The 56,485-nt window shown below is 71.4% G+C and carries 50 protein-coding genes, 1 tRNA gene and 1 pseudogene (2 of these 52 only partly in view); 8 read left to right on the top strand and 44 right to left on the bottom strand.

The annotated features are described in order from the left end of the window. On the bottom strand, window positions 1–706 hold the 5' portion of the coding sequence (locus RBR11_RS02705) for a formylglycine-generating enzyme family protein (protein ID WP_308487743.1). It extends 38 nt beyond the left edge of the window; the window shows 706 of its 744 coding nt (coding positions 1–706); the start codon lies at window positions 704–706; the stop codon falls past the left edge of the window. Window positions 707–837: 131 nt separating this feature from the next. Between RBR11_RS02705 and RBR11_RS02700 the strand changes: the two genes are divergently transcribed. Continuing rightward, window positions 838–1,407: a dihydrofolate reductase family protein gene (locus tag RBR11_RS02700; RefSeq protein ID WP_308487742.1), complete on the top strand. Its 570-nt coding sequence runs from the start codon at window positions 838–840 to the stop codon at window positions 1,405–1,407. A gap of 109 nt (window positions 1,408–1,516) precedes the next feature. On the opposite strand, the gene RBR11_RS02695 is transcribed toward RBR11_RS02700, so the two are convergent. The 4 genes from RBR11_RS02695 to polA form a co-directional block, all read right to left on the bottom strand. Next, the gene (locus RBR11_RS02695) at window positions 1,517–2,290 is read right to left on the bottom strand and encodes an SGNH/GDSL hydrolase family protein (RefSeq protein ID WP_308487741.1); all 774 of its coding nucleotides are present in this window, start codon (window positions 2,288–2,290) and stop codon (window positions 1,517–1,519) included. Between the two features lie 74 nt (window positions 2,291–2,364). Continuing rightward, window positions 2,365–3,396, bottom strand: a complete 1,032-nt coding sequence (locus RBR11_RS02690; RefSeq protein ID WP_308487740.1) for an LLM class flavin-dependent oxidoreductase — start codon at window positions 3,394–3,396, stop codon at window positions 2,365–2,367. A gap of 84 nt (window positions 3,397–3,480) precedes the next feature. Next, window positions 3,481–5,163: a DUF885 domain-containing protein gene (locus tag RBR11_RS02685; protein ID WP_308487738.1), complete on the bottom strand. Its 1,683-nt coding sequence runs from the start codon at window positions 5,161–5,163 to the stop codon at window positions 3,481–3,483. Between the two features lie 85 nt (window positions 5,164–5,248). Beyond that, window positions 5,249–7,882: a DNA polymerase I gene (polA, locus tag RBR11_RS02680; RefSeq protein WP_308487737.1), complete on the bottom strand. Its 2,634-nt coding sequence runs from the start codon at window positions 7,880–7,882 to the stop codon at window positions 5,249–5,251. Between the two features lie 102 nt (window positions 7,883–7,984). Between polA and RBR11_RS02675 the strand changes: the two genes are divergently transcribed. Further along, complete coding sequence (locus RBR11_RS02675) at window positions 7,985–8,362, top strand: hotdog fold thioesterase (RefSeq protein ID WP_308487802.1); 378 nt, start codon at window positions 7,985–7,987, stop codon at window positions 8,360–8,362. Here RBR11_RS02675 and RBR11_RS02670 read toward each other — a convergent pair. The 17 genes from RBR11_RS02670 to rpe form a co-directional block, all read right to left on the bottom strand. Continuing rightward, window positions 8,337–8,981, bottom strand: coding sequence for a GNAT family N-acetyltransferase (locus RBR11_RS02670; RefSeq protein ID WP_308487736.1), 645 nt, complete (start codon window positions 8,979–8,981; stop codon window positions 8,337–8,339). The genes RBR11_RS02675 and RBR11_RS02670 overlap by 26 nt on opposite strands. Window positions 8,982–8,996: 15 nt before the next feature. After that, entirely contained in the window at window positions 8,997–9,614 is a 618-nt protein-coding gene (locus RBR11_RS02665; RefSeq protein ID WP_308487735.1) for an ANTAR domain-containing response regulator, read from the bottom strand. A 32-nt stretch (window positions 9,615–9,646) separates the two neighbouring features. Then, window positions 9,647–9,732 (bottom strand) — tRNA-Leu (locus tag RBR11_RS02660). Window positions 9,733–9,820: 88 nt separating this feature from the next. Then, entirely contained in the window at window positions 9,821–11,269 is a 1,449-nt protein-coding gene (gene pyk / locus RBR11_RS02655; protein ID WP_308487734.1) for a pyruvate kinase, read from the bottom strand. Window positions 11,270–11,327: 58 nt separating this feature from the next. After that, complete coding sequence (locus RBR11_RS02650; RefSeq protein ID WP_308487733.1) at window positions 11,328–12,791, bottom strand: glutamate synthase subunit beta; 1,464 nt, start codon at window positions 12,789–12,791, stop codon at window positions 11,328–11,330. Then, window positions 12,784–17,316 (bottom strand): glutamate synthase large subunit, encoded by a 4,533-nt coding sequence (gltB, locus tag RBR11_RS02645; protein WP_308487801.1) that lies wholly within the window; start codon window positions 17,314–17,316, stop codon window positions 12,784–12,786. The genes RBR11_RS02650 and gltB overlap by 8 nt, the downstream gene beginning before the upstream one ends. A 173-nt stretch (window positions 17,317–17,489) precedes the next feature. Next, entirely contained in the window at window positions 17,490–18,491 is a 1,002-nt protein-coding gene (gene lgt, locus RBR11_RS02640; RefSeq protein WP_308487732.1) for a prolipoprotein diacylglyceryl transferase, read from the bottom strand. A 2-nt stretch (window positions 18,492–18,493) separates the two neighbouring features. After that, window positions 18,494–19,309: a tryptophan synthase subunit alpha gene (trpA, locus tag RBR11_RS02635; RefSeq protein WP_308487731.1), complete on the bottom strand. Its 816-nt coding sequence runs from the start codon at window positions 19,307–19,309 to the stop codon at window positions 18,494–18,496. After that, complete coding sequence (gene trpB / locus RBR11_RS02630; protein ID WP_308487800.1) at window positions 19,306–20,517, bottom strand: tryptophan synthase subunit beta; 1,212 nt, start codon at window positions 20,515–20,517, stop codon at window positions 19,306–19,308. The genes trpA and trpB overlap by 4 nt, the downstream gene beginning before the upstream one ends. Before the next feature lie 2 nt (window positions 20,518–20,519). Next, complete coding sequence (gene trpC, locus RBR11_RS02625; RefSeq protein ID WP_308487799.1) at window positions 20,520–21,296, bottom strand: indole-3-glycerol phosphate synthase TrpC; 777 nt, start codon at window positions 21,294–21,296, stop codon at window positions 20,520–20,522. Window positions 21,297–21,298: 2 nt separating this feature from the next. Further along, entirely contained in the window at window positions 21,299–21,529 is a 231-nt protein-coding gene (locus RBR11_RS02620; RefSeq protein ID WP_308487730.1) for a DUF6704 family protein, read from the bottom strand. Window positions 21,530–21,643: 114 nt separating this feature from the next. Next, a complete protein-coding gene (locus RBR11_RS02615) occupies window positions 21,644–22,228 on the bottom strand; it encodes a Trp biosynthesis-associated membrane protein (RefSeq protein ID WP_308487729.1) in 585 nt (194 codons plus the stop codon). Continuing rightward, a complete protein-coding gene (gene hisI, locus RBR11_RS02610) occupies window positions 22,228–22,626 on the bottom strand; it encodes a phosphoribosyl-AMP cyclohydrolase (RefSeq protein WP_308487728.1) in 399 nt (132 codons plus the stop codon). The genes RBR11_RS02615 and hisI overlap by 1 nt, the downstream gene beginning before the upstream one ends. After that, on the bottom strand, window positions 22,623–23,384 hold the full coding sequence (hisF, locus tag RBR11_RS02605) for an imidazole glycerol phosphate synthase subunit HisF (protein ID WP_308487727.1): 762 nt from the start codon (window positions 23,382–23,384) through the stop codon (window positions 22,623–22,625). The genes hisI and hisF overlap by 4 nt, the downstream gene beginning before the upstream one ends. Continuing rightward, window positions 23,384–24,226 (bottom strand): ATP phosphoribosyltransferase, encoded by an 843-nt coding sequence (hisG, locus tag RBR11_RS02600; RefSeq protein ID WP_308487726.1) that lies wholly within the window; start codon window positions 24,224–24,226, stop codon window positions 23,384–23,386. Before hisG ends, hisF begins: the two co-directional genes overlap by 1 nt. Window positions 24,227–24,264: 38 nt before the next feature. Further along, window positions 24,265–24,528 (bottom strand): phosphoribosyl-ATP diphosphatase, encoded by a 264-nt coding sequence (locus tag RBR11_RS02595; protein WP_308487724.1) that lies wholly within the window; start codon window positions 24,526–24,528, stop codon window positions 24,265–24,267. After that, window positions 24,525–25,208 (bottom strand): ribulose-phosphate 3-epimerase, encoded by a 684-nt coding sequence (gene rpe, locus RBR11_RS02590; protein WP_308487723.1) that lies wholly within the window; start codon window positions 25,206–25,208, stop codon window positions 24,525–24,527. Before rpe ends, RBR11_RS02595 begins: the two co-directional genes overlap by 4 nt. A gap of 89 nt (window positions 25,209–25,297) precedes the next feature. On the opposite strand from rpe, the gene RBR11_RS02585 reads away from it, so the two are divergent. After that, window positions 25,298–26,071 (top strand): MBL fold metallo-hydrolase, encoded by a 774-nt coding sequence (locus RBR11_RS02585; RefSeq protein ID WP_308487722.1) that lies wholly within the window; start codon window positions 25,298–25,300, stop codon window positions 26,069–26,071. Between the two features lie 94 nt (window positions 26,072–26,165). On the opposite strand, the gene RBR11_RS02580 is transcribed toward RBR11_RS02585, so the two are convergent. The 13 genes and pseudogenes from RBR11_RS02580 to pyrR form a co-directional block, all read right to left on the bottom strand. Further along, window positions 26,166–27,629, bottom strand: coding sequence for an RsmB/NOP family class I SAM-dependent RNA methyltransferase (locus RBR11_RS02580; protein WP_308487721.1), 1,464 nt, complete (start codon window positions 27,627–27,629; stop codon window positions 26,166–26,168). Continuing rightward, window positions 27,626–28,552, bottom strand: coding sequence for a methionyl-tRNA formyltransferase (fmt, locus tag RBR11_RS02575; RefSeq protein ID WP_308487720.1), 927 nt, complete (start codon window positions 28,550–28,552; stop codon window positions 27,626–27,628). The genes RBR11_RS02580 and fmt overlap by 4 nt, the downstream gene beginning before the upstream one ends. A gap of 41 nt (window positions 28,553–28,593) precedes the next feature. Then, a complete protein-coding gene (locus RBR11_RS02570; protein ID WP_308487719.1) occupies window positions 28,594–30,627 on the bottom strand; it encodes a primosomal protein N' family DNA-binding protein in 2,034 nt (677 codons plus the stop codon). 22 nt (window positions 30,628–30,649) lie between these two features. Further along, complete coding sequence (metK, locus tag RBR11_RS02565; RefSeq protein ID WP_308487718.1) at window positions 30,650–31,846, bottom strand: methionine adenosyltransferase; 1,197 nt, start codon at window positions 31,844–31,846, stop codon at window positions 30,650–30,652. 144 nt (window positions 31,847–31,990) lie between these two features. Then, window positions 31,991–32,245, bottom strand: coding sequence for a DNA-directed RNA polymerase subunit omega (rpoZ, locus tag RBR11_RS02560; RefSeq protein WP_193598895.1), 255 nt, complete (start codon window positions 32,243–32,245; stop codon window positions 31,991–31,993). 63 nt (window positions 32,246–32,308) lie between these two features. Then, window positions 32,309–33,256 carry a guanylate kinase gene (gene gmk / locus RBR11_RS02555; RefSeq protein ID WP_373889756.1) on the bottom strand — a complete coding sequence of 316 codons (948 nt, stop codon included), beginning with the start codon at window positions 33,254–33,256 and terminating at the stop codon, window positions 32,309–32,311. After that, window positions 33,216–34,061 carry an orotidine-5'-phosphate decarboxylase gene (gene pyrF / locus RBR11_RS02550; RefSeq protein ID WP_308487716.1) on the bottom strand — a complete coding sequence of 282 codons (846 nt, stop codon included), beginning with the start codon at window positions 34,059–34,061 and terminating at the stop codon, window positions 33,216–33,218. The genes gmk and pyrF overlap by 41 nt, the downstream gene beginning before the upstream one ends. Continuing rightward, complete coding sequence (carB, locus tag RBR11_RS02545; protein WP_308487715.1) at window positions 34,058–37,345, bottom strand: carbamoyl-phosphate synthase large subunit; 3,288 nt, start codon at window positions 37,343–37,345, stop codon at window positions 34,058–34,060. The genes pyrF and carB overlap by 4 nt, the downstream gene beginning before the upstream one ends. Continuing rightward, window positions 37,345–38,511, bottom strand: coding sequence for a glutamine-hydrolyzing carbamoyl-phosphate synthase small subunit (gene carA / locus RBR11_RS02540; protein WP_308487714.1), 1,167 nt, complete (start codon window positions 38,509–38,511; stop codon window positions 37,345–37,347). Before carA ends, carB begins: the two co-directional genes overlap by 1 nt. A 4-nt stretch (window positions 38,512–38,515) precedes the next feature. Continuing rightward, the gene (locus tag RBR11_RS02535; RefSeq protein WP_308487713.1) at window positions 38,516–39,031 is read right to left on the bottom strand and encodes a PH-like domain-containing protein; all 516 of its coding nucleotides are present in this window, start codon (window positions 39,029–39,031) and stop codon (window positions 38,516–38,518) included. Further along, the gene (locus RBR11_RS02530) at window positions 39,028–40,347 is read right to left on the bottom strand and encodes a dihydroorotase (RefSeq protein ID WP_308487712.1); all 1,320 of its coding nucleotides are present in this window, start codon (window positions 40,345–40,347) and stop codon (window positions 39,028–39,030) included. Before RBR11_RS02530 ends, RBR11_RS02535 begins: the two co-directional genes overlap by 4 nt. Beyond that, window positions 40,344–41,330: an aspartate carbamoyltransferase catalytic subunit gene (locus RBR11_RS02525; protein WP_308487711.1), complete on the bottom strand. Its 987-nt coding sequence runs from the start codon at window positions 41,328–41,330 to the stop codon at window positions 40,344–40,346. The genes RBR11_RS02530 and RBR11_RS02525 overlap by 4 nt, the downstream gene beginning before the upstream one ends. Further along, window positions 41,327–41,860, bottom strand: a pseudogene (gene pyrR / locus RBR11_RS02520) (bifunctional pyr operon transcriptional regulator/uracil phosphoribosyltransferase PyrR); the annotation flags it as partial. The pseudogene pyrR and the gene RBR11_RS02525, both read right to left, overlap by 4 nt. 164 nt (window positions 41,861–42,024) lie before the next feature. Between pyrR and RBR11_RS02515 the strand changes: the two are divergent. Both RBR11_RS02515 and RBR11_RS02510 read left to right on the top strand, forming a co-directional pair. Continuing rightward, the gene (locus RBR11_RS02515) at window positions 42,025–42,372 is read left to right on the top strand and encodes a PadR family transcriptional regulator (RefSeq protein WP_308487709.1); all 348 of its coding nucleotides are present in this window, start codon (window positions 42,025–42,027) and stop codon (window positions 42,370–42,372) included. Continuing rightward, a complete protein-coding gene (locus RBR11_RS02510; protein ID WP_308487708.1) occupies window positions 42,351–43,169 on the top strand; it encodes a permease prefix domain 1-containing protein in 819 nt (272 codons plus the stop codon). Before RBR11_RS02515 ends, RBR11_RS02510 begins: the two co-directional genes overlap by 22 nt. Before the next feature lie 66 nt (window positions 43,170–43,235). Here RBR11_RS02510 and RBR11_RS02505 read toward each other — a convergent pair whose 3' ends face one another. The 9 genes from RBR11_RS02505 to RBR11_RS02465 all read right to left on the bottom strand — a co-directional run bounded on the left by RBR11_RS02505 (window position 43,236) and on the right by RBR11_RS02465 (window position 53,987). Then, the gene (locus RBR11_RS02505) at window positions 43,236–44,813 is read right to left on the bottom strand and encodes a Rieske 2Fe-2S domain-containing protein (RefSeq protein WP_308487706.1); all 1,578 of its coding nucleotides are present in this window, start codon (window positions 44,811–44,813) and stop codon (window positions 43,236–43,238) included. 124 nt (window positions 44,814–44,937) lie between these two features. Then, window positions 44,938–46,281 carry an HNH endonuclease gene (locus RBR11_RS02500; protein WP_308487705.1) on the bottom strand — a complete coding sequence of 448 codons (1,344 nt, stop codon included), beginning with the start codon at window positions 46,279–46,281 and terminating at the stop codon, window positions 44,938–44,940. Window positions 46,282–46,494: 213 nt separating this feature from the next. After that, window positions 46,495–49,437: a DEAD/DEAH box helicase gene (locus RBR11_RS02495; protein ID WP_308487704.1), complete on the bottom strand. Its 2,943-nt coding sequence runs from the start codon at window positions 49,435–49,437 to the stop codon at window positions 46,495–46,497. Window positions 49,438–49,576: 139 nt separating this feature from the next. Further along, window positions 49,577–49,987, bottom strand: a complete 411-nt coding sequence (gene nusB, locus RBR11_RS02490; protein ID WP_308487703.1) for a transcription antitermination factor NusB — start codon at window positions 49,985–49,987, stop codon at window positions 49,577–49,579. A gap of 3 nt (window positions 49,988–49,990) precedes the next feature. After that, window positions 49,991–50,554, bottom strand: a complete 564-nt coding sequence (gene efp, locus RBR11_RS02485) for an elongation factor P (RefSeq protein ID WP_308487702.1) — start codon at window positions 50,552–50,554, stop codon at window positions 49,991–49,993. Window positions 50,555–50,660: 106 nt separating this feature from the next. Beyond that, window positions 50,661–51,119 (bottom strand): type II 3-dehydroquinate dehydratase, encoded by a 459-nt coding sequence (gene aroQ / locus RBR11_RS02480; protein ID WP_308487701.1) that lies wholly within the window; start codon window positions 51,117–51,119, stop codon window positions 50,661–50,663. A 12-nt stretch (window positions 51,120–51,131) separates the two neighbouring features. Beyond that, entirely contained in the window at window positions 51,132–51,662 is a 531-nt protein-coding gene (locus tag RBR11_RS02475) for a GNAT family N-acetyltransferase (protein WP_308487700.1), read from the bottom strand. Window positions 51,663–51,708: 46 nt separating this feature from the next. Next, entirely contained in the window at window positions 51,709–52,164 is a 456-nt protein-coding gene (gene aroQ, locus RBR11_RS02470; protein ID WP_308487699.1) for a type II 3-dehydroquinate dehydratase, read from the bottom strand. Then, on the bottom strand, window positions 52,161–53,987 hold the full coding sequence (locus RBR11_RS02465) for a bifunctional sugar phosphate isomerase/epimerase/4-hydroxyphenylpyruvate dioxygenase family protein (RefSeq protein ID WP_308487698.1): 1,827 nt from the start codon (window positions 53,985–53,987) through the stop codon (window positions 52,161–52,163). Before RBR11_RS02465 ends, aroQ (RBR11_RS02470) begins: the two co-directional genes overlap by 4 nt. 95 nt (window positions 53,988–54,082) lie before the next feature. Here RBR11_RS02465 and RBR11_RS02460 point away from each other — a divergent pair, with 95 nt between their 5' ends. From RBR11_RS02460 to RBR11_RS02450, 3 genes are all read left to right on the top strand, one after another. Then, window positions 54,083–54,715, top strand: a complete 633-nt coding sequence (locus tag RBR11_RS02460; protein WP_308487697.1) for a TetR/AcrR family transcriptional regulator — start codon at window positions 54,083–54,085, stop codon at window positions 54,713–54,715. 89 nt (window positions 54,716–54,804) lie between these two features. Beyond that, window positions 54,805–55,677 carry a shikimate dehydrogenase gene (locus RBR11_RS02455; protein WP_308487696.1) on the top strand — a complete coding sequence of 291 codons (873 nt, stop codon included), beginning with the start codon at window positions 54,805–54,807 and terminating at the stop codon, window positions 55,675–55,677. Between the two features lie 15 nt (window positions 55,678–55,692). After that, window positions 55,693–56,485: the 5' portion of an MFS transporter gene (locus RBR11_RS02450; RefSeq protein WP_308487695.1), read on the top strand. Its footprint extends 527 nt past the window's final position; the window shows 793 of its 1,320 coding nt (coding positions 1–793); it begins with the start codon at window positions 55,693–55,695; the stop codon falls past the right edge of the window.

The following is a 56,485-nucleotide window of genomic DNA, read 5'->3' as shown; positions in this document are numbered from 1 at the left end:
CGCCCAGCGCTCGCTCCTCGTCGGCGGCGAGCGACCAGCCCTGCGCCTCGTCGACGGCGTCGAACCCGCCCCGGGCGACCCGGAACCCGAGATCGTCCTGTGCGGTGCGCGGGTCTCCGCCGCGGCGCACGGACGCGCGCACGCTCCACGCGTCGTCGGCGAAACCGCCGCCGCGGAACACCCGGTACTGCCCGTACCGGGCCGGATCCAGCAGATCCCAGCACCACTCCCAGACGTTGCCGAGCGTGTCGAACAGTCCGTTCAGGTTGGGCAGGCGCTCCCCCACGCGCTGCGGATGCCGAACGCCGTCGGCCGCCGTCCACGCGATCTCGCCGAGCGGTCCGTAATGCGGTGTGGTCGAACCGGCGCGGCAGGCGTACTCCCACTCGGCCTCGGTCGGCAGCCGGAAGCCGTCGGCGGTCACGTCCCAGCGGACCTCCTCGCCGTCGAAACGGTACGCCGGGTCCAGCCCCTCCCACTCCGAGGCGGCGTTGCAGAAGCGGATCGCGCGCTGCCAGGAGACGTCGACGGCGGGGCGGTCGGGGTGCTCCGCGGCGATCCCGAGGAGCTCCGACACCTGCTCCTCGGTGACGGCGAACATGCCGATCTCGAACGCGTCGAGCTGCACCCGCCAGCGCCGCTTCGTCCTCGCGTCGTGCAGGTCCACGGATCCTGCCGGCAGGGCGCGCATCTCGATATCGCTCATCTCACGGAAGTCTAAGAGGCCGGGCCCGGCATCGGAGCATGGCCGACCCGGCGCACCGCGCGGGAAGGGCAGCTGCACCGCGCCCGGGCCTCCGCCCGCGCGATGTCGGCGGCCGGCGATACCCTGCCCGGATGACCCGCGCGATCTACTACACCGCCGCCACGCTCAACGGATTCCTCGCCGACGAGCACGATTCGCTGGCCTGGCTGCTCGACATACCGCAAGAGGAGGCGACGGCCGACATCGCGGACTTCATGTCGGGAATGGGCGTGCTGGTCGAGGGATCCTCGACCTACGAATGGGTGCTGCGGGAGGAGGACCTCCTCGTCCACCCCGGGCGCTGGCAGGCGTTCTACGGCGACCGGCCGACCTTCGTGTTCACCTCCCGCTCGCTGCCGGTCGTTCCCGGCGCCGACATCCGGTTCGTGTCCGGACCCGTCGCCGATCACTGGGACGACATCGTCGCCTCGGCCGGTGGGCGGGACGTCTGGATCGTGGGAGGCGGGGATCTCGCCGGCCAGGTGGCCGACGCCGGGCACCTGGACGAGATCGTCGTGACCATCGCGCCTGCGACCCTCCGTGCCGGCAAGCCGCTGCTTCCCCGCGACCTCGACCACCGTCGTCTCGAGCTGATCGGCGCGCGTCAGGCCGGACCGTTCGCGGAGCTCACCTACCGGCTCGTCCCTCCGAGCGTCGACTGAGGGCGTGGGACGGATCAGCGGGTCGCCGGCTCCCGGGGCGCACGACCCGGCGTCGGCGTCAGCCGCGATATCGGGATCCGTGTTCCTTCCCTCCGCTCGACGCCGGTGCTCAGGCGGGTTCCGGTTCCCGCGGGGCGAGCTCGATCCAGTCGGCGTACTTCGGCGGGCGCCCGTCCCCCGAGGAGCGGCCGGTCACCCGGCGGCGGATCCACGGCCCGACATGGCGGCGGTAGTACGCGCCGGTGCCGAGGCGCTCCTGTTCGGGCAGCGAGTCGGCGTGCCACCATGACGCGGGTGCGCCGACGCCGACGGCGTCCAGCACCCGGGCTGCGACGCGGTGGTGGCCGTTCGCGTTCATGTGCAGCCGGTCCTCCGACCAGTACGCCGCGTCGCTGAGCTCCGCATCCGGCCAGTTCAGCGCCCGCAGGACGTCCGGGCGGTCCTGGATCCGGCGCAGCACGGCCGCGGACAGCTCGTCGCCGCGGCGCTGGATGAGCGCGCTCAGCGGCAGCCGCGCCGACGGATTCGCGCCGGACAGCACGATCAGGGTGGTCCCGGTCTCGTCGCAGCGGCGCAGTACGCGGGTGAAGGCGTCGGCAATGTGCTCGATGTCGGCCTTCGGACGCAGCATGTCGTTGCCGCCCGCGTTGAAGGACAGGTGCGTGGGATTCAGCGCCAGCGCGGGCTCGAGCTGCTCCTCGACGACCGGCCAGGCGAGCCGGCCGCGGATGGCGAGGTTCGCGTACGAGATCGGTGCACCGAGTGCGTCGGCCCAGCCCTGCGCGGCGATGTCGGCCCAGCCGCGTACCCGGCCGTCCGGCAGTTCGTCTCCGACGCCCTCGCTGAACGAGTCTCCGATGGCGACGAAACGGACGGCAGTCATCCTCCCAGCCTACGATGCGCCCCGCGACCGGGCGTCCCGCGCATCGCTCGGCGACGACCGTTCCGCGGGGTGGCTCAGTCGTCGGCGAGCATCGCCCGCACGCGCGGAATCACCTCGGTGCCGTACAGCTCGATGCTGCGCATCATCGCCTCGTGCGGCATGGTCCCGGTGGCGTACTTGAGCTCGAACCGGCCGATCCCGAGCGTGCGCACCGTGTCGACGATCTTGCGCGCGACCCGGTCCGGGGATCCGCTGTACACGGCGCCCTCCGGGCCGACGTCGTTCTGGAACCGCGCGCGGCTGTAGGCGGGCCAGCCGCGCTCCCGGCCGATCGTGTTGTTCATCGCGGCCATCCCCTCGTAGACGGCGTCCCAGGCCTCGTCGTCGGTGTCGCCGACGTGCCCGGGCGAGTGCACCGAGATCGGGTGCACGGTCGTGCCGAAGGCGGCGGTGGAGCGGTGATACAGGTCGACGAACGGCTTGAACCGGCCGGCGGGGCCGCCGATGATGGCGAGCGTGAGGCCGAGGCCGTAGCGCGCGACGCGCACGACCGACTCGGGCGATCCGCCGACTCCGACCCAGGTGCGCAGGCCGTTCTCCGTCTTCGGGAAGACGTCCGCGTTCTCCAGCGGGGCGCGGACCGTGCCCTGCCACGTGACCGGCTCCTCCTTCAGCAGCTCGACGAAGAGCTCGAGCTTCTCCTCGAAGAGACGGTCGTAGTCGCGCAGGTCGTAGCCGAACAGCGGGAACGACTCGGTGAACGAACCGCGGCCGAGGACGACCTCGGCGCGCCCGTTCGAGAGGGCGTCGAGCGTCGCGAAGCGCTCGTAGACCCGCACCGGGTCGTCGGAGGAGAGCACGGTGACGGCGGTGCCGAGGTGCAGCCGCTTCGTGCGGGAGGCGATCGCCGCGAGCACCATCTCCGGGCTGGACACGGCGAACTCGTGGCGATGGTGCTCCCCCACCCCGAAGTAGTCGACGCCGACCTCGTCGGCCCGGACCGCCTGCTCCACGATGTTGCGGATCGTCTCCGCCCCGGTGAGCGGTTCGCCGTCGGCGCCCTTGCTGACGTCGCCGAACGTTCCCAGTCCGAACTCGATGTCCATCCCGACCTCTTTCCTATTCAGCTGAATGGAACCGGGCGATGAGCGGGAGCATTCCCGCCCATCGCCCGGAATCTCGGGACGATGTCAGCCGAGGAACACCGAGCGCAGCGTGTCCAGTCCGACGCCGCCCATGTCGAGTGCGCGCTTGTGGAACGCCTTGATGTCGAACGCCGCGCCCTCGCGGGCCTTCACAGCGTCGCGGACCTGCTCCCAGATCCGCTGGCCGACCTTGTACGACGGCGCCTGACCCGGCCAGCCGAGGTAGCGGTTGACCTCGAAGCGGCGGAACTCGTCGGACATGTTCACGTTGCGGCGCATCATGTCGAGCGCGTAGTCGTGGTCCCAGACGCCCTCGCCGTCCAGGCGCGGCTTACCCAGGTGCACGCCGATGTCGAGCACGACGCGCAGCGCGCGCATGCGCTGCCCGTCGAGCATGCCGAGGCGGTCGGCCGGGTCGTCCAGGTAGCCGAGCTGCTCCATCAGCCGCTCCGCGTACAGGGCCCAGCCCTCGGCGTGGCCCGATGTGCCGGCGAGAACGCGCCGCCAGGTGTTCAGCTCGGCGCGGTTGTAGGTCGCCTGCGCGATCTGCAGGTGATGCCCGGGAACGCCCTCGTGGTAGACGGTCGTCAGCTCGCGCCAGGTGTCGAACTCGGTGACGCCCTCCGGCACCGACCACCACATCCGACCGGGGCGGGAGAAGTCGTCGGTCGGGCCGGTGTAGTAGATCCCGCCCTCCTGCGTGGGCGCGATCATGCACTCCAGGGTGCGGATCTTCTCCGGGATGTCGAAGTGCGTGGCGCCGAGCTCGGAGATCGCGCGGTCGCTGGTCTCCTGCATCCAGCGCTGCAGCGCGTCGGTGCCGTGCAGCTTCCGGGCGGGGTCCGCCTCGAGGTGCGCGACGGCCTCCTCGACCGTGGCGCCGGGGAGGATCTCGTTCGCGATCGCGGTCTGCTCGGCGACCATCCGGGCGAGCTCCTCGCGGCCCCACTCGTAGGTCTCGTCCAGATCGATCGTGGCGCCGAGGAATCGGCGCGAGTTGAGCCCGTAGAGCTCCCGGCCGACCGCATCCTGCTCCCCCGCGGCAGGGGCCAGGGTGGTGGTGAGGAAGGACCGCAGCTCGTCGTAGGCGACGCGGGCGGCGGCCGAGCGGTCGGCGAGCTCGCGCGCGAGGCTGGCCGGCAGGGAGCCCTGCTCCGGCGCCGCCTCCGCGACGAACGACGCGAAGAAGCCCTCGTCCGCGGTGTACCGGGCGATCTGCGTGGCCACCTCGATGACCTGACGCCGGGCGGGTACGACGCCCTTCGCGCTGCCCTCCCGGAGGGTCGCGGTGTAGCCCTGGAGCGCGGCGGGCACCGCGCCGAGCCGTTCGGCGATCACGGCCCAGTCCTCGGCGGTGCCGGTCGGCATGAGGTCGAAGGCCTGGCGCACGTCCTGCGCGGCCGAGGCGATCACGTTGAGGTCGCGCAGATGCCACTGCGCGTCGTGCAGCTCGAGCGACAGACGCAGTTCGGAGGAGAGATCGGTCTGCGTGACCCGGTCGATCTCGTCCGCGGGCTCGAGCGCCTCGAGCTCGGCCAGGGCGCGCCGGGTCTCGGCCACGGCGTGCTCGTGACCCTCCGGGCTGAGGTCGTCCAGCCGGCCGTTGACCTCGTTGCGGCCGATGTACGTGCCGAGGATCGGCGACAGCTGGGTGAGGGTGTCGACCCAGCCCTCGGCGAGCTGGTCGATGGCGGAGGGCGTGCGCTTCGTGGGCTGCTCTGCGGTCATCCTCAGAGCCTAACCGGCAGGACCGCCCGGCCGGTAAGCACCGGCCGGGTCGGAAATCGCCGGATCCCCTGTCAGAGCCGGCTGTTCAATGCGCCGCCTCGTTCCAGTCCGCGCCCTGGCCGACCTGCACGTCCAGCGGCACGGACAGATCGGCCGCTCCCCCCATCCGGTCGCGCACGATCCGCTCCGTCGCGTCCCACTCCCCCGGAGCCACCTCGACCACGAGCTCGTCGTGGATCTGCAGCAGCACGCGCGACGTGAGGCCCTGCGCGAGCAGGTCTTCGTGGATGCGGAACAGAGCGATCTTCATGATGTCGGCCGCACTGCCCTGGATCGGCGCGTTGAGCGCCGCCCGCTCGGCGTTCTCGCGCAGCACCCGATTGGGGCTGGCGAGGTCGGGGAACGGACGCCGGCGGCCGAAGATCGTCTCGGTGTAGCCGACCTCCCTGGCCGCGATCACCGACGCCCGCAGGTAGTCGCGCACGGCGCCGAACCGGGCGAAGTACTCCACCATGAGGTGCTTCGCCTCGGACTGCTCGATCCGCAGCTGCTTGGACAGGCCGAAGGCGCTGAGGCCGTAGACGAGGCCGTACGACATCGCCTTGACCTTGGTGCGCATGGCCGAGGTGACCTCGGACGGCTCGACGCCGAACACGCGCGCGCCGACGAAGCGGTGCAGGTCCTCGCCCGAGTTGAACGCCTCGATGAGGCCTTCGTCGCCGGACAGGTGCGCCATGATCCGCATCTCGATCTGCGAGTAGTCCGCCGTGAGCAGCGTCTCGTAGCCCTCGCCGACCTGGAAGGCGCTGCGGATCCGCCGCGACTCCTCGGTCCGGACCGGGATGTTCTGCAGGTTCGGGTCGGTGCTGCTGAGGCGCCCGGTCTGGCTGCCGGTCTGCACGTAGGTGGTGTGCACGCGGTGGTCCGGACGGATCGCCGTGTCGAGCGACTCGATGATCTGCCGCAGCTTCGTGGCCTCGCGGTGCTGCGAGAGCAGTTCGAGGAACGGGTGCGGATTCTTCTCCTGGATGTCCGCGAGCGAGGCGGCATCCGTCGAGTACCCGGTCTTCGTCTTGCGCGTCTTCGGCAGGTCGAGCTCCTCGAAGAGCACCTCCTGCAGCTGCTTCGGCGAGCCGAGGTTCACCTCACGGCCGATGACCGAGTAGGACTCCTCCGCGATCCCGTTCGCGCGCTCGCCCAGCTCCTGGGAGAAGCCGGACAGGATGTCGTGCGAGACGGCGACGCCCGCGAGCTCCATGTCGGCGAGGGCGACGAGCGTGGGCAGCTCGATCTCGCGGAGCACGCGGTCCACGCTCTCGGGCACCTCGCCGCGCAGCGCCGCCGTCACCCGGGTGGTGAACCAGGCCAGCTGGGCGGGCGTGGCGCCCTCGGTCTCCGGCACGAGCTGGCTCGGATCCGCCTCGGGCAGCTTCTCCCCGAGGTAGCGGTCGACGAGGTCGGCGAGGGACTTGTCCGGGTAGCTCGGGCGCAGCAGCCATCCGGCGAGGTTGCTGTCGTAGGCGAGGCCGTTCAGGCGCACGCCGGCGGTGTGCAGCGCCTTCACCTGGGGCTTCGCGTCGTGCAGGATCTTCGGCGCGTCAGAGCTCAGCCAGTCCGCGATCGCGGCCTGCGCCGCCGGGTCCCAGGTCAGCTCGACGAGGTCGTCGCCGTGCGCCAGGCCGATCCGCTGCGGGAGGCCGGCTGCGACCGTGATCTCGACGGCGACCTCGCCGGTCGCCTTCGCCAGCCACGCGGCGACGTCCGCGGCGCCGATCTCGGCGGCGTCCGGCAGGGCGACCGTGGCCGCGGCGTCCTCGGCCGGCGCATCCTCGCCGGTCGCCTCGAACACGCGCGGCAGGAGCGTGCGGAACTCCAGGCGGGCGAAGATGTCGCGCACGCCCTGGGCGTCGATCGGCCGGACGGCCAGGTCGGCCGGGCCCAGGGGAAGCTCGACGTCCTGCAGGAGCCGGTTCAGGCGGCGGTTGCGGCGCACGTCGTCGATGTGGTCGCGGAGGTTGCCGCCGACGACGCCCTTGATCTCTCCGGAGCGCTCGAGCAGCTCGTCGAGCGTGCCGAACTGGGTGAGCCACTTCACCGCGGTCTTCTCGCCGACCTTCGGCACACCGGGCAGGTTGTCGCTGGTCTCGCCGACCAGCGCCGCGATGTCGGGGTACTGCTCGGGGCGGACGCCGTATCGCTCCTGCACGGCGATGGGGTCGTACCGCTTCAGCTGCGACACGCCCTGCACGGACGGGTAGAGGAGGGTGACCTCGTCGTTCACGAGCTGGATCGTGTCGCGGTCGCCGGAGACGACGAGGACGTCGTAGCCCTGCGCGGATCCCTGTGCGGCGAGGGTCGCGAGGATGTCGTCGGCCTCGATCCCCTCCTTGGTCAGCACGGGGACGGACATCGCGGCCAGGCAGTCCTGCAGCAGCGGGATCTGCCCGCGGAACTCGTTCGGCGTCTCCGAGCGGGTGGCCTTGTACTCCGGGTACTCGTCCGTGCGGAACGAGTGCCGGGAGGTGTCGAACGCGACCGCGAGATGCGTTGGCTGCTCGGCCTTGATCAGGTTCACGAACATGGACAGGAACCCGTAGATCGCGTTCGTGTGCTGGTTGTCCTTGGTCGTGAAGTTCTCGACCGGGAGGGCGAAGAAGGCCCGGTACGCGAGCGAGTGGCCGTCGACGACCATGAGGGTAGGCTTTGCGGAGTCCGTCACGACTCCAGCCTAACGAGCGCCACGGACATCGATTCGAGGAGGACCCGCGTGACCGAGCCCCTGCAGACGACCCCGGGCCTGGACTGGGCCGCCGAACGCGGCATGGGCGCGCTCGCGGAGAAGATGGGGCTGCGCTGGGTCGAGTTCTCGGTCGAGCGGTGCGTCGCGACGATGCCGGTCGCGGGCAACACGCAGCCGGTGGGTCTCATGCACGGCGGGGCATATGTCGTGCTGGGCGAGTCGCTCGGCTCGATGGCTGCGAACCTGCACGCCGGGCACGGCCGTCTCGCCGTCGGCGTGGACATCAACGCCACGCACACCCGCTCGGCCACGGCCGGCACCGTCACGGGCGTGTGCACCCCGGTGCATCTCGGCCGCAGCATCACCGTGCACGAGATCGTCGTGAGCGACGATCAGGGCCGGCGCTGCTCCACGATCCGGATCACGAACATGATCAAGGACGTGCCGGAGCCGGACTGACCGGCGCTCCGATCGCGGCGGCATCCTCCAGGAGGAGCTGGAACAGCAGGTGGTCCTGCCACTCCCCCGCGATCCGCAGGTAGCGCTCGGCGCGGCCGATCTCGGTGAAGCCGACCGCGCGCAGCACGCGCTGCGACGCCTCGTTGTGCAGCAGCGTCGCCGCCTGCACCCGATGCAGGCCGAGGTCGTCACGGGCGAGCGCGCAGACCGTGGCGACGGCGCGGCGCATGATCCCGCGCCCGGCGAGGTCGGCGTCGATCCAGTAGCCGAGGTGCCCGCTCCAGAACGCGCCGCGGACGATGTCGCTGAGATTCACCCGGCCGACGATCCGCTCGCGCTGGTCCGTCAGGACGTACGGGGCGGAACGACCGTCGGCGGCGTCCTGCAGCGTGCGGGCGACCATCTCGTCCTGCCGGGCAGGCGTGAAGTAGTCCTCCGAGCGGAGCGGCTCCCACGGCGCGAGGTGCGCGCGATTGCGCGCATAGCCGTCCGCGAGGCCGATACCGTCGCCCGCCAGCAGCGGACGCAGGAGGATCCCGTCGCCGAGATCCCCCAGAGGTTTCGTCTCGCTGCGCTCGCTCAACCTGATCCGGGCCGCATCAACGTCGCTGCGCGACATTGATCCGCTCCCGCCTCATTTCTTGGGGGCGAGCTGCTCGATGATCGCCTTCGCGACGTCCTGCATGGTCAGGCGGCGGTCCATCGATGCCTTCTGGATCCAGCGGAACGCCTCGGGCTCGCTCAGGCCCATCTTCTCGTTGAGCAGGCCCTTGGCCCGGTCCACGAGCTTGCGGGTCTCGAAGCGCTCGACCATGTCGGCGACCTCGGCCTCGAGCGTGATGATCTGCTCGTGCCGGGCGAGGGCGATCTCGATCGCGGGGAGCAGGTCGTTCGGCGTGAACGGCTTGACGACGTAGGCCAGGGCACCGGCCTCGGTCGCGCGCTCGACGAGCTCCTTCTGGCTGAATGCCGTGAGCAGCACGACGGGGGCGATGTTGCCCTTGTGCAGCTTCTCGGCGGCGCTGATGCCGTCCAGCTGGGGCATCTTCACGTCCATGATGACCAGATCGGGGCGCAGTTCGGTGGCCAGCTGCACCGCGGTCTCGCCGTCTCCGGCCTCGCCGACGACGTCGAATCCGTTGTCGCGGAGGATCTCGACGATGTCGAGGCGGATCAGAGATTCGTCCTCGGCGACGACGACGCGTCGCGGAGCGGACGAGGCGGGCTGCTCAGGCTGCTGCTCTTCGGTCACGGATCCATCCTATCGGTGGGAGCTCTGTGTACTGGTGCCGGCGGTGGGACTCGAACCCACACGTCCTCTCGGACAAAGCATTTTGAGTGCTCCGCGTCTGCCATTCCGCCACGCCGGCCCGGATCGACTGTACCGTACCGGGCCCGGCGCCCCGGGACGCGAGGAGGGGCCGGCTCCCGCGGGAACCGGCCCCTCCTCGGACGCCCTTACTTGCCGGCCTGGTAGGCCGGGGCGGCACCGCTCGCGGCGTCGCCCACCCGGTGGATGCGGAGGTCGTTCGTGGATCCGATGATCCCGGGAGGGGATCCGGAGATCACGACGACCTTGTCGCCGGGCTGGGCCAGGCCGGAGCCGAGCAGGTGCTCGTCGACCTGGTGGAACATCATGTCGGTGTGCGCGACCATGTCGACGAGGGTCGTGCGCACGCCCCAGCTCACGGCGAGCCGGCGGCGGATGCCGGGGTCGGGCGTGTACGCCAGCATCGGGATGCTGGAGCGCAGCCGGGACAGACGGCGGGCGGAGTCTCCGGACTGCGTGAACACGCACAGGTACTTCGCGTCGACGAACTCGGCGACCTCGAGGGCCGCGAGCGTGATCGCGCCGCCCTGCGTGCGCGGCTTCGCGGTGAGCGGGTGGATCCGCTCCAGGCCGTGGTCCTCGGTGGACTCGATGATCCGGGCCATGGTCTCCACGACCACGACCGGGTACTCGCCGACGCTGGTCTCGCCGGACAGCATGACCGCGTCGGCGCCGTCGAGCACCGCGTTCGCGACGTCGGAGGTCTCGGCGCGGGTCGGCACGGGGCTCGAGATCATCGACTCGAGCATCTGCGTCGCGACGATGACCGGCTTGGCCATGCGGCGGGCGAGCTCGACGGCGTGCTTCTGCACGATCGGCACCGCCTCCAGCGGCAGCTCGACGCCCAGGTCGCCGCGGGCGACCATGATGCCGTCGAACGCGTCGACGATCTCCTCGAGGTTGTCGACCGCCTGCGGCTTCTCGATCTTGGCGATGACGGGGATCTTGACGCCCTCTTCGGCCATGATCTCGTGCACGCGGGAGACGTCCTCCGCGTTGCGGACGAACGACAGCGCGATCAGGTCGGCGCCGGTGCGCAGACCCCAGCGCAGGTCGTCCTCGTCCTTCTCGCTCAGCGCGGGCACGCTGACGGCGACGCCGGGCAGGTTGATGCCCTTGTTGTTCGACACGGTGCCGGCGACGATCACGCGGGTGGTGACCACGGTGCCGTCGGTGTCGATCACCTCGACGCGGACCTTGCCGTCGTCGATGAGGAGGAAGTCACCGGGCTTGACGTCCTGCGGCAGGCCCTTGAAGGTGGTGCCGCAGATGTCCTTCGTGCCGAGGATGTCCTCGGTGGTGATCTTGAAGATGTCGCCGACCGCGAGGTCGTGCGGTCCGTCCGCGAAGCGGCCGAGACGGATCTTCGGGCCCTGCAGGTCGACGAGGACCGCGACGGCGCGGCCGGAGTCCTCCGCCGCGCGGCGGACGTTCGCGTAGTTGTTCTCGTGCACCGAGTAGTCGCCGTGGCTGAGGTTCAGGCGGGCGACGTCCACACCGGCGTCGATGATGGCCCGGACGGTCTCATACGTCGAGGTGGCGGGGCCGAGGGTGGCTACGATTTTGGCGCGTCTCAAATGCGTTCTCCGGGTTTCGTAGGGGGGATGGATGAAGGGCCTCGTTGCCGGGCCCAGCCTACGCGGGCTGGAGTCCGATCGCGACATCCGACGGGCGCACCGGCGCCGGCAGGACGGTCTGGCCCATGAGGTGACGGTCGACGGCGGCGGCCGCGGCACGGCCCTCCGCGATCGCCCACACGATGAGCGACTGACCGCGACCCGCGTCGCCCGCCACGAACACGCCGGGGACGGTGGAGGTGTAGTCCTCGTCCCGGCGGAACACGCCGCGGTCGGTGCGCTGCGGGGCCTCGGCGCCGAACGTCTCGTACTCGGGACCGACGAAGCCCATCGCGATGAGCACCAGATCCGCGGGGATCTCGCGCTCGGTGCCGCTGCGGGGCACGCGACGGCCGTCCACGAACTCGGTCTCGGCGACGCGCAGGGCGCGCACCTCCCCCGCATCGTTGCTGAGGAACTCGACGGTCGATGCCAGGTACTGACGCTCCCCGCCCTCCTCGTGCGCCGAGGACACCTCGAACACGGTCGGCATCATCGGCCAGGGCTGGTGCTCCGGGCGTCCCGCAGAGGGCTGGCGCCCGATCGCCAGGTTGGTGACGCTGAGCGCGCCCTGGCGGTGCGCGGTGCCGATGCAGTCCGCACCGGTGTCGCCGCCGCCGATCACGATCACGTGCTTGCCGTGCGCGGTGATCTGGTTCGCGACCGGGTCGCCGGCCGTGACGCGGTTCGACTCCACGAGGTACTCCATCGCGAAGTGCACGCCGTCGAGGTCGCGCCCCGGGATCGCCAGGTCGCGCGGGAGCGTGGATCCGGTCGCGATGAGGACCGCGTCGTACCGGGCGCGCAGGTCGTCCCAGCTGATGTCCGTGCCGATGTCCACGCCGGCGCGGAACCGGGTCCCTTCCTCCTGCATCTGGCGCAGGCGCGCGTCCAGGTGCGACTTCTCCATCTTGAAGTCCGGGATGCCGTAGCGGAGCAGGCCGCCGATGCGGTCGTCGCGCTCGAACACGGCGACCGTGTGGCCGGCGCGGGTGAGCTGCTGCGCGGCGGCGAGGCCGGCGGGGCCGGATCCGACCACCGCGACGGTCTTGCCGGTGAGGCGGGCCGGCGGCTGGGCCTCGACCCAGCCGGACGCGAACGCCTCGTCGACGATCGAGACCTCGATCTGCTTGATGGTCACGGCCGGCTGGTTGATGCCGAGCACGCAGGCGCTCTCGCAGGGAGCGGGGCACAGCCGCCCGGTGAACTCCGGGAAGTTGTTCGTGGCGTGCAGCCGCTCGCTCGCGGCACGGCCCTCGCCACGCCAGGTGAGGTCGTTCCACTCCGGGATGAGGTTGCCGAGCGGGCAGCCCTGGTGGCAGAACGGCACGCCGCAGTCCATGCAGCGGCTGGCCTGGCGGCGGAGCACGGCCGAGTCGCCGGGCTCGTACACCTCCTTCCAGTCCATGATGCGGACCGGAACGGGCCGGCGGGCGGGGAGCTCGCGCTCCGTCACGGTCAGAAAGCCCTTGGGATCAGCCACCGGTCACCTCCAGGATGCGGGTCCAGACAACGGAGCCGTCGGGGTCGATCCCCTCGGCCTCGGCCTCCGCGCGGGTCCGCAGCACCGCTGCGTAGTCCCTCGGGAGGATCTTCGTGAAGGACGTGGCGAAGCCCTCGTCCTCGAGGATCGACGCGGCGAGCGTCGATCCGGTCCGCGCCACGTGCTGCACGAGCAGCTCCCGCAGTTCCTGGGCGTCCACCTCGTCCAGCGGCAGCAGCTCCAGCTCGCCGGAGCGCAGCGAGACCGGGTTCAGGCGCTCGGTGTGCAGGTGGCGGATGTATGCGATGCCGCCCGACATGCCCGCCCCGAGGTTGCGGCCGGTGTCGCCGAGGATCACCGCGATTCCGCCGGTCATGTACTCGAGCGCGTGGTCGCCCACGCCCTCGACGACCGCGGTCGCGCCGGAGTTGCGGACCAGGAAGCGCTCGCCCACCACACCGGAGATGTGGATCGTGCCGCTCGTCGCACCGTAGCCGATCACGTTGCCGGCGATCACGTTGCGATGCGGCTCGAAGGTCGCGTCGCGGTGCGCGCGGATCGAGATCTCGCCGCCGGAGAGGCCCTTGCCGACGTAGTCGTTGGCGTCGCCCTCGAGCCGGATCGAGATGCCCCGGGGCAGGAACGCACCCAGCGACTGACCCGCCGTGCCGTGCAGGGCGATGTCGATCGTGCCGTCGGGCAGACCGTCGGCGCCGTGACGTGCGGTCACCGCGTGGCCGAGCATCGTGCCGACCGCGCGCTCCGTGTTGCGGATCGCGAGATCGAACGAGATCGGGGTCCCCTGGGCGATCGCCTCGGCGGCCTCCGCGAGCAGCGGGGCGTCGAAGTGCTTCTCCAGCTCGTGGTCCTGCGCGCGGCCGCTGCGGCGGGGCTCGTCGGCGGGGAACGCCGGGCCCTCGAGCACCGGCGCCAGGTCGAGGCCGTCGGCCTTCCAGTGCCGGATCGCGGCGTCGACACGGAGCAGATCCGCCCGTCCCACGATCTCGTCCAGGCTCCGGAAGCCGAGCGCGGCGAGCAGCTCGCGCACCTCCTCCGCGATGAACTCCATGAAGTTCACGACGAACTCGGGCTTGCCCGTGAAGCGCTCGCGCAGCAGCGGATTCTGCGTCGCGACGCCGACCGGGCAGGTGTCCAGGTGGCAGACGCGCATGAGGATGCAGCCGCTGACCACGAGCGGGGCCGTGGCGAAGCCGAACTCCTCCGCGCCCAGCAGCGCGCCGACGACCACGTCGCGTCCGGTCTTCAGCTGGCCGTCGACCTGCACCACGACGCGGTCGCGCATGCCGTTCAGCATGAGCGTCTGCTGGGTCTCGGCGAGGCCGAGCTCCCACGGGGTGCCGGCGTGCTTGAGCGAGTTCAGCGGGCTCGCGCCCGTGCCGCCGTCGTGGCCGGAGACGAGCACGACGTCGCTGAGCGCCTTCGCCACACCCGCCGCGACCGCGCCGATGCCCGACTGGCTCACCAGCTTGGTGTGGATCCGGGCGTCCGGGTTGGCGCGCTTCAGGTCGAAGATCAGCTGCTTGAGGTCCTCGATGGAGTAGATGTCGTGGTGCGGCGGCGGCGAGATGAGGCCGACGCCGGGCGTCGCGTGCCGGGTGCGCGCGATCCACGGGTACACCTTCTGCGGCGGCAGCTGACCGCCCTCACCGGGCTTGGCGCCCTGGGCGAGCTTGATCTGGATGTCGTCCGCCTGGGTGAGGTACTGGCTCGTCACCCCGAAGCGGCCCGACGCGACCTGCTTGATCGCGCTGCGGCGCTCCGGGTCGACGAGACGGTCCGGGTCCTCGCCGCCCTCGCCCGTGTTCGACTTGCCGCCGAGGCGGTTCATCGCGATCGCGAGCGTCTCGTGCGCCTCCTGGGAGATGGATCCGTAGCTCATCGCGCCGGTGGAGAACCGCTTCACGATCGACGACACCGGTTCGACCTCGTCGATCGGCACCGGCGGCCGCTCCCCCGTGCGCAGCTCGAACAGGCCGCGGAGGGTCTTCAGCTCCTTCGCCTGGTCGTCCACGAGCTTCGTGTACTCGCGGAAGATGTCGTAGCGGCGGGTGCGGGTCGCGTGCTGCAGCCGGAACACGGTGTCCGGGCTGAACAGGTGCGGGGCGCCGTCGCGGCGCCACTGGTACTCGCCGCCGGTCCACAGCCGCTCGTGCGCGCGGGCGGCGGCGTCCTCCGGGTAGGCGAAGTCGTGCCGCGCCTGGTTCTCCGCGAACACGTCCTCGATGCCGATGCCGCCGAGCTTGGTCTCGGTGCCGGTGAAGAACGCGTCGACGAACTCCTGGCTGAGACCGATCGCCTCGAACACCTGCGCGCCGGCGTACGAGCCGACGGTCGAGATGCCCATCTTCGACATGATCTTGAGCACGCCCTTGCCGAGCGCGTAGATGACGTTGCGGACCGCCTTCTCCGGCGTGATGCCGGTGATGTAGCCCGTGCGCACCAGGTGCTCCACGGTCTCCATCGCGAGGTACGGGTTGACCGCGGAGGCGCCGTAGCCGATCAGGGTGGCCACGTGGTGCACCTCGCGCACGTCGCCGGCCTCGACGATCAGGCCGACCTTCATCCTGTCCTCGCGGCGGATCAGGTGGTGGTGCACCGCCGACAGCATCAGCAGCGACGGGATCGGGACGAGGTCCTTGTTCGAGTCGCGGTCGCTGAGGATGATCAGCTCGGCGCCGGCCTCGATGGCCGCGTCGACCTCGGCGCACATCTCCTCGAGCCGCTCGGCGAGCGCGTGGGGTCCGGCATCGAAGTGGTACAGGCCCTTGATCGTCGCGCTCGAGCGGTCCGGCAGCATCCGGTCGATGTGGCGGAGCTTTGCGAGCTCGTCGTTGTCGATGACCGGGAAGTCGAGCACGATCGTGCGGGCGTGCGCGGGACCCCAGTCGAGCAGGTTGCGCTCCGGGCCGAGGCCGAGGGCGAGGCTCGTGACGACCTCTTCGCGGATCGCGTCGAGCGGCGGGTTGGTGACCTGCGCGAACTGCTGCACGAAGTAGTCGAAGAGCAGCCGCGGGCGCTCGGAGAGCACGGCGATCGGCGTGTCGCTGCCCATCGCGCCGAGCGGCTCGGCGCCGGTCTGCCCCATCGGGGTGAGCAGGATCCGCACCTCCTCCTCGGTGTAGCCGAAGGTGCGCTGGCGACGGGTGATCGATGCCGGCGGGTGCACGATGTGCTCGCGCTCGGGCAGATCGGCGAGGCGCACGCGGCCCTCGTCCAGCCACCGCTGCCACGGCTGCAGGGCGGCGAGGTCGCGCTTGACCTCCTCGTCCTCGACGATGCGGCGCTGCGCGGTGTCGACGACGAACATCGTGCCGGGCTGCAGGCGGCCGCGGCGCTTGATCCGCTCCGGGGCGAACTCGAGCACGCCGGTCTCGCTGCCGATCACGACGAGGCCGTCGGTGGTCTCGGTCCAGCGCCCAGGACGCAGTCCGTTGCGGTCGAGGGTCGCGCCGACGACCGTGCCGTCGGTGAAGATGAGGGCGGCGGGGCCGTCCCACGGCTCCATCTGGTTCGCATGGTACTCGTAGAACGCGCGGAGGTCGGGGTCCAGGTCGGACTGGCTCTCCCAGGCCGCGGGCACCATCATCATGACGGCGTGCGGCAGGCTGCGGCCGGTCAGCGTGAGCAGCTCCAGCACCTCGTCGAAGGAAGCGGAGTCGCTCGCGCCGTCGGTGCAGATCGGCAGCAGCGGGCGGATGTCGCCGAGCAGCTCCGACTCGAGCTGGGACTGACGGGCGCGCATCCAGTTGCGGTTGCCACCGACCGTGTTGATCTCGCCGTTGTGCGCGAGCATGCGCAGCGGCTGGGCGAGCGGCCAGGACGGGAACGTGTTCGTGGAGTACCGGGAGTGCACGACGGCGAGCTCGGAGGCGAACCGCTCGTCCTGCAGATCCGGGTAGAACGGCTCCAGCTGCAGCGTGGTGACCATGCCCTTGTACCCGAGCGTGCGGGCGGACAGGGAGACGAAGTAGGCGCCGAGCTCGTGGCCGGCGCGCTTGCGCAGCCGGTACGCGAGCCGGTCCAGCGCGATGCCGGAAAGGGCCTCGGTGACGGATCCGTCGGCGGCGACGCCGGCCGGACGGGAGACGAACAGCTGCTCGAACGCGGGGCGGGCCTCGTCGGCGAGCTTGCCGAGGTGCTGGTTCGCGGTGGGGACCTCGCGCCAGCCGAGGACGGTGATGCCCTCTTCGGCGGCGATCCGCTCGATCCCGGCCTTCTGGGTCCGGCGGCTGCGCGAGTCGAGCGGCAGGAAGGCGAGACCGGCGGCGTACTCGCCGACCGGGGGCAGCGTGAAGCCGACCACCGCGCGCAGGAACGCGTCCGGCATCTGCGTCAGGATGCCGGCGCCGTCGCCGGTTCCCGCGTCGGATCCGATGGCGCCGCGGTGCTCCAGGTTGCGCAGCGCCTCGAGGGCGAGCGCGATGATGTCGTGGCCGGGCTCCCCGCGGAGCGTCGCGACCATGGCCAGGCCGCAGGCATCCTTCTCGAACGCGGGGTTGTACATCCCCTGCTTCGGGGGGTAGGCGCCGGAGGCACCGTAGGGAGGCTGGAAGTACACCAGTCACCGTCCTCTGAATTCAGATGAACCCGGGGACGACGTCGGCCCGCTCGTTCAGTGCGTTGGGTACCCGGGTGCGATGGTTCGCCAGGGTGGGGGGCACCTGTCGGTGCTCCTCCTCAGTCGCGGTCGGCGGCGCTCGTGGCGGTCGCTCCTGAGGAGATCTCTTCGACCTGAGGCTCGCTCAGATCGACGTAATCGTCGGGGTTGTGCGATTCTACAACAGCCTTCTTCGGCTGTCGTCCCGGCTGGTACGGCGACGGCTCGATACCGGGGTGCCGGCGGGTCTGCACGATGAGGATCACGATGCCGAGCACGACGCCCGCGAGGGCCGCCCAGACGTTCGTGCGCAGGCCGAAGTAGATCTCGCTCGGGTCGATCCGGATCGACTCCCACACGGCGCGTCCGGAGCCGTACCAGATCAGGTAGACGGCGAACAGCTTGCCCCATTGCAGGCGCAGCTTCCGGCCCAGCCAGAGCAGGAACAGGCAGCCGAGGGAGTTCCAGATCACCTCGTAGAGGAACGTCGGCTGGAACAGCGTCCCCGGGGCGAGGCCGGCCGGGAAGGCCGCGTTCGACGACTCGATCTGCAGACCCCAGGGCCAGTCGGTGGGCAGGCCGAACAGCTCGTGGTTGAACCAGTTGCCGAAGCGGCCGAAGGCCTGCGCGAGGATGAGGCCGGGGGCGAGCGCGTCCGCGAACACGGAGAAGCGCAGGCCGGTCCAGCGGCAGCCGAGCCAGGCGCCGATGCCGCCGCCGATGAGGGCGCCGAAGATGGCGATGCCACCCTCCCAGATCGCCCAGACCGAACCGGGCTCGAACGGGTTCCAGGTGTTCTTGCCCGGGCCGAAGTAGAACCCGGGGTGGGTGAGCACGTGGAAGATGCGCGCGGCGATGATCGCGAGCGGCACGGCGATGATGCAGATGTCCACGACGATCCAGCGCTCCGCCCCGCGCTTGGTCAGTCGGCTGTTGGTCAGGAACGTCGCGGCGATGATCCCCGCGATGATGCACAGCGCGTAGTAGTGGATCGTGAACGGCCCGAGCGGGAAGGAGCTGCTCGGCGGGCTCGGGATGCTGGCGTGCACGCCGATGAGGGCGTCGTGGAGCGCGAGGGGCATGCTCACGAGTCTACGTGCTGAGTCGATGCTCCCCGTGCGAGCGCTGTGCCCGACGCGAGCTCCTGCGTGACCTCGGCGAGCCGGTCGACCCCGCCGTCGCGCAGGGCGCGCACGAGCGCGGTGCCGACGATCGCGCCGTCCGCGTACTCGAGGACGCCGGCGATCTGCTCGGCCGTGGAGATCCCGATCCCGACGCAGGCGCGCCCGGCGCCGTGCTCGCGGAGGCGCCCGACGAGGGTGCGCGCGGCCTTGTCCAGCTCGGCGCGCTCGCCCGTGATGCCCATGGTCGAGACGGTGTACACGAACCCGGTCGACGACGACGTCACGAGGTCGAGGCGCTCGTCGGTCGAGGTCGGCGCGGCCAGGAACACCCGGTCGAGGCCGGTCCTCTTGCTGGCCGCGATCCACTCCGGGGCGGCCTCGGGCGTGATGTCGGGCGTGATCAGGCCCGCTCCCCCGGCGGCGAGCAGGTCGTCGGCGTAGCGGTCGACGCCGTACTGCAGCACGGGGTTCCAGTAGGTCATCACCACGACCGGGGCGTCGACGGCGTCCGTGATCGCCTTGACCGCGGTGAACAGATCGCGCATCCGGAACCCGCTGGCCAGCGCGGCCTGCGTGGCCTCCTGGATGATCGCGCCGTCCATCACCGGGTCGCTGTAGGGCGGACCGAGTTCGATGATGTCGACCCCGTTGCGGGCGAGCGCGATGGCCGCCTCGATGCTCGTGTCCAGATCCGGGTAGCCGACGGGCAGGTAGCCGATGAAGGCGCCGCGACCCGCGTCGTGCGCGCGCTGGATCGCCTCTTCGACACGGCTCATGCTTGTGCGGCTCCTTCGTCGTATAGCCCGAAGTAGCGGGCCGCGGTGTCCATGTCCTTGTCGCCGCGCCCGGAGAGGCAGACGGCCAGGATCGCGTCGGGACCGAGCTCCTTGCCGATCCGGATCGCCCCGGCGAGGGCGTGCGCCGACTCGATCGCGGGGATGATGCCCTCGGTGCGGCTGAGCAGACGCAGCGCCTGCATGGCCTCGTCGTCGGTCGCCGGGATGTACTGGGCGCGGCCGATGTCGTTCAGCCAGGAGTGCTCCGGACCGACGCCCGGATAGTCGAGGCCGGCCGAGATCGAGTGCGACTCGATGGTCTGCCCGTCCTCGTCCTGCAGCACGTACGTCCGCGCACCGTGCAGCACGCCGGGGCGGCCGCGTTCGATCGAGGCCGCGTGCTTGGGCGTGTCGACGCCGTCGCCGGCCGCCTCCACGCCGTACAGGCGGACGCCTGCGTCGTCGAGGAACGCGTCGAACATGCCGATCGCGTTGGATCCGCCGCCGACGCATGCGAGGACCGCGTCCGGCAGGCGCCCCGCCTCGTCGAGCAGCTGCTGCCGGGCCTCCTCGCTGATGATCTTCTGGAAGTCGCGCACCATCGCCGGGAACGGGTGCGGGCCCGCCGCCGTGCCGAAGATGTAGTTCGTGGTCTCCACCGTGGCGACCCAGTCGCGGTACGCGTCGTTGATCGCGTCCTTCAGGGTGCGCGACCCGGTGGTGACCGGGACGACCTCGGCGCCGAGGAGGCGCATGCGGGCCACGTTCAGGGCCTGCCGCTCGGTGTCGACCTCGCCCATGTAGATCGTGCAGTCCAGGCCGAACAGGGCGGCCGCGGTGGCCGTGGCGACGCCGTGCTGGCCGGCGCCGGTCTCCGCGATCACGCGCGTCTTGCCGAGGCGCTTCGTGAGCAGCGCCTGGCCCAGCACGTTGTTGATCTTGTGCGAGCCGGTGTGGTTCAGATCCTCGCGCTTGAGGAAGACCCGCGCGCCGCCGGCGTGCTCGGCGAACCGCGGCACCTCGGTGATCGGCGACGGGCGCCCCGCGTACGAGTGCAGCAGCCGGGCGAGCTCCGCCTGGAACTCCGGGTCGGCGATCGCCGCGTGGTAGGCGTCGGTGAGTTCGTCGATCGCGGCGATGAGCGACTCGGGCATGTACCGGCCGCCGAAGTCTCCGAAGAACGGCCCTGGCTGGTCGCGCAGGCTCATGCTCATGATCCGGCCTCCAGGAAGGAACGAAGAGTGGTGATCGGGTCGCCCGTCACGAGCGCCTCGCCGATGAGCACGGCGTCGGCGCCGGCCGCGCGGTAGTGCGCGACGTCGGCGGGCGTGAGGACGGCGGACTCGGCGATCTTCACCGCGGAGGACGGGATCCGGTCGACGAGACGGCCGAACAGGTCGCGGTCCAGCTCCATGGTCTTCAGATCGCGGGCGTTCACGCCGATGAGGGAGGCGCCGAGGTCGATCGCGACCTCGAGCTCCTCCGCGGAGTGCGTCTCCACGAGCGGGGTCATGCCCAGCTCGAGGATGAGCGCGTGCAGGCGCTCCAGGGTCGCCCGGTCGATCCCCGCGACGATGAGCAGCGCGAGCGATGCGCCCGCGGCCCTCGCCTCGAACACCTGGTACGGCGTCGCGATGAAGTCCTTGCGCAGCACGGGCACGGAGACCGCGGCGGTGACCGCCTCGAGGTCGGCGAGGCTGCCGCGGAAGCGGCGCCCCTCGGTGAGCACGCTGATCGCGGACGCGCCTCCCTGCTCGTACAGCGACGCCTGCAGAGCGGGATCCGGGATCTCCGCGAGGGCGCCGCGGGACGGGCTCGCGCGCTTCACCTCGGCGATGATCTTCACCCGCTCGGCGGGAGCCAGAGCGGCACGCGCATCGAGGGCGGGGGCGCGATCGAGTGCGGCGCGCTCCACGATCGCGAGGGGACGCTCCTGCTCGCGACGGGCGGCGTCCTCGACTGCGCCGGCCGTGAGGTCGGCGAGCACCATTAGTGCCCCTTCGGCTGGTACTTCGGGCCCTTCACGCCGTAGCCGGCCTTCGCGAGCACCCAGCCCACGATCGCGCCGACGACGATGAGCACGACGCCCACCCACACCACGACGGGGACCTCGAGGAAGAACGCGGTCGTGCCGACGGCGAAGCCGAGCAGCATGATCACCACGGCGGTCCAGGCGGCCGGCGAGTGTCCGTGGCCGGGGTCGGCGATGGGGTTGGTCATGTTCTCCTCCAGCGTGCAGTGGGTCGTGGTCAGTCTATCGGGATCGCGGCACCCGCCACGGTCGCCGGGCGGGCGTGGTCGTCATGGGTCGGGCTGCGTGCAGCCTGGGCTGGGTCAGCGCGTGGGGTCGCTGCCGCGGCTGAGCTCGTCCCAGCTCTCCACGGCGTCGACGGGGCCGTCCTTCGGGGTCGGTGCGGTTCGGTAGCGGCGTCCGCCCGAGCGCCAGCCGCCCGCCGTCACGACGGCGAGGACGCCGCCGAGCACGAGCACGACCCAGCCGACGAGTGCGAGCCACGGCCACGCGGTGACCCCGATCGCGCGGATCACCGCGGTGAGCGCCGTGTCGCCGGCCAGGCCGGTCGCCTTGGTCAGCGCGGGCGCCACCGCATCCAGCGGGTGCTGGAGCAGGATCCGGCCGGTCAGGACGAGCATGAGTGCGCCGACCGCGAGGGCGAGGGCGGCGAACACCCGGCGCATCACCGGACCGACGAGTGCCAGTGCGGCGCAGAGCGCGAGCGCGGTGAGGCTGAGCGGGGCGAGCACGGGCAGCGCGGCGTTGCCGGCGACCTCGAGCGGCTCGCCGCCGTCGGTGCGGGCGACGTCGAGCCAGGTCTGCGTCGAGGACAGGATCCCGACGCCGCCGGCGACGAGGATCAGCAGCAGGCTCGTCGACTTGGCACGGCGTGCGCGCGGGGCCATCACTCCCCCGCCTGCGACTCCGCCGCGCCCTCGCCGTACGGTTCGAGCGCGACGACCGCGTCCAGGTCGCGGCCGTCGAAGCAGGTGCGGGTGCCGGTGTGGCAGGCCACGCCGATCTGGTCGACGAACAGCAGCACGGTGTCGCCGTCGCAGTCCACCTTCGCGCCGCGCACGTGCTGCACGTGACCGGACGTGTCGCCCTTGCGCCAGTACTCCTGGCGCGAGCGCGACCAGTACGTGGCGCGGCCGGTGGTCAGCGTGCGCCGCAGCGCCTCCTCGTCGGCCCAGGCCAGCATGAGCACCTCGAGCGTGTCCCACTGCTGCACGATCACGGGCACGAGGCCCTGGTCGTTCCAGGCGACGCGGGCGAGGTCGGCGTCGATCCGGTTCTCGCTCATCGCACCAGCACCCCTGCCTCGCGCAGCGACGCCTTGACGTCGCCGACCGTCAGAAGGCCGGAGTGGAAGACGCTCGCGGCGAGCACGGCGTCGGCGCCGGCGGCGATCGCCGGGGCGAAGTCCGCCGCGGATCCGGCTCCGCCCGAGGCGATCACCGGAACGCTGGAGATCTCCCGCATGAGCGAGACGAGCTCCAGGTCGAAGCCGTCCTTGGTGCCGTCCGCATCGATCGAGTTGACCAGCAGCTCCCCGGCGCCGCGCTCGATCGCCTCGCGCGCCCAGTCCACCGCGTCCAGATCCGTCTCGGTGCGGCCGCCGTGGGTGGTCACCACGAAGCCGGAGTGGGTGCGCGGGCTGCGCTTGACGTCGAGGGAGAGCACGAGCACCTGCGCGCCGAACCTGTCCGCGATCTCGCCGACCAGCTCGGGGCGGGCGATCGCGGCGGAGTTCACACCGACCTTGTCCGCGCCGACGCCCTGCAGCCGGGCGACGTCCTCCACGGAGCGGACGCCGCCGCCGACGGTGAGCGGCACGAAGACCTCCTCCGCGGTGCGCTGCACGACGTCGTAGGTCGTCGCGCGGGCGTCGACGGTCGCCGTCACGTCGAGGAAGGTGATCTCGTCCGCGCCCTGGTCGGCGTAGAACCGGGCGAGTTCGACCGGATCCCCCATGTCGCGGAGGTTCTCGAAGTTCACGCCCTTCACGACGCGGCCGCCGGCCACGTCCAGGCACGGGATGACCCGCGCGGTGAGGGCCATCAGAGCCTCGCGGCGTGGATCGCGGTGACGAGGATCGCCCGCGCGCCCAGCGCGTAGAGCTGATCCATCACCTGGTTCATGCCGCGGCGCGGGATCATCACCCGCACGGCGACCCAGGCCGGGTCGCGCAGCGGCGAGACGGTCGGGGACTCGCGTCCCGGCGCGATCTCGGCGGCCTGCTCGACGAGGTCGGCGGGCAGGTCGAAGTCCAGGAGCACGAACCGGTGCGCGACCATCACGCCGCGCAGGCGCCGCAGCAGCGTGTCGGTGCCCTCGACGTCGCCGGGCCGGCTGATCAGCACGGCCTCGGACTCGATGATCACCGGGCCGAAGATCTCCAGGCCGGCCTGGCGCAGGGTGGTCCCCGTCTCGACGACGTCGGCGATCACGTCGGCGACGCCCAGGCGCACGGCGGACTCGACGGCGCCGTCCAGCGGCACCAGTTCGGCCTCGACGCCGTGCTCGCGGAGGAAGTCGTCCACGAGGCCCGGGTAGGCCGAGGCGACGCGCACGCCGGCGAGGTCCTGCACGGTGCGGAAGCGTCCGGGCGGGGCGGCGAAGCGGAAGGTGGAACGGGCGAAGCCGAGCTGCTCGATCTCGCGCGCGTCGGGACGGCGCACGTCGCGGAGCAGGTCGCGCCCGGTGATCCCGACATCCAGCGCGCCGGAGGCGACGTAGGTGGCGATGTCCCGCGGGCGCAGGAAGAAGAACTCGACGTCGTTCTCGGCGTCGACGACGTGCAGGGTCTTGGCGTCGCGGCGGCCGGCGTATCCGGCTTCGGCGAGCATCTCGGCGGCGGTCTCGGACAGCGATCCCTTGTTCGGGACGGCAATGCGCAGCATGAATGGGTCTTTCGTCGGAAGCGGGAGGTCGGAACGCCTCACAGATGTCGGTAGACGTTCTCCAGCGTCAGCCCCTTGGCCAGCATGAGCACCTGCAGGTGGTACAGCAGCTGGGAGATCTCCTCGGCCGCGGCCTCGTCGCTCTCGTACTCGGCGGCCATCCACACCTCGGCCGCCTCCTCCACGATCTTCTTGCCGATCGTGTGCACGCCCGCGTCGAGTTCGCGCACGGTCCCGGATCCCTCCGGGCGCTCGGCCGCCTTGCGGCCGAGCTCGGCGAACAGTTCGTCGAAGGTCTTCACTCGACCAGGCTACCGGCTCGGGCGAGGCCCCGGAGCCGCGTGACCGCGGCTTCGACGTCGTCGGCGCCGTACACGGCGGATCCGGCGACGAAGGTGTCGGCCCCGGCGCGTGCCGCCTGCTCGATCGTGCTGTCGGAGATCCCGCCGTCGACCTGCAGCCAGACGTCCGATCCGCGGCGCTTCGCCTCGTCGGCCAGCGCGCGCAGCTTCGGCATGGTCTCGGGCATGAAGCCCTGACCGCCGAAGCCGGGCTCGACGGTCATCACCAGGATCTGGTCGAACTCGTCGAGGATGTCGTACAGGCCCTCCCCCGCGGTTCCGGGCTTGATCGCGACGCCGGCACGCGCGCCGATGCTGCGCAGCCGCCGGGCCAGCGCGACCGGATCCGCCGCCGCCTCGAGGTGGAACGTCACGCTCGCGGCGCCCAGCTCGGCATACCCGGGCGCCCAGCGGTCGGGGTCGGTGATCATCAGGTGCACGTCGAGCGGGATCGGGCTCGTCGCCTGGATCCGCTCCACCATCTGCGGGCCGAACGTGAGGTTCGGCACGAAGTGGTTGTCCATCACGTCGACGTGCGCGAAGTCGGCGGTCGCGATGCGGGCCAGGTCGGCCTGCATGTTCACGAAGTCGGCGGCGAGGATCGACGGGTTGATGCGGGGCGCGGGAGGGAGTGCGGGCATGCGCCCATTATCGCGGGCGCGTATCAGCGGAGGCTTGCACGACGCCGGCGGGCGATCTCGTGTGGGGCGCCGATCAATAGGCTCGACCCATGCAGAGCTTCGGCGAAGTGCTCCACGACGTCGCACCGCGCGCACTCGTCGCGACGAGTCGGCGAATGCTCATGAACACCACGGTGCTGGTCGGCGACGGCGAGGCGCTGCTGGTCGATCCGGGGTGGCTGCCCGACGAACTCGACGCACTCGCGTCGGCCCTCGCCGCCGAGGGGCTCTCGGTGATCGGCGGATTCGCCACGCACGCGCATCACGACCACCTGCTCTGGCACCCCGGCCTGGGCGCGGTACCGCGGTACGCGTCACCTCGCACTGCGGAACTCGCCGTCAGCGAGAGGAGCACCCTCGTGAAGTGCCTCGACGCCGACTTCCCTGCGGATCTGGTCGAGCTGATGGGGCGCGTGACCGGTGCCGACGAGATCCCGGAATCGTCGGTGCCCGAAGGGTTCGAGATCGAGCCGATCGTCCACGACGGGCACGCGCCGGGGCACACCGCCCTGTGGCTGCCCCGTCAGCGCCTACTCATCGCCGGCGACATGCTCAGCGATACGGAGTTGCCTCTCCCGTTCTCCCCGGACGATCTCGATTCGTATGTCCAGGCGCTCGACCGACTGGCCCCGTACGCGGACATCGCCGAGGTCGTGGTTCCCGGGCACGGCCACGTCGGCCGGGACGCGCGTGCGCGCCTCGACGCCGACCGCCGCTACATCGATGACATGCTCCGCACCGGCGCTTCGGACGACCCACGGGTCGCGAGTCCCGACATGGCCGACGAGTACGAGCACATGCAGCGACTCGTCGGGCACGACTGAGTCGGAACGACCCGATTCCCCAGGCAGGCGGCTGTCTCTCATCCGCCTGACGACAGGTCTCAGGATTCTTCGGGCTCCCCAGGAGCGAAGCGTTTCAGGCGCGCTTGCGGATCAAGGACAGGAACATCGCGTCGGTGCCGTGGCGGTGCGGCCAGAGCTGGGCGTGGCCGGATCCGGCGGCCGGGGCCGGCAGATCGATCGGGCTCCGCGACACGGCACGGATGGCCGCGCGGGCGTCGAGCTCCTCGACGTCGGCGCGGTCGCGGAGCACGGTCTGCACGACCGCCGCGGTCTCGGCGAGGTGCGGCGAGCAGGTGACGTAGGCGAGGATCCCGTCCGGGGCGAGCGCGTCGAGCGCCGCGGTGAGCAGCTCCTCCTGCAGCCCGGCGAGCTCCGGCACGTCCGCGGCGGTCTTGCGCCAGCGCGCCTCAGGGCGGCGGCGCAGCGCGCCGAGCCCGGTGCACGGGGCGTCGACGAGGATCCGGTCGTAGACGCCGGCGCGTGCGGCGGCGAGGGCCCGGCCGTCCTCCTCGGCGACCTCGACGTGCAGCGGCACCGGGGCGACGGCCCTGCGGACCAGCCCTGCGCGGGCCGGGACCACCTCGTTCGCGTCGAGCGTGGCGCCGCCGCGCAGAGCCTCGGCCGCGAGCAGCGCCGTCTTGCCGCCCGGGCCGGCGCAGAGATCGAGCCAGCGCTCCCCGGCGCGGATCGGCCGAGCGCCGGCGAGGGCGAGCGCGACGAGCTGCGAACCCTCGTCCTGCACGCGCACCCGGCCCTTGTTCGCGGCCACGACCGCGCCGGGGTCGCCGCCGGCGGATCCGAAAGCCGTCGCCGCGTACGGACGGTGCGGATCCTCCGGCTCGGCGAGCCCGGGCAGCGCGACCAGGGTGACCTCGGGGGCGGCGTTGTCGGCGGCGAGCAGCGCCTCCAGCTCGTCCTCCCGGCCCTCGGCGGCGAGGGCGCGGCGGAACGCGCGGATGATCCAGACCGGATGCGCGTAGCGCAGGCCGAGCCGCTCGTCGTCGGAGCGGGCGGCCGCGGCGATCACGTCCATCCATTCCTCGGCGGAGCGCGCCGCGACCTTGCGGAGCACCGCGTTCGCGAAGCCGGAGGCCCCGCGGCCGGCGATGAGCGCGACGAGGTTCACGGACTCGTTCACGGCCGCGTGCGTGGCGACGCGGGTGCCGAGCAGCTGGTGCACGCCGAGGCGCAGCGCGTCGAGCACGGGTGCGTCGATCGTGACGATGTCGCGGCCTGCGGCGTGGGCGATCACCGCATCGTAGGTGCCCCGCTGCCGGAGGGTGCCGTAGGTGAGCTCGGTGGCGAGGGCGGCGTCCGCGGCGGACAGCCCGGCCTCGCGGATGGCGCCGGGCAGGAGCAGGTTCGCGTAGGCGTCCGAGGCGCTCACCGCACGGATCACGTCGAAGGCGACCCGGCGGGCCGGCTGCACCTCGCGCGAGGCCTCGCGGCGCGGCTTCGGGGCGTGCGAGCCGGACCCCCGGCCGCTTCGTCCTGCAGCCTTGCCCTGGTCGCGGCCGTGCCGCTGCGGGCCGGTCATGCGCCGAGCCGCACGGTCGAGCCGGCGCCGGCGCGCAGACCGCGGAACCAGTCCGCCGCGGCCATCACCGGTCTGCCCGCGGGCTGGACGCGCACGAGCAGCAGCGGGTCGGTCGCGGTGCCCACGAGCACACCGCGCTTGACGCCGCGGAGCTCCCCCGGCGCGAGCGGATCCGCGTCGGCGGCCCGGGCCAGTTCGCGCACCTTGAGCGGGGCGCCGTCGATCGTGGTGTGCGCGCCCGGCTCGCTCGTCACGCCCCGGTAGCGGGCGAACACGGCCGCAGCGGGCTCGGTCCAGTCCAGCAGCCCGTCGGACAGATCGAGCTTTGCGGCGTGCGTCGGCTCGCCCTCCTGCGGGACGGGGCGGGCGGTGCCGGCGGCGATCGCCGCGACCGCCGCGGCGGTGAGCCCCGCGCCGTCCTCGGCGAGGGAGGCGAGCGCGTCGTCGGCGGTGGCGTCGTCGGCGACCGGGAAGACCTGTACGGCGTGCACGGCGCCGGCGTCGAGCGCCGGGACCAGCTGGAACACGGTCGCCCCCAGTTCGGCGTCGCCGGCGATGAGGGCGCGCTGCACGGGCGCGGCGCCGCGCCAGGCCGGCAGCAGCGAGAAGTGCAGGTTGATCCAGCCGTGCGCCGGGGTGCTCAGGAGCGGTTCGCGCACGAGCCCCCCGTAGGCGACGATGACGCCGAGCTCCGGGCGCAGCGCCGCGATGCGGCCGGTGGCGTCCTCGTCGAGCCGGGCGGCCTTGATGACGTGGATCCCGAGAGCCTCCGCCTCCTGCGCGACCGGCGACGGGGTGAGGATCCGCTTGCGCCCCAGCGGGGCGTCCGGTCGGGTGACGACCGCGACGATCTCGTGCTCGGCCGCGAGCCGGCGGAGTGTGGGGACGGCGGCCGCCGGGGTGCCGGCGAAGACGAGGCGCATGAAGGTCCTTCGGAAGGGGTGGAGCGGGTGGTCCTGGCGGATCAGAGGTCGGGTTCGATGACGTCGAGCCTCACCGAGAGCGTAGTCCGTGCCGTGCGTCCGCGACCCCGGCGGCGCCCCGTCGCCTCGGCCACGACGGCCGCCCGGAGCGTCTCCGCGACCCGGGTGCCGTCGGCGTACGGGAACCGCACGAGCGCGCGCTCCCGTTCGTCCTCGCCCTCGATCGGGATGGGGCCCAGCACGGCGTCCGAGGGCAGCTTCAGCGCGGCGATGTCCTCGAGGGCACGGCGCACCCCGGGGCCCGTCCCCTCCAGCTGCGCCACGCGCACGGCCGGCGGCATCCGCAGCGGCGCGCGCTCGGCGAGCTCGCTGCGCGCGTACGCCGGCTGGGACCAGGTCGCCAGGGCCCGGGCCACGCCGCCGTCCACGCCGACGAGGTGGATCGGCGCGCCGGGCGCGGCGAGGGCGGCGGCGTTCGACCACCACCGCAGGCAGGACTCGCCGATCCGCAGCTCCGGCGCCTGCAGCATCCGGGATCCGTCCAGCAGCACCACCGCGCGGTAGCCGCCCTCCGCCTGAGGTTCGGCGCCTCGGGTCGCCACGACGAGGGCCGGTCTCGCGTCCACACGCTCGACCGGGTGCGCGCCGTCGGCGACGATCACCCGGATGCCCGGAAACGCGCGACCGAGCTCCTCGGCGGTGCGTTCGCTGCCCGAGGCGGCCAGGCGCACGGTCTCGCCGCCACACGATCCGCAGGCCCAGGAGCGTGCGGCGCGGCCGCACCAGGCGCACACCGGGGTCGCCCCGCGATGCGCCGCCCCGAGGGGGCCGCCGCAGGCGCGGCAGCGGGCGGGGGCCCGGCAGGACGCGCAGACGAGGGTCGGCGAGAAGCCGGGGCGGGCCACCTGCAGCAGCACCGGACCGGTCCTCGCGGCCTCGCGCGCGGTCAGGAACGCGCGGGACGGCAGACGCTGACCGCGGCGATCGAGGTCCTCGGGCGAATCCAGCACGACGCGCGGCAGCACCCTCCGCTCCGCCGTGACGGATCGGATCCAGCCCCCCTCGACGAGACGCTCCACGTCGGTGGTCCGCGTGTGCCCGGCGAAGAGCAGCACGGATCCCTCCCGCTCCTGCCGCAGCAGGGCGGCATCGCGCGCGTGCACGCCGGGCGCGAGGGGTTCGGCGAGCAGACTGTCGCCGTCGTCCCAGATCGCGACGAGGCCCGCCGCGACGGGCGCATACACGGCGGAGCGGTTCCCGACGACGATGCAGGGTGCGTCCTCCAGCGTGCGCAGGTAGGCGCGGTACCGGTCCGGGTTGCTCTGCCGGGAGTCCAGGCGCGCGACCGGCGCCCCCGGCGCGAGTGCCTCGAGCGCCGCGAGGAGCACGTCCAGATCGCGGTAGTCGGGCACGACGAGGATCGCCGAGGAGCCGTCAGCGAGCGTCCGGGCGCCGACCGCGGCCAGCAGCCGCGACCACTCCGGATGCCCATCGGCGCCGGGCTGCGGGATCGCCTCGACGGCGGCCCGCTCGTTCTCGGCGAGCACCTCGGCGAGACCGGCGTAGGCGGCGATCGTCGCCGCGACGGCCGCTGCCGGCTCGAACCGGGCACGGGCCTCTTCAGTGTCGCCGGTCGTGTCCGCGTCATCCGTCGACGGCTCGCCGGTCGTGTCCGCGTCATCCGTCGACGGCTCGCCGGGCTGCTCCGCTCCGGCCGCGAGCCAGGCCTTCTCCACGCGGACCTGCCGCTTCGGCACGATGAGCCGCAGCACGTCCGACGCGCTTCCCGCCGCACGGTCGGCGACGCGCCGTGCGAGGGAGTGCAGGCGCTCCGGCAGCACGCGCGCCGCGGACACGACCGTGTCGATCTCGGCGAGGGTGCGCGCCGGATCCTGCTCCGTGCCGAGCTCGACGATGTAGGCGTCGATCATCCGACCCGCGGAGCGCAGCGGCACGCGTACGCGCACGCCCGGGACCGCGTCGGCGATCAGCTCGGCCGGGATCTCGTAGTCGAACAGCCGGTCCAGCTGCGGCACCGGCGAGTCCAGCAGGACGCGCGCGATCGGCCGGCTCATCGACGGATCCGGGGAGGGGGCGTCAGAGGCCCGCGGCGCGGCGCAGGTCCTCGGCGCGGGTGGTCTGCTCCCAGGTGAATTCGGGCAGTTCGCGGCCGAAGTGTCCGTACGCGGCGGTCTGCCGGTAGATCGGGCGGAGCAGGTCCAGCTCCTCGATGATCGCCTGCGGGCGCAGGTCGAAGACCTCGCGGATCGCGCGGGTGATCACGTCGTCGTCGACCTTGCCGGTGCCGAAGGTCTCCACGTAGAGGCCCACGGGGTGCGCGACGCCGATCGCGTACGCGACCTGCACCTCGAGGCGCTCCGCGAGCCCGGCGGCCACGGCGTTCTTCGCGACCCAGCGCATCGCATAGGCGCCGGACCGGTCGACCTTGGACGGATCCTTGCCGCTGAACGCGCCGCCGCCGTGGCGTGCCGCACCGCCGTAGGTGTCGATGATGATCTTGCGGCCGGTGAGGCCCGCGTCGCCCTTGGGACCGCCGATCACGAACGGGCCGGCCGGGTTGATGTAGGGGTCCTTCAGACCGTCGAGGTCGAGCCCGGTCGTGGCGAGGACCGGGTCGATCACGTGCGCGCGCACGAGGGCCTTCAGCTCGTCCTGCGAGACGTCGGGGTGATGCTGCGTCGAGAGGACGACTGCGTCCACCGTCTTCGGGGTGAACCCGTCGTAGCCGAGCGTGACTTGGGTCTTGCCGTCGGGGCGCAGGAACGGCAGCGTGCCGTCGCGGCGCACCTCGGTGAGCCGCTCCGACAGCCGGTGCGCGGTCCATGCCGCCATCGGCATGAGCTGCGGGGTCTCGGTGGTGGCGAAGCCGAACATGATGCCCTGGTCGCCCGCGCCGAGGAGGTCACGCGGATCCTCGGATCCGCCCTCGCGGTTCTCCAGCGCATGGTCGACGCCGCTCGCGATGTCGGAGGACTGCTCGCCCACGGACACGCTCACGCCGCAGGACGAGCCGTCGAACCCGAGGTCGCTGGAGGTGTAGCCGATGCCGTTCACCACGTCGCGGACGATCGTGGGGATGTCGACGTACCCCTCGGTGCGGATCTCTCCCGCCACGTGCACGAGACCGGTGGTGACGAGCGTCTCCACCGCGACGCGTGCGCCGGTGTCCACCGCGAGCAGCCCGTCCAGGATCGAGTCCGAGATCTGGTCGCAGATCTTGTCCGGGTGGCCCTCGGTAACGGACTCGGAGGTGAACAGACGCAGCGCGCTCATCGGTGCTCCCTAGATGTGCCGGGTCGCGGGCAGGTGCTCCGCGGATGACGGACCGGGCGGTGCGCCGGTCCCCAGTATGGACGGAGCCGCCGACATCCGGACGGGATGACGACGGCTCCCCAGAGTGATGCAGAGAGGTTCAGCTCACTCCGCGTGGCGGATGCGGAGCTTGTCCTCGTTGATCTCGTGCAGCGCGATGGTGAGCGGCTTGTCCTCGACCGAGGAGTCGACCAGCGGGCCCACGTTGTCGAAGAGGTTGCCCTCGTGCAGGTCGGAGTAGTAGTCGTTGATCTGACGCGCGCGCTTGGCCGCGTAGATCACGAGCTCGTACTTGGACTCGACACGCTCGAGCAGATTGTCGATCGGCGGGTCGATGATGCCCTGGTTGGTTCCGGCCATGGGTGGACCTCCTGATTCGGGCGACGCATGGTCGCGAGAAGGGTTCGGGCGCGCCGAATGACGTCAGCGCGCAGAGTCTGAGGTCAATTCTACGACCTCGCGGGCGGCGGTCGCGACGTCCTCGTTCACGACGCGGTGGTCGAACTCGCTCTGGGAGGCCAGTTCGACCTTCGCGGTGCGCAGTCGACGGGCCCGCTCCTCGGCGTCCTCGGTGCCGCGGCCGACCAGTCGGTTGACCAGTTCGTCCCACGACGGTGGCAGCAGGAACACCAGATTGGCGGAGGGATCCGCGGCGCGCACCTGACGCGCGCCCTGCAGGTCGATCTCGAGCAGAACGGTCCTGCCGTCCGCGAGCGCCTCCTCGATCGGGCCGCGCGGGGTGCCGTAGCGGAACTTGTTGTGCACCGTGGCGTGCTCGAGCAGCTCGCCCTCGGCGATCATCCGGTCGAACTCGGCGTCGTCGACGAAGTAGTAGTGCACGCCGTTCTGCTCGCCCGGGCGCGGGGCGCGCGTGGTGGCGGACACGGAGAGGTGGATCTCGGGGTGGTTCTCCCGGATGTGCGCGGCGACGGTGCCCTTGCCGACCGCGGTGGGGCCGGCCAGGACGAGCAGGCGGCTGCGGTCCGCGCGCGGCAGGGGCAGCGGGAACCGCGTGTCCAGCCACGTGCGCAGGGCGTCGTGCTGGCGCCGGCCGAGGCCGCCCAGGCGCTTGACGGGCGAGATCTGCAGCTCGGCGAGGATCCGGTCGCGCTTGCCGGCGCCGATCGCGGGCAGGGCGGTGAGGAAGTCCGGCACCCGGAGCGAGCCCGCGGTGGACTCGGGATCCGCCGCGGCGGACGTCAGGACGTCCTGCGGGGCGACGACGCGCATGCTCAGATCGCGCTTGAGCGACGCACGGGCGCGGCGGCGCTCCACTGCGCGTCGTGCCGCGGCAGCACGGTCCACCTCGGGCACCGTGCGCTTCGCCGGTTCAACCACCCATGACCTCCTGATATCGCGCGGCGCGCTCATCGATCGTCGCTGCGATCCGGTCCGGGCCGGCGGACAGGATGCTCCGGCTCTCGGAGGCCAGGACGTTACCTGCCAGCGTACCGAATCTGGCGCGCAGATCCTCGGGCGTCGCGCCCTGGGCGCCGAATCCGGGGGCGAGCAGCGGCACCGTGCGCAGCGTCTCGTCGTCGAGGGCGAAGTCGGATCGGTCGATCGTCGCGCCGACGACGAGCCCGACCGAGCCCAGCACGCCCTCCGCGGCATCGTCCAGGGCGGTCACGTCGCGCGTGACCCGCAGGGCCACGGTCTCCCCCGCGTTCGCGGTCCGCGCCTGCTGGACGCTCGCCCCCTCGGGGTTGCTCGTCGCGGCGAGGACGAACACGCCCTTGCCGACGGGCAGCGCGCGCGAGATGGCCTCGCTGAGCGAGCCGCCGCCCAGGTACGGGCTGATCGTCAGCGCATCGGCCTCGAGCGGCGCACCCGGCTCGAGCCAGGCCTGCGCGTAGCCGGCCATGGTCGTGCCGATGTCGCCGCGCTTGGCGTCGGCGACGACGAGCAGGCCCGCGGCCCGCGCGGACGCCGTGACGTCCTCGAGGGCCGCGAACCCGCGGGATCCGAAGCGCTCGAAGAACGACACCTGCGGCTTCACGATGCCGACGCGGCCCGCGGCCGCCTCGACGACCGCGAGGCCGAAGGAGCGGACGCCGTCCGCCGTCTGCGGCAGACCCCACGCGTCCAGGAGCGCCGCGTGCGGGTCGATCCCCACGCACAGCGGCCCCCGGGCGTCCAGGACGCCCCTCAGCCGTTCTCCGAACGTCTCCGTCATGCGCGTGCTCTCCTGTCGTCGGCATATTCCTGCAGGCTGCGCACCGCGAAGCCCGAGTGGGCGGCATCCATCCCGCTGACCGCAGCGCCGAGCGTCGCGATCGTCGTGAACAGGGCCTTGTCCGCGGCGACCGCCGCGGCCCGGATCTCGTAGCCGTCCGCCCGCGCGGCCCCGCCCGAGGGCGTGTTCACGATGATGTCGATGGACCCCTGGTCGATCAGGTCGACGATGTTCGTCGCCCCCGACTCCTGCGTCTCGCTGTACTTCTCCACGACGGTCACCGGGATGCCGTTGCGGGAGAGGATCTCCGCGGTGCCTGCGGTCGCGACGATCCCGAAGCCGAGCTGGTGCAGCCGGTGCGCCGGGAGGATCACGGCGCGCTTGTCGGCGTCGGCGACGGAGATGAACACCGTGCCCGAGGTGGGCGTGCCGCCGTAGGCCGCGGCCTGGCTCTTCGCGAACGCGGTCGGGAAGTCGCGGTCGATGCCCATGACCTCGCCGGTCGAGCGCATCTCCGGGCCGAGCAGGGAGTCGACGATCCGGCCGTCCGCGGTGCGGAACCGTTTGAACGGCAGAACCGCCTCCTTGACCGACACCGGCGAGCCGAGCGGCACCCGGGATCCGTCCTGCGCCGGCAGCAGCCCCTCGTCCTTCAGCTCTGCGATCGTCGATCCGGACAGGATGCGGCTCGCGGCCTTCGCCAGCGGGATCCCCAGCGCCTTCGACACGAACGGCACCGTGCGGCTCGCCCGCGGGTTCGCCTCGATCACGTAGAGCACGCCCGCGCTGATCGCGAACTGCACGTTCAACAGGCCCCGCACGCCGACGCCCTCGGCGATCGCGAGGGTGGCCTCGCGCACGCGGTCGATGTCGGTCCGGCCGAGCGACACCGGCGGCAGGGTGCAGCTGGAGTCGCCGGAGTGGATGCCGGCCTCCTCGAGGTGCTCCATGACGCCGCCGATGTAGAGCTCCGCGCCGTCGTACAGGGCGTCCACGTCGATCTCGATCGCGTCGTCGAGGAAGCGGTCCACGAGCAGCGGCTTGCCCTCCTCGATGATCACCTCTCCCGCGGTGCGCACGAAGTAGTCGCGCAGGGCCGCCGTGTCGTAGACGATCTCCATGCCACGCCCGCCGAGCACGAAGCTCGGGCGCACGAGCACCGGGTAGCCGATCTCCTCGGCCACCGCGACGGCGCCGTCCACGTCGATCGCCGTGCCGTTGCGCGGGGCGACGAGCCCGGCGTCGTCGAGCAGACGCGAGAACAGCTCGCGCTCCTCGGCGAGGTCGATCGCATCGGGGCTCGTGCCGAGCACGCGGTAGCCCGCGGCCTCGATGCCCTTCGCGAGACCCAGCGGGGTCTGCCCGCCGAGCTGGCAGACGACGCCGAGGATCTCCCCGCTCTGCGCCTCGGCGTGCAGCACCTCGAGCACGTCCTCGAGCGTGAGCGGCTCGAAGTACAGCCGGTCGGAGGTGTCGTAGTCGGTGGACACGGTCTCCGGGTTGCAGTTCACCATGACCGTCTCGAAGCCGGCGTCCGACAGCGCGAACGAGGCGTGCACGCAGGAGTAGTCGAACTCGACGCCCTGCCCGATGCGGTTCGGGCCGGATCCGATGATGACCACCTTGGTGCGCTCGGACGGCTCGACCTCGGTCTCGCTGTCGTAGCTCGAGTAGTGGTAGGGGGTGAGCGCAGGGAACTCCCCCGCGCAGGTGTCGACGGTCTTGTAGACCGGGCGGATCCCGAGCCCGTGCCGGACGCCGCGCACCTCGGCCTCGCTGAGACCGCGGAGCTCGGCGAACTGGGCGTCGGAGAAGCCGTGGTCCTTGCCGAGGCGGATCGTGTCGGTGTCGAGCTCCCCCGCGGTGCGGATCTGCTCGGCGACCTCGTTGATCAGCACGATCTGGTCGAGGAACCAGGGGTCGATCGCCGTGGCGTCGAAGGCCTGCTCGATCGTCGCGCCCTTGCGGAGGGCCTGCTGCAGCACCACGATCCGGCCGTCGGTCGGCGTCTTCGAGATCTCCAGCAGCTCCTCGACCGACCGGGGCTCGTGGCCCCAGTGGAACGAGGATCCGCGCTTCTCGAGTGAGCGGAGCGCCTTCTGCAGGGCCGTGGCGTAGTTCCGTCCGATCGCCATCGCCTCGCCGACCGACTTCATGGTGGTCGTCAGGGTGGCGTCGGCGGCCGGGAACTTCTCGAACGCGAACCGCGGCGCCTTGACGACCACGTAGTCGAGCGTCGGCTCGAAGCTCGCCGGAGTCACCCCGGTGATGTCGTTCGGGATCTCGTCGAGCCGATAGCCGAGCGCGAGCTTGGCGGCGAGCTTGGCGATCGGGAATCCCGTCGCCTTCGACGCGAGCGCCGAGGAGCGCGACACGCGCGGGTTCATCTCGATGACGATGACGCGGCCGTTGGCCGGGTTCACCGCGAACTGGATGTTGCAGCCGCCGGTGTCGACGCCGACCGCGCGGATGATGTCGATGCCGATGTCGCGCAGGTTCTGGTACTCGCGGTCGGTGAGCGTGAGCGCCGGCGCGACCGTGATCGAGTCGCCGGTGTGCACGCCGACCGGGTCGACGTTCTCGATCGAGCAGACGACGACCGTGTTGTCGGCCGTGTCGCGCATGAGCTCGAGCTCGTACTCCTTCCAGCCGAGGATGGACTCCTCCAGGAGCACCTCGGTGGTCGGCGAGTCGTGCAGGCCCGCCCCGCCGATGCGGCGCAGGTCCGCCTCGTCGAACGCGAAGCCGGATCCGAGCCCGCCCATCGTGAAGGACGGGCGGACGACCAGCGGGTAGCCGAGCTTCTCGGCCCCGGCCAGGAGCTCGTCCATGCTGTGGCAGATCACGGACGCGGCCACGTCGGCGCCCGCATCCAGGACGAGCTGCTTGAAGATCTGGCGGTCCTCGCCCTTCCGGATCGCGTCGACCTTCGCGCCGATCAGCTCGACGTCGTACTTCTCCAGGATCCCGCGCTCGTGCAGCGCCATGGCGGCGTTCAGGGCGGTCTGTCCGCCGAGGGTCGGCAGGATCGCGTCCGGCTTCTCCTTGGCGATGATCGTCTCGATCACCTCGGGGGTGATCGGCTCGATGTAGGTCGCGTCCGCGAAGTCCGGGTCGGTCATGATCGTGGCCGGGTTCGAGTTCACCAGGATGACGCGCACGCCCTCCTCGCGGAGCACGCGGCACGCCTGGGTGCCGGAGTAGTCGAACTCGCAGGCCTGGCCGATGACGATCGGGCCGGATCCGATGACGAGGACGGAGGTGATGTCGTCGCGCTTCGGCATCAGTTCACCGCCTTCCGGGTCTCGAGCACCAGATCTCGGAAGCGGTCGAACAGGTAGTTGGCGTCGTGCGGGCCGGCCGCGGCCTCGGGGTGGTACTGCACCGAGAACGCCGGGATGTCGAGCGCCCGCAGGCCCTCGACGACGTGGTCGTTCAGGCCGACGTGGCTGACCTCGACCTTGCCGTAGCCGTTCGGGCTGTCGAACGAGCCGTCGATCGGCGCCTCGACCGCGAAGCCGTGGTTGTGCGCGGTGATCTCGACCCGACCGGTGGCCTTGTCGAGCACCGGCTGGTTGATGCCGCGGTGGCCGAACGTGAGCTTGTAGGTGCCGAGGCCCAGCGCCCGGCCGAACAGCTGGTTGCCGAAGCAGATGCCGAAGTACGGCAGCCCGGCGTCGAGCACCTCGCGGAGCACGGCGACCTGCGCGTCGGACGCGGAGGGATCCCCCGGGCCGTTCGAATAGAACACCGCGACCGGCTCGATCGCGGCGATGTCCGCGAACGTCGACGACTGCGGCAGCACGTGCACGTCGAAGCCGCGGGCGGCGAGGTTGTCGAGCGTGGACTGCTTGACGCCGAGGTCGAGCACGGCGAGGTTGCCGATCCGCTCCCCCGTCGCCGGCGTCACCTGCACGCTCTCGACCGAGACGGCGGCGGACAGGTTCTGCCCGGTCATCTCGGGCGCCTCGGTCACCCGGCGCAGCTGCTCCTCGGGGTCGAGGGCCGCGTCGGCGCCGGAGAAGATGCCGCCGCGCATGGATCCCGCAGACCGGATGTGCCGGGTGATCGCGCGGGTGTCGATCCCGCTGATCCCGACGATGCCGTCGCGGACGAGGCTCTCGTCGAGCGAGCCGTCGGCGCGCCAGTTCGACACGACGCGCGAGGGGTCGCGCACGATGTAGCCGGCGACCCAGATGCGGCGGGACTCGGGGTCCTCGTCGTTCATGCCGGTGTTGCCGATGTGGGGTGCGGTCTGCAGCACGATCTGGCCGGCGTAGGACGGGTCGGTGAGCGTCTCCTGGTAGCCGGACATGCCGGTGGCGAAGACGACCTCGCCGAGCGTCGTCCCGAGCGCGCCGTAAGCGCGGCCGGTATGGCGTGTGCCGTCCTCGAGGACGAGGACCGCGTGGGCGGTGGTGTGGTTCCCCGGGCGTGAGGAATCGGTCATGGGATTACTTTCCTGTGTCGGGCGCGGCGCAGAGGCGCTGCAGGTCGGTCAGGGCGGCGGTCTGGACGTCGGTGTTGCCCAGATCGCCCGTCATGCGGAGATAGCTGTCGACGACGGTGCCGTCGTCGAGGCGCCAGGCGAGGCGGATCAGGCCGCCCGGCTCGACGACGCGGTCGATCGTGACGGTGGCCCGCTCGGCGGCGACGAGCCGCGAGGAGGCGAGGAACACGGTCGGCGCGCCGTCCAGGCCGAGGGCGGCACCGCGATCCGTGATCGCGAGCTCGCCGCGGGCGCGGTAGACGAGCGGGCGGATCGCGACGCGTTCGAGCGACTCGTCGTGTCGGGTGGTCGCGACGTAGAGCGTCTCGTAACGGGCGGTGACCTCGGCGTGCTCGGGCACGCCGAGCGGGGCGGTGAGTCCGGAGTCGCGGCGGAGCCGCGCGCGCCAGGCCCACACGCCGCCGAGGATCAGCACCACGGCGACGGCGAGGACGACGGCGCCGGCGATCTGCTGGTTCAAGCGAGCTGTCCCCGGGTCTCGCGAAGCTCCGCCAGCGCGCCGTCGGCGAGGGTGACGTAGCCGCGATGCACCGTCCAGACGACGCGCCCCGGCAGCGGCCTGCCCAGGTACGGCGAGTTGACGCTCTGGCCGTGCAGGTCGGACTCGGTGAACACGCCTCGCGCGTCCGCGTCGTAGAGGGTGAACTCGGCCGGCTGACCGGCGGCGATCGGGGTGCCGTGGCCGGCGAGCGAGCCGATCCGCGCCGGGGCGGCGCTCATCACGCGGGCGACGTCGTCCCAGCCGAGCAGGCCGGTCTCCACCATCGACTGGTGCACGACGCGCAGCGCGCTCTCCAGACCCACCATGCCGTTCGCGGCGGCCTGCCACTCGCACGCCTTCGCCTCGCTGGGGTGCGGGGCGTGGTCAGTCGCGACGATGTCGATCGTGCCGTCCGCGAGGCCCTCGCGCACCGCGAGCACGTCCTCCTGGGTGCGCAGCGGCGGGTTGACCTTGTACCGGGCGTCGTAGCCGCGGGCCAGCTCGTCGGTGAGGAGCAGGTGGTGCGGGGTGACCTCGGCGGTGACCGCGACGCCGCGCTTCTTCGCCCAGCGGATCAGCTCGACGGAGCCGGCGGTGGACAGATGGCACACGTGCAGGCGGGATCCGACGTGCTCGGCGAGCAGGATGTCGCGCGCGATGATCGACTCCTCGGCGACCGCCGGCCAGCCCGCGAGGCCGAGCTCCGCGGACACGGATCCCTCGTTCAGCTGCGCGCCCTCGGTGAGGCGGGGATCCTGCGCATGCTGCGCGATCACGCCGCCGAACGCCTTCACGTACTCCAGGGCACGGCGCATGATGAGCGAGTCCCAGACGCAGAAGCCGTCGTCGCTGAACACGCGCACGTTGGCGCGGGAGGAGGCCATCGCGCCGAGCTCGGCGAGCCGCTCGCCCTTCTGCCCGACGGTGACCGCGCCGATCGGCTGCACGGTCGCGTAGCCGGCGGCCTCGCCGAGGGCGAGCTCCTGCTCGACCACTCCGGCGGAGTCGGCGACGGGCGAGGTGTTCGGCATCGCGAACACGGCGGTGAAGCCGCCGGCCGCGGCCGCGCGGGTGCCCGAGAGCACGGTCTCGCTGGCCTCGTACCCGGGCTCGCGGAGGTGCGTGTGCAGGTCGACGAGACCGGGCAGTGCGACCAGGCCGTTCGCGTCGATCACCTGCGCGCCCGCGTCGCTCAGACCGGTTCCGACCTCGGCGATCCGTCCGTCGCGGACGAGGATGTCCGCGGAGTCGGCGCCGAGGATCCGGGCGCCGCGGAAGATCATGCTCTGGGTCATCGGTCTCCTCGTTTCATGTCGTCATTGCCTGAGCCCGTCGCGGGGCGCTCCCCGGCGAGGAGCAGGTACAGCACGGCCATCCGGATGGACACGCCGTTCGCGACCTGCTCGAGGACGGTGGACCGGGCGGAGTCGGCGGCCTCGCTGGAGATCTCCAGCCCGCGGTTCATCGGGCCGGGGTGCATCACGATGCTCGTGGAAGGAAGGCCGGCGACGCGGACGGCGTCGAGGCCCCAGAGACGCGTGTACTCGCGCTCGTTCGGGAAGAACGCGGCGTGCATCCGCTCCATCTGGATGCGCAGCATCATCACGGCGTCCGGGCCCTCGGCCAGCGCCTCGTCGAGCGAGTACCGGACCGTGACGGGCCAGAGCGAGACGTTCTGCGGGATGAGCGTCGGCGGCGTGACCAGCGTCACCTCGGCGCCGAGCGTGGACAGCAGCCAGACGTTCGAGCGGGCCACCCGGGAGTGCAGCACGTCGCCGACGATGACGATCCGAAGTCCGGTCAGGTCGCGGCCGCGGCTGTCGGCGCCGTAGTGCCGCTTGCGGATGGTGTACGCGTCGAGCAGCGCCTGGGTCGGGTGCTCGTGCGTGCCGTCCCCGGCGTTCACGACGCCGGCCGAGATCCAGCCGCTCGTGGCGAGCGTCTGCGGAGCGCCCGAGGCGGAGTGCCGGACGACGACCGCGTCGGCGCCCATGGCCTGCAGGGTCTGCGCGGTGTCCTTCAGGCTCTCGCCCTTCGAGACGCTGGAGCCCTTCGCGGCGAAGTTGATGACGTCGGCCGAGAGGCGCTTGGCGGCGGCCTCGAAGGAGATCCGGGTGCGGGTGGAGTCCTCGAAGAAGAGGTTCACCACGGTCTTGCCGAGCAGGGTCGGCAGCTTCTTGACCTGTCGGGACTGGGTGTCCGCCATGTCCTCCGCGACGTCGAGGATCTGCAGCGCCGTGTCGTGGTCGAGCGTGCGGGTGTCGAGAAGGTGTCTCATGCCTCGATCGTCACCTCGTCCGCGCCGTCGAGCTCGCGCAGGCGCACATTGACGCGCTCCTGCCGGGAGGACGGGATGTTCTTGCCGACGAAGTCGGGGCGGATCGGGACCTCGCGGTGACCGCGGTCGACGAGAATCGCCAGCCGGATCACGGCCGGGCGGCCGATCGACTGGATCGCGTCGAGCGCGGCGCGGATGCTGCGGCCGGAGAAGAGCACGTCGTCGACGAGGACCACGGTCTTGCCGTCGATGCCGCCGTCGGGGATCTCCGTGCGCTTCGGCGTGCGGGTGGGGTGCTTCGCCAGGTCGTCGCGGAAGAGCGTGACGTCGAGCGAGCCCACCGGGATCTCGGCGTCGGCGATGTCGCCGATGATCGGACCGAGCCGATCGGCGAGGGTCACGCCGCGGGTGGGGATGCCCAGCAGAACCAGATCGTCTGCACCTCGGTTGGACTCGAGGATCTCGTGGGCGATGCGCGTGAGAGCGCGCGCGATATCGGCTTCCTGCAGCACGGTGCGTGCAGCCATCTGCCTCTCCCTTCTCCGCCTCTCTGGACGGTGTTAAAGGTTGGTGCGTCTGCGGGGATCATCCTACCGGCTCATGCGGACCTCCACGAAGCCGTGCCCCCCTCCCCGCCCAGGCGCCCGGAAGATCCTCTTGACACCTAGCGTGACTAGGCCTAGCGTCGCTAGGTATGAATGCAGAGTCACTCAAGGGACATCTCGAGCTGCTCGTGCTCGCGATCGTCTCGGCGGGCCCGGTGCACGGGTACGGCGTGATCGACGCGCTCCGCGAGCGCAGCGACGGCAGCTTCGATCTCGCGGAGGGCACGGTCTACCCCGTGCTGCACCGCCTCGAGCGTGCGGGGCTCCTCCAGCACGAGTGGTCCGAGGCCTCGGGGCGACGGCGCAAGCTGTACAGCCTCACCGCCGCAGGATCCGCGCGTCTGACCGAGCAGCGCCGCGGCTGGAGCGACTTCGTGAAGGCCGTCGAGTCGGTCATCGACCAGGGGAGGCAGCAATGGCAGCCGGCAATGGCCTGATCGAGGACTACCTCGTCGCCCTTCGGCAGGGGATGCGCGGCCGGGGCGACCTGCAGGACCTCGTCGACGAGGTGGCCGACCACCTCTACACCGCCGCCGAGCGCCTGGAGGCCCTCGGCACGGATCCTCGGGAGGCGCACGCGCGCGCCCTGGCCCGCTTCGGCGAGCCGCGTCTCGTCGCCTCCCTGCTCACCTCCACCCCTTCGAAAGGAACCGTCTTGTCGCTCTTCTTCGCCCGGCGTCTCCCCGTGGTCGCCGCTCTCGCCTCGCTCACGTGGGCCCTCGCCGCCGTCTCGTCCTTCTTCGGCCTGACCGAGCTGTCCGGGTCCTGGGATCCGCAGCGCTACCTGGTCTCCGCGGCCCTGATCGGGGCTGCCTGCCTGCTCACCGCCCTCGTCCTGGTCGGCGTGAACATCCGCGCGAAGGGGCGGGTGGACCCACCGGCGGTCGCCATCACCGGCCTCGCCCTGTTCGCGACGCTCGCAGCGCTTCTGCTCGCCTGGGTCGTGGCCCTCTGGATGCCGGTCCTGGCAGCGGCCGTCACCTGGACCTGCCTCCGGGCCCGCCGCTCGCACGCGGGCTCCCCCGCATTCACCGTCGCGCTCGCGATCCTCGCCCCGCTGCTCGGTCTCGCCTCGATCGCGGTGAGCGCCTATGGCATAGCGACGGGCAACGGCATGGAGGCCGCGATCTGGGGATCCGTGGCCGCCTTCGGCGCCCTCCTGGTCGCAGGCTTCTCGGACATCGCGTTCAGGGTCGTCCGGACGCTGCGCGCCGCGCCGCTCGTCGCCGGCTGACACGGGGCGCCGACGCGGGCGGCGGCCGTCCCCTTCACGGGAACGGCCGCCGCCTACTGCTCCGGGTCAGACGCCGAGGCGCAGCGCCGCGTCGGTGACCTCGTCGATCTTGGTCGCCCGGATCGGGTGACCGCTCGTGGACAGGCACCGACCGGTCTTCAGGTCCCACTTCCAGTCGTGCATGCTGCAGGTGAGCACGCCGTCCTCGTCGACCGAGCCGGTGCGGGTGAGGTCCGCGCGCAGGTGCGGGCAGCGGCGCTGAACGACCCACTCGCCGACCTCCGCGTCCTCGGTCTGATCGGTCTGCTCCTGGTACCAGTTCTCCACGTACTCGATCCGGTCGGCGGAGAGGCACTTCAGGAACGTGGTGAGGAACTCGTTGAACTTGCCGCTGCGGCCCACGCTGAACTGCATGGACAGGAAGATCGAGTTCGACCAGTCGATCTCGTGGTCGCGGATGTTCGTGGAGACGAGGTCGGCGGGGATCGTGTACCAGTAGATGCACTCCTCCCCCGCGTACTCGCGCACCTTCGCACGGGGGAAGTCGACGACCATGTCCAGGTCGCCGATCCGGAACCGCACGTTGCCGCCCACGCCGAGGCGGATCGTGCGCGACTTCTTCAGCAGCGGCTCCCACCACTCCTTGATCGCCTGCAGGATCTCGTCCGCGGGGAGGATCTCCGCACGGCGGGCCTCCTCGTCGCGGAGCTCCTGCTGCCGCGCGGCGCGCTGCTCCTCGAGGTAGTCCCACTTCTCGTCGAAGATGTGGTCGATCTCCGCCGGCGTGTACAGGGTCTGCTCGGTGGAGACGGCGCCGCCCTCGACCGTCACGACGGTGCCGGGGATGAACAGCTGCCCGTCGTACTGCGGGGCGAGCTCGTCCATGTGCGCGAGGAACTGCTTCTGGTCGGTGAAGATCGAGTCGCCGTCGCGGCCGATGCCGTTGTAGCGGAACAGCTCGTCGCGCAGGAACATGGGCGGGCCGGCCATCGGGAAGACGTGCGGGGCGTCGACCTTCTCGATGTAGTACATCGCGCGCTTGTTCTGCGCCTCGCGCTTGAGCTTGGCGAAGTTCTGCTTCGCGTCCTGCGGCAGGTCGTAGACCATCGGCCACCAGATCGCGCCGGAGACCTGCGTGAAGTACGCGTCGGGCTTGCCGAACTTGAGCAGCGCGTCGAGGTCGAGCGGGTGCGAGTCGTTCTGGTTCAGCACGGATCCGGTGCCGTCGTCGACGCTGAGCGAGGAGTCGCCGATCGGGCCGTCGCTCGGGGCGCGCAGCGGGGTGATCATGATCTTCAGCGCGCCGCGTTCGATGATCTCGCCGGCGGGCGCGTACGTGATGTTGGTGTAGCCGAGCGCGCGGACGTCCTGCTCGAGGTCGTCGGTCGGGTACTCGGGCAGGAGCACCTCGATGTCCTTGCGGATGTAGCGCTCGAGCAGGCGCGGGTCGAAGTGGTCGCGGTGCCGGTGCGAGATGTACAGGAAGTCCGCCTCGCGGCCGAGGCGCTCCCAGTCGAGACCGCGGTTGTCGGGGAACGGGAACCAGGATCCGAAGAACGACGGCCCGAGAACGGGGTCGCAGATGATGTTGCCGCCCGTGGTCTCGATGAACATCCCGGCGTGACCGAGTCCCGTGATCCGCATGCGTCTTCCCTCCGTGTGGACCCCGTGAGTCTACCGGGGGTGCCTGGACGGGCCGGGGAGGCGGCCCGTGCATAATGTCGGCCGCCGCAGTCTGTGGGACGCCCGCGTCCCGGCGCACAGGCGTTCAGGCGATGAGTTCGGTGCGGGATCTGCCGCCGAGGCGTGGGGTGCGGGTGGGGTCCACATGGGGTGGAGGAAGGAACCAGACCTTCGCGCGGGTGCTGGTGCTGTCGATGCGGATGTCCCAGGCGTTGTCGTGGATGAGGTGGTGGCATGTCTCGCAGAGCAGGACGCCGTTGGCGAGGTCGGTGGGGCCGGTGTCTCTGGCCCACCAGCGGATGTGGTGGGCCTTGGTCATCTGGGGCGGGAGCCCGCAGAACGCGCAGCCGCCGTCGCGTTCGGCGAGGGCGAGGCGCTGCGCCGGGGTGAACAGGCGGCGGGTGCGTCCCCAGTCCAGGATCTCGCCCTGCGCCCCGCACACCCAGGGGATCACGTTCCCGTCCGCGGCCATCCGCCGCACCGTCTCGATGCTGACCGGATACTCGGTCCCGTCGATGAGCCCGTACCCGGTGCCGTGTTCGAGGTCTTCCAGGTCGACGCGGACGACGACGGTCGCGCCGTTCAGCGGGCCGGTGCTCTCACAGGACAGGTCGTGCTCGGCGAGGTGCACGAGCGCGTCGGCCTGGATCTGCCCGAGCGGGCGCCGGTCCGCGTCCGCCGCGTCCGGATCGCGGCCCTCGCGTTTCGCGGCGAACTCGGTCGACACGAACCCGCAGATCGCGGCGCGCACGGGAGCCGCCGAGGCCGGGTCGAGCTGCGCGGTCAGATGCAGCATCCCGTCCCGCTCGAACATGCTCAGCGACCGGCGGGAGCGCAGTTCGTCCTCCCGCGGCGCCACCCCGTCGGGATCCAGGTGCGCTTCGGTGCGAGTGATCAGCTTGCGCACCTCGTCCAGGGACAGACCGACCGCCTTCTCCACCAGGAGCGTCTCCGCCTCGGCGGCCACCGAGCGCCCCACGCGAAGCAAGACCCGGTCCAGGAACGTCACGATCGCGTCGGCCGCTGCCGCCGCGATCCTCCCCCGGCACATCGCGTCCCGCACGACGGGGAACTTCGCCGGCAGCACCTCGCCGAGCAGATTCGTCCGCGGCGCGGTCGCCTCACCGAGCTTCACCAGCCGGGTCGCATCCCCCGTCGACGTGCCTGTCGTCGTCGCGATCAGCTGCGCCGACGAACGGAACCCCTGCTGCCTCGCGAGTGAGTCCGGTCCCAGCTCCCGCCGCGACTCACGCGCGAGACCCGCCGCCACTTCCGCGTGCACCGCGTCCGTGGTCCGGCGCAGCACACCGAGCGCGTCGTTCACCGCGATCAACTGAGCCCGGGAGAGGTCGCCCCCGCCCTGTGCGTCCGCCCACGAATCCTGCACAAGCGCGACCGCTTCGAGGAGAGGGGCGAGGCTGCTGGACATACTCCGATCCTACCAACCATCGAAGATTTGTTCTACTCTTTCCGCAAGAACTTTCCGACCGAATCGGCCCTTCGTGAGCGGACGCCACGTTTCGTCTCGCTCCTCGCTGCGCTCGGTGCTCGCTCAACGACCGGGCGAAGGGCTCGCTCAACGACCGGGTGCGGGACGGGACGGGGCCTTTCCTGTGGCGGCACTTCCCCGCCTCTCCATCTGTCAGCCGAGCAGCTCTCGGATGTCGTCGGCGGTGAGGGAACGGGCGAAGAGGTCCTCGTCGTCGAGCACCGCGGCGGCGAGTCGGGCCTTGCGCTGCTGCAGCGCGAGCACCTTGTCCTCGATCGTGCCCTCGGCGATCATCCGGTACACGAACACCCGGTCCGTCTGTCCGATCCGGTGAGCGCGGTCGGCGGCCTGGGCCTCCGCGGCCGGGTTCCACCACGGGTCCAGCAGGAACACGTAGTCGGCCTCGGTGAGAGTGAGACCGGTGCCGCCGGCCTTGAGGCTGAGCAGGAAGGCGTCCTGGTCGCCGTCGCGGAACTCCTGCACGACGCGGTCGCGGTCGCGGGTGGCGCCGTCGAGGTAGGAGACGCGCAGGCCGGCGCGTCGGAGGCGCTCCTCGGCCAGCTTCAGGAACGAGGTGAACTGGCTGAACACGAGCGCCCGGTGGCCCTCGGAACGCAGTTCGATGAGCCGTTCGACGAGCTCCTCGAGCTTGCGCGAGGCGATGCCGGCGTCGTCCGGGTCGATGAGCCCGGGCGCGAGGCTCAGCATGCGCAGCATCGTCAGCGAGCGGAACACGATGAACCGGTTGCGGTCCAGGTCCGGCAGCAGCCCGAGGATCTTCTGCCGCTCGCGCTGCAGGATCGTGTCGTAGCGGTACCGGTGCGCCGGGGCGAGTTCGATCCGCAGTACCTGCTCCTGCCGCTCGGGCAGCTCGGGCGCGACCAGCTCCTTCGTGCGGCGGATGAGGAACGGACGGATCCGCTTGCGCAGCAGCTCGATCCGTCCCTTCCGGTACGGGGCGCCCTCCGCGTTCTCCGGGACCTTGCCCTGCTCGATCGGCTGGATGAACTCGTCCCGGAACCGCCGCGCGGAGGCGAACAGGCCCGGCGCGGTGAGGTTCAGGATCGCCCAGAGCTCGGCCAGACCGTTCTCCAGCGGCGTGCCGGTCGCGGCATACACCGCCGTCGCGTCGAGGGCGGCGACCGCCTGGTGCTGCAGGGTCGCCGGGTTCTTCACCTGCTGCGCCTCGTCGAGCACGACCCCGGCCCAGGGCTGCCGGGCGAACTCGTCCGCATCCAGGCGCAGCAGTGTGTACGAGGTGACCACGACATCCGCGCCGTCGATGTGCGCGGCGAGGTCCACGCCGTGCGCGTCGCGCGTGCGGTCGACCATCGCCACCCGGAGTCCGGGTGCGAATCGTTCCGCCTCGCGCTGCCACACCGGCAGGACGGTCGTCGGGGCGACGACGAGCCACGGCGCACCTCCGCCGCTCCCCCGGGCGTGCGCGATGAGGGCGAGCAGCTGGAGGGTCTTGCCGAGGCCCATGTCGTCGGCGAGGATCCCGCCGAGCCGGTGCTGCCAGAGCCGGGCGAGCCGGGTGAACCCCTCGCGCTGGTACGGGCGCAGCTCGGCCGTGATCACCGCCGGGACCGGCACGGGATCGACGGCCGGATCGGCACGGAGCCCCTCGACCGCGGCCCGCCAGGTGCGCGCGGGGAGCGCCTCGTCGGCGAGATCCTCGAAGTCCTCCCACAGCGTCAGGTGGGTGCGCGCGATGCGCGGTCCCGTCTCCCACTCCGCGAGCTCGGCGGCCTCGTCGAGGAGCTCCTTGAGCCGGTCGAACGCCGGGTGGCGCAGCGAGAACCAGGTGTTGTCGACGAGCTTGAGCTTGCCCTGCCGGAGGGCGAGGGCCCGGAACAGCGGCTCGAACGGGATACTGCGGCCGTCGATCCGCACGATCACGCCGAGGTCGAACCAGTCCGGATCCGTGCTCTCCACCGTGGTGATCGTGATCGCCGGATCTCCCGTGAACTCCTGGTAGGTGCGCGGCGTCCCTCTCGTCTCCACGACGATGCCGTGCTCTTCGAGCGTCGGGACCAGGTGCGAGACGAACTCGGCGGCGTCCGCGTCACGGAGTGCGCCGGTCAGCGCGAACGGCAGGCCGGTCACGGTGGTCCAGGCGTCGAGGACCGCCTGACGCTGTTCCGACTCGCGCACGGCGTCGCGGATCCCGGATTCGCCGGCCCGGTCGTCGAGCGGGAAGCGGGCGTAGCCCGGGTAGTCCCAGAGCAGCCGGTAGCCGACGACGTCCGCCGGGCGGAAGTCGACCTCGAGCAGCGGCACCGGGCGCGGCGGATCCGGCACCCGCACGCCCGCGGCGGCCTGGATCTCCGCGCCGCGCAGCAGCAACGGGTAGCCCTCGCGGAAGAAGGCGTCGCGGTCGACCGGCGCCACGGGCAGGCCCCCGGGAGCGCCGAGCAGAGCCCCGACCGCGTCGCTGATCGGAACGGCCCCGAGCATGAGGTCGATCCGCGTGCCGACCACGGCGTGCGCGTACAGCCCGCCCGTGCCGACGGCCTGCACGGACGAGGCCGCGAACGACTCCCCCGCCGCCGACGCGGACGCCGACAGCACGAGCCCGCCGTCCCCGCTCGCGGCGATCGCGACCGAGACCCGGATCTCGTCGGACCACTGCAGGCGCGTGTTGCGCTCGGTCGCGACGAACGCGATCCCGAGTGCTGCGGCGCTCTGCAGATGCGGCCACAGCAGCGGCGAGGCGACCGGATCCAGCAGCAGCCAGTCCCCCGCGGTGCCGCTCAGCAGAGAGTCGCGGGAGATGCTCAGCAGATCCGCGAACCAGCGCGAATGCGCCGGATCGAACCGCTTCCCCGCGCGGCGCACGGCGTCCCAGCCGGCGTCGCCCTGGATCCAGGCGCTGGCGGCGTCGTTGCGCATGAGCGGGCGTACGGCGAGGAAGAGCTCCCCCGGATCCTTGACGAGGTCCCGGGCCGTCGCCGTCCGCAGCGGGCGGTTCGCCCAGTGCCGACTGTCGACCCGGTCGCGGCGACGCAGTTCGACGCCCAGCGCGAGCGGTGCCCCGCCGGACGACGCGGCCGGCAGCAGCCGGCGCCAGTCGTCGGAGTCAGCGGGGGTCATGATGATCCATCCTGGTCCGCCCCGCCGCCAGCGGGGGGGCGACCCCGTGCCGGAACGACGTTCGCGGGTCGCGACACGCCGCTTCTCGAGCCTCGAGAGGGCGTGTCGCGACCAGCGAACAGGATGAGGAGGACGCGGATCAGGCCGACCGGGCCACCCGGGCCAGCACACCGTGCACGAACGCGCCGGAGTCGTCCGTGGAGAACTCCTTGGCGAGCTCGACGGCCTCGTCGATCGCGACGGCGGTGGGCACCTCGTCGTTGTGCAGGATCTCCCACACGCCGATGCGCAGCAGCGCCCGGTCCACGGCCGGCATCCGGTCGAGCTTCCAATCCCGGCTGTGCGTGGTGATCTGCTCGTCGATCTCGTCGCGGTGATCGATGATCCCGTCGACGATCTCGCGGGCGTACAGCCAGGATCCCTCGCGGGAGGGCTCGGCGACGGCGCGCTTGGCCTCCGCCGCGAGCGTCACGGCGAGCTCGTCGCCGCGCACGTCCGAGGAGAACAGGATGTCGAGGGCGCGTTTGCGCGCCTTGGTCCGGGCGCCCACGCGTCAGTCGTTGATGCGGCCGAGGTAGCCGCCCGTGCGGGTGTCGACCTTGACCTTGGTGCCGGTCTCGAGGAACAGCGGAACCTGGATCTCGAAGCCGGTCTCCAGCGTGGCGGGCTTGGTGCCGGCCGAGGAGCGGTCACCCTGCAGGCCCGGCTCGGTGTAGGTGACCTCGAGCACGACCGAGGCCGGGAGCTCGATGTAGAGCGGGTTGCCGTTGTTCAGCGCGATCTGGACCTGCTGGTTCTCCAGCATGAAGTTCTTCGCGTCGCCCACGGTCGCGGCGCCGACGGTGATCTGGTCGTAGTCCGCGACGTCCATGAAGACGAAGCCGTCGCCGTCCGTGTACAGGTAGGTGAAGTCGCGGCGGTCGACGTTCTCGATGTCGATCTTGGCGCCGGCGTTGTAGGTGCGGTCGACGACCTTGCCGCTGACGACGTTCTTCAGCTTCGTGCGGACGAACGCGCCGCCCTTGCCGGGCTTGACGTGCTGGAACTCGATGACGCTCCAGAGCTGTCCGTCGATCGAGAGGACGACGCCGTTCTTGATGTCTGCAGTCGATGCCATGGGTCTGAGAAGTCCGTTCCTGAGAGTCTCGGCCGATCGGCCGATACACGATTCTACGGGATGCCGGCTGATCGGCCGGTGCGCGCGCGCTGCGCGGCTGCGGAGCTCAGCCGTCCGCCTGTCCCGCGATCAGCAGGATGAGCCGGCGCACGGCGGTCGCGTAGCCCTGCACCCCTTCGCCCACGACGTGCACGGCGGCGATGTCGGTGAGGTACGAGAAATGCCGGAACTCCTCGCGCGCGTACACGTCGGAGATGTGGATCTCGGCGAACGGCAGCGCGACGCCGGTGAGCGCGTCCCGCAGCGCCACCGAGGTGTGCGTGTACGCACCGGCGTTGATGACGATGCCGGCGCAGTCCTCCCGGGCCGCGTGGATCGCGTCCAGCAGGACGCCCTCGTGGTTGCTCTGCACGGCGCGGATCTCGAATCCGTATGCGGCGGCCGCCTCGGTCGCGATGCGCTCCACGTCCGCGAGCGTGGCGGATCCGTAGATCCCCGGCTCGCGGAGCCCGAGCAGGTTGAGGTTGGGTCCGTTGACGAGCAGCAGGCGGCGGGGTGTGGTCACGCCCTCACGGTATCAGCGCGCGTGAGGGTCGAGGGAGCGGATCATCACGTACTCCCGACCGGTGTCGAGCTCGATGATCCGGCCGGTGCGGACGAAGCCGTTCCTCTCGTACGCGGCCTGGGCACGGGCGTTGTCGACGTGCACCTCGAGGGTCAGCTCGGTGATCCCGAGACCGGAGACCCAGGCCGCGCAGGCGTCGAGCAGCGCGTCGATCGCGCCGTTGCCGCGGTGGCCCTCGGCGACGAACACGCCGACGACGAGCGCCGTGCCCGGCTCACCCTCCAGGACGGTGGCCAGCACCGTCGTCGTGCCGAACCATTCGCCGTCACCCGCGATCGCGACGAACTGCGCGATTTCGGATCCCTCCGCCGCGCGGCTAATCCGGGCCCGCCAGAAGGCGTCGGTCTGTGCCGCGGCGTTCTCGTACGTGTCCAGGAACGCGATGTCCGCGGCGGGATCCTGCAGGGAACGCAGACGCAGGTCGCGCCCCTGCGTCCACTCGTCCGCCCGGATCCGGCGGACGAGGAAAGGGGAAGGGGGCATCTCAGAACCCTAACCCCGCGTGCGGACCGCAGCGCCTCGGCCGTGCTCAGCGCCTCGGAGCGCCCAGAAGCCCGATCAGCGCGCGCGTCGCCTCCGCGTATCCGGCGACCCCGCGGCCGATCACGCAGACGGCGGCGACGTCGGAGAGGTACGAATGATGCCGGAACTCCTCGCGCGCGTGCACGTCGGAGATGTGGACCTCGGCGAAGGGCAGCGCGACCCCGGTGAGGGCGTCGCGGAGCGCGACCGAGGTGTGCGTGAGGCCGCCGGGGTTGATGACGACGCCGGCGCAGTCCTCCCGGGCGGCATGGATCGTGTCCAGCAGCACGCCCTCGTGGTTGCTCTGCACGGCGCGGATCTCGTACCCGTGGGCCGCGGCTGCCTCGGCCGTGATCCGCTCGACGTCGGCGAGCGTCGCGGATCCGTAGATCCCCGGCTCGCGGAGCCCGAGCAGGTTGAGGTTCGGTCCGTTGACCAGCAGGATGCGGCGGGAAGCGCTCATGCCCCTGCCTCCTGCGCGCCCTGTGCGGTCAGGCGCACCGGGGCGTTGCCGGCCCCGTAGCCGTCGTACCCGGCGGACCGCTCGACGAACTCGAAGAACACCTGACCGATCGTCGACGTGTAGAACTGCAGGTACTCCGCGTCGCCGGAACGGTCGTAGACGATGCCGAGAGAGCGGAACAGCGCGATCCGCTCCTCGGGCAGGTCCGTGCGCGCGGCGAGGTCGGCGTAGTAGTTGTCCGGGATCTCGAGCAGGGAGAGACCGCGGGCCCGTGCCTGCCGGGCCACCGCGACGACGTCGGTGCACGAGAATGCGATGTGCTGAGGAAGGCCGGACCGTTCGCCCTGCTCGGCGACGATCGGCGGGGCGACGTTGAGCGGGATCCGGATCCGTCCGTCCGCCGAGGCCATCACGCGGCTCTGCACGAGGCCCCGGGGGCCGGCGACATCGGTCGCGCCCTCTTCGCGCAGTCCGAACGTCGCCGAGTAGAACAGCGTCGACTCGTCGACCACCTGCCACGGCTGGGTCAGCGAGACGTGGTCGACGGCGTCGATCGGACCGGCCGCGGGGCCGCTGCCGTGTTCGAACTCCGCGACCCAGCCGGGTTCGCCCACGTCCGGCGCCTGCGCCCAGAACACCTCCGTGCCGTCGGGGGCGATCGCGCCGTCGAGGCGCTGCTCGGCCGCATACGTGCGCCGGTGCACGCGGGGAACGACCAGTTCGTCCGCACGTCGGGTGACGGCCGCGGCATCGTCCACCTCGAAGCCGATCGCGGCGAGGTGGGGCGCGAGGTCGCGGGCGTGCTGCTCGTTGATGACGACCCGCGCCGATCCCGCGGCCCACAGGGCGACGGGCTTGGTGCGGTGCCGTCCGCGCATCGCGAAGCCGACCGCGGCGAGCACAGCCTCGACGGCCGAGGCGTCCTCGGCCTTGATCTCGACGAAGTCGAAGCCGACGGGCGCCGCGCTGTCCGAGAGCATCGTGACGAGCGCAGGATCGGGCAGCCCGTCGGCGCGCGCGATGCCGTCCTCGAGCCAGCGCAGCGAGCGCCGCGCGTGCCGGGCGGTACGCAGCACGTCGGTCTGCCGGAACGTGTCGTTGAACACCTCGAGCGAGAGCGGGCCGCGATAACCGGCGCGCAGCACGTGGCCGGTGAAGGCGACCAGGTCGAAGCCGCCCTCGCCGGGGAAGAGCCGGTGATGGCGACTCCAGGAGAGCACGTCGAGCGAGAGCGGCGGCGCGTCGGCCAGTTGCACGAAGAAGATCCGCTCCCCCGGGATCTGCTCGATCCCCGCCGGATCGTGCCCCCGCGACAGGATGTGGAAGGAGTCCAGACACACCCCGACCGCGGGATGGTCGGCGCGCCGCACGATCTCCCAGGCGCGGCGGTAGTCGTTCACGAACCGCCCCCAGGCCAGGGCCTCGTAGGCGATGCGCACCCCGTACCGCTGGGCGAGGTCGCCGAGGCGGCGCAGCTGACCCGCGCTCACCTCGTCGTCGTCGATCGTCGCGGTGGCGACGTTGCTGCAGCAGAGCACGAGATCCATGCCGAGCCGCCGCATGAGCGCGAACTTCGCCTCCGCCCGGCGCAGCACCGCCGAGAAGGCGGCCTCGTCCACTCCCTCGACGTCGCGCATCGGCTGATAGAGGTCGAGCGTGAGCCCGAGACGATCGGCGAGTGCCCGGATCTCCTCCGGGCTCTCGGGGGCGGCGATCAGATCCGGCTCGAAGATCTCGACGCCGTCGAAGCCCGCCGCCGCGCAGGCGTGCAGTTTGGAAGCGAGGGTCCCGCTGAGGCATACAGTCGCGATCGAGGTCCGCATCGCGCTAATGTACCATTTGGTTCATAGTCGGGGAAGCGCCTCCCCCACCCGCGCCGCAGACGCGACGGGTCCCGCCCGCTCGATATCCTGACGCCATGGCCACCCAGCAGCGCGACGCCGAACGCACCCGCAGCGAGCTCCTCGCCGTCGCCACCGAGGTGTTCGCCGAGCAGGGCTACTCGGGCGCCCGGGTCGACGAGATCGCCGAGCGCACCCGCACGACGAAGCGGATGATCTACTACTACTTCGAGAGCAAGGAAGGCCTCTATCTCGCGGTGCTCGAGCACGCGTATCGCGGCATTCGGGCGGCGGAGCAGTCGATCGACGTCGACCACACCGACCCGGTGAAGGCGGTGCGCGAGCTCGCCGAGCTCACGTTCGACCACCACGTCACGCATCAGGCGTTCATCCGGATCGTCGCGATCGAGAACATCCACCGCGGCGAATTCATCCGTCGGATCGAGGCCCTGCGCAGCGCTGCGCAGCCGGCCAAGATCCTGCTCGACGAGATCCTGGAGCGCGGGCGTGCGGCGGGGGCCTTCCGCCCCGACGTGGACGCCCTCGACGTGCACATGGTGATCAGCGCGTACTGCGTCTTCCAGATCGCGAACCGGCACACCTTCGGCTACCTCTTCGACGTCGACTTCGACGACCCCGGCACCCGGGCGCACCAGCGCTCCGTGATCGGCGAGGTCGTCGTCGGCTGGCTCACCGCCCCCGCGCGCTGACCCGACGCGACGGGCCGCGTTGACAACCGGTGCTCCTCGTGGTTCACTCTGTACGTACCAGTTAGTACATACGGGACGAAGGAGACCGGATGCGTGACCGCCCCTACCTCGTGGGCCTCGTCGGATCCGGCGTGACCCCCTCGCTCACCCCGCCCATGCACATGGTCGAGGCGACCCATCTCGGGCTGAGCTACGTATACCGACCGATCGACATGACCGTGCTCGGCCTCGACGTGGAGGACCTCGGCGCGACCCTGGACTGGGCGGAACGGCTCGGCTTCGACGCGCTGAACGTCACGCATCCGTGCAAGCAGGCGGTGCTCGCACACTTGGACCGGGTCGATCCGATCGCGGCCGCCCTCGGCGCCGTGAACACGGTCCTGCTCACCCCCGAGGGGCGGATCGGCTACAACACCGACACCACGGGCTTCGAACGGGCGTTCCGCGACGGCATGCCCGACGCTCCCCTCGATCGGGTCGTGCAGCTGGGCGCCGGCGGTGCCGGCTCCGCGGTCGCGGACGCGCTGCTGCGCCTCGGCGCGCAGCGGCTCACGATCCTCGATCTCGACGCGGCGCGGGCGCTCGCCCTCGCAGAGGACCTGACCGCCCGGCACGGCGTCACCGTGCTCGGAGCGGCTGCGCAGACCCTGCCGGCGCACCTCGCGGGCGCGGACGGCGTCGTGCATTGCACCCCCACCGGGATGGCCGAGCACCCCGGTCTTCCCTTCGCCGCCGACCTGCTCCGCCCCGACCTCTGGGTCGCCGACATCGTGTATCGCCCCTATCTGACCGAGCTGCTCGCCACCGCGCGCAGCGTCGGTGCACCCACGCTCGACGGAGGCAGGATGGCCGTGCACCAGGCCGTCGACGCGTTCGAGCTGATCACCGGGATCCACCCCGACCCGTCCCGCATGACCGACCACCTCCACCGGCTCGTGGCAGACCACGACGCCGCCGATTGAACGGAGCACCATCCGATGACCACTCCCGCAACGGTGCGGAAGACCCCCGTGAAGGCCGCTGTCGCGAGCTTCATGGGCAGCGCCGTCGAGTACTACGACTTCTTCCTCTTCGGATCGGCTGCCGCGCTGATCTTCCCGAAGGTGTTCTTCCCGAGCGGTGACCAGGCCGCGCTCGTGATGTCGTTCGCGACATTCGGGTTCGCGTACGTCGCCCGTCCCGTCGGCGCGATCTTCGTCGGCCACTTCGGCGACCGGATCGGCCGGCAGAAGGTGCTGCTGTTCACCCTGCTGCTGATGGGCCTCTCCACCTTCGTGATCGGCTGTCTCCCCGGCTTCGCGCAGATCGGCTGGGCCGCGCCCGCGCTGCTCGTGCTGTGCCGTCTGCTGCAGGGGCTCTCGGCCGCCGGCGAGCAGGCCGGGGCCTCGTCTCTGACCCTCGAGCACTCCCCCGACGACCGGCGCGCGTACTTCACGTCGTGGACCCTGACCGGGACGCAGGGCGGACAGATCCTCGCTGCCCTCGTGTTCATCCCGGTCACCGCCGCTCCGGACGCGTTCAAGCTGACATGGGGCTGGCGGATCCCGTTCTGGCTCAGCGCCGTCGTCGTGCTGGTCGCGTTCTTCATCCGTCGCAGCCTGCATGAGACCCCCGCGTTCGAGGAGGCCAAGGCCCAGGGCGAGATCGCCCGGGTGCCGCTCGTGCCGCTCATCCGGGACCACTGGCAGGACGTGCTGCGGGTCATCCTGTGCGCGACGATCGCCGCGGTCTCGACCGTGTTCGGCAACCTCGCGCTCGCCTACGGCAAGC

The organism is Microbacterium capsulatum, assembly GCF_030865425.1.
In the GTDB taxonomy this organism is placed as follows: domain Bacteria; phylum Actinomycetota; class Actinomycetes; order Actinomycetales; family Microbacteriaceae; genus Microbacterium; species Microbacterium capsulatum.
The sequence above is the reverse complement of the archived record's forward strand: the minus strand, read 5'-3'. Positions and strand labels throughout refer to the sequence as shown.

What these genes read in the sequence shown, in the direction of transcription:
- RBR11_RS02475 (WP_308487700.1), bottom strand. Translation starts at nt 51,662, where the DNA reads ATGCCCCCTTCCCCTTTCCTCGTCCGCCGGATCCGGGCGGACGAGTGG.
- fmt (WP_308487720.1), bottom strand. Translation starts at nt 28,552, where the DNA reads ATGCGCCTCGTCTTCGCCGGCACCCCGGCGGCCGCCGTCCCCACACTC.
- RBR11_RS02500 (WP_308487705.1), bottom strand. Translation starts at nt 46,281, where the DNA reads ATGTCCAGCAGCCTCGCCCCTCTCCTCGAAGCGGTCGCGCTTGTGCAG.
- RBR11_RS02585 (WP_308487722.1), top strand. Translation starts at nt 25,298, where the DNA reads ATGCAGAGCTTCGGCGAAGTGCTCCACGACGTCGCACCGCGCGCACTC.
- pyrF (WP_308487716.1), bottom strand. Translation starts at nt 34,061, where the DNA reads ATGACGGAGACGTTCGGAGAACGGCTGAGGGGCGTCCTGGACGCCCGG.
- RBR11_RS02570 (WP_308487719.1), bottom strand. Translation starts at nt 30,627, where the DNA reads ATGAGCCGGCCGATCGCGCGCGTCCTGCTGGACTCGCCGGTGCCGCAG.
- RBR11_RS02620 (WP_308487730.1), bottom strand. Translation starts at nt 21,529, where the DNA reads ATGACCAACCCCATCGCCGACCCCGGCCACGGACACTCGCCGGCCGCC.
- RBR11_RS02505 (WP_308487706.1), bottom strand. Translation starts at nt 44,813, where the DNA reads ATGCGGATCACGGGACTCGGTCACGCCGGGATGTTCATCGAGACCACG.
- RBR11_RS02515 (WP_308487709.1), top strand. Translation starts at nt 42,025, where the DNA reads ATGAATGCAGAGTCACTCAAGGGACATCTCGAGCTGCTCGTGCTCGCG.
- hisI (WP_308487728.1), bottom strand. Translation starts at nt 22,626, where the DNA reads ATGAGCGAGAACCGGATCGACGCCGACCTCGCCCGCGTCGCCTGGAAC.
- RBR11_RS02695 (WP_308487741.1), bottom strand. Translation starts at nt 2,290, where the DNA reads ATGACTGCCGTCCGTTTCGTCGCCATCGGAGACTCGTTCAGCGAGGGC.
- RBR11_RS02615 (WP_308487729.1), bottom strand. Translation starts at nt 22,228, where the DNA reads ATGGCCCCGCGCGCACGCCGTGCCAAGTCGACGAGCCTGCTGCTGATC.
- RBR11_RS02675 (WP_308487802.1), top strand. Translation starts at nt 7,985, where the DNA reads ATGGGCGCGCTCGCGGAGAAGATGGGGCTGCGCTGGGTCGAGTTCTCG.
- carA (WP_308487714.1), bottom strand. Translation starts at nt 38,511, where the DNA reads ATGACCGATTCCTCACGCCCGGGGAACCACACCACCGCCCACGCGGTC.
- trpB (WP_308487800.1), bottom strand. Translation starts at nt 20,517, where the DNA reads ATGAGCCTGCGCGACCAGCCAGGGCCGTTCTTCGGAGACTTCGGCGGC.
- RBR11_RS02510 (WP_308487708.1), top strand. Translation starts at nt 42,351, where the DNA reads ATGGCAGCCGGCAATGGCCTGATCGAGGACTACCTCGTCGCCCTTCGG.
- RBR11_RS02685 (WP_308487738.1), bottom strand. Translation starts at nt 5,163, where the DNA reads ATGACCGCAGAGCAGCCCACGAAGCGCACGCCCTCCGCCATCGACCAG.
- trpA (WP_308487731.1), bottom strand. Translation starts at nt 19,309, where the DNA reads ATGAGCCGTGTCGAAGAGGCGATCCAGCGCGCGCACGACGCGGGTCGC.
- RBR11_RS02530 (WP_308487712.1), bottom strand. Translation starts at nt 40,347, where the DNA reads ATGACCCAGAGCATGATCTTCCGCGGCGCCCGGATCCTCGGCGCCGAC.
- hisG (WP_308487726.1), bottom strand. Translation starts at nt 24,226, where the DNA reads ATGCTGCGCATTGCCGTCCCGAACAAGGGATCGCTGTCCGAGACCGCC.
- RBR11_RS02455 (WP_308487696.1), top strand. Translation starts at nt 54,805, where the DNA reads ATGCGTGACCGCCCCTACCTCGTGGGCCTCGTCGGATCCGGCGTGACC.
- efp (WP_308487702.1), bottom strand. Translation starts at nt 50,554, where the DNA reads ATGGCATCGACTGCAGACATCAAGAACGGCGTCGTCCTCTCGATCGAC.
- gltB (WP_308487801.1), bottom strand. Translation starts at nt 17,316, where the DNA reads ATGTACAACCCCGCGTTCGAGAAGGATGCCTGCGGCCTGGCCATGGTC.
- hisF (WP_308487727.1), bottom strand. Translation starts at nt 23,384, where the DNA reads ATGGCCCTCACCGCGCGGGTCATCCCGTGCCTGGACGTGGCCGGCGGC.
- carB (WP_308487715.1), bottom strand. Translation starts at nt 37,345, where the DNA reads ATGCCGAAGCGCGACGACATCACCTCCGTCCTCGTCATCGGATCCGGC.
- rpoZ (WP_193598895.1), bottom strand. Translation starts at nt 32,245, where the DNA reads ATGGCCGGAACCAACCAGGGCATCATCGACCCGCCGATCGACAATCTG.
- lgt (WP_308487732.1), bottom strand. Translation starts at nt 18,491, where the DNA reads ATGCCCCTCGCGCTCCACGACGCCCTCATCGGCGTGCACGCCAGCATC.
- RBR11_RS02495 (WP_308487704.1), bottom strand. Translation starts at nt 49,437, where the DNA reads ATGACCCCCGCTGACTCCGACGACTGGCGCCGGCTGCTGCCGGCCGCG.
- RBR11_RS02460 (WP_308487697.1), top strand. Translation starts at nt 54,083, where the DNA reads ATGGCCACCCAGCAGCGCGACGCCGAACGCACCCGCAGCGAGCTCCTC.
- RBR11_RS02690 (WP_308487740.1), bottom strand. Translation starts at nt 3,396, where the DNA reads ATGGACATCGAGTTCGGACTGGGAACGTTCGGCGACGTCAGCAAGGGC.
- gmk (WP_373889756.1), bottom strand. Translation starts at nt 33,256, where the DNA reads ATGAGCGCGCCGCGCGATATCAGGAGGTCATGGGTGGTTGAACCGGCG.
- RBR11_RS02700 (WP_308487742.1), top strand. Translation starts at nt 838, where the DNA reads ATGACCCGCGCGATCTACTACACCGCCGCCACGCTCAACGGATTCCTC.
- RBR11_RS02465 (WP_308487698.1), bottom strand. Translation starts at nt 53,987, where the DNA reads ATGCGGACCTCGATCGCGACTGTATGCCTCAGCGGGACCCTCGCTTCC.
- metK (WP_308487718.1), bottom strand. Translation starts at nt 31,846, where the DNA reads ATGAGCGCGCTGCGTCTGTTCACCTCCGAGTCCGTTACCGAGGGCCAC.
- aroQ (WP_308487699.1), bottom strand. Translation starts at nt 52,164, where the DNA reads ATGAGCGCTTCCCGCCGCATCCTGCTGGTCAACGGACCGAACCTCAAC.
- rpe (WP_308487723.1), bottom strand. Translation starts at nt 25,208, where the DNA reads ATGCCCGCACTCCCTCCCGCGCCCCGCATCAACCCGTCGATCCTCGCC.
- RBR11_RS02580 (WP_308487721.1), bottom strand. Translation starts at nt 27,629, where the DNA reads ATGACCGGCCCGCAGCGGCACGGCCGCGACCAGGGCAAGGCTGCAGGA.
- RBR11_RS02670 (WP_308487736.1), bottom strand. Translation starts at nt 8,981, where the DNA reads ATGTCGCGCAGCGACGTTGATGCGGCCCGGATCAGGTTGAGCGAGCGC.
- RBR11_RS02525 (WP_308487711.1), bottom strand. Translation starts at nt 41,330, where the DNA reads ATGAGACACCTTCTCGACACCCGCACGCTCGACCACGACACGGCGCTG.